The following is a 56,248-nucleotide window of genomic DNA, read 5'->3' as shown; positions in this document are numbered from 1 at the left end:
GCGACATACAGCGCACGGCGCGCCGCGACATTGGGAAGGATCGCGGTGACCAGCGGATGATCCTCCGCCAGCGCGCCATGTTCGATTTTACTGAGCAGCCCGATCGCGCGGATCGTGTGTTCGTCCACCGTATAATGGTGGTACATGTCGAACTGCATCTGCGCGACGACGCGCCCGAAATCAGGCATGAAGCGGCCGAACACCCCGGCTTCGTTCATCCAGCGAAGCACCGTTTCGGGATCGCGCGGCGAGGTAAGCACGTCGAGGAACAGCGCATTGGCACGCTTGTCGCAGCGCGTTTCATCGACCAGCTTTGCATCACGCGAGGCAGCGCGCATTGCGAGCGGGTGGATTTCCAGCCCATGCCTGTCGGCAAGCTGGAACATCTGAATCAGGCGAATCGGGTCGTCAGCGAAGAAATCGTCCGACGGCAGCGCCAGCCGCCCGCGATCGAGCACGAAGCCGTCGAGCTTTTTGGGGCTACGCCGAATCGTCGGAAGCCCGAACCGACGCCCGCGCGCGGCGTATTTTTCATCCAGATGCGCAAGGAACAGGCCGGTCAGATCGCCCACGCGCTTTGCCTGAAGAAAGTAGAACTGCATGAAGCGTTCGACCTTCGATTTGCCCGGCCGGTCGGCATAGTTCATCCGCTCGGCAATTTCGGGCTGCACGTCGAACGTAAGCCGATCCTCGGCACGGCCGGTGATGACGTGCAGGTGGCAGCGCACCGCCCAGAGGAAATTCTCGGCACGGTTGAACTGGCGGTATTCATGGGCCGTGAACAGCCCGGCCTCGACCAGATCGGCGGCGCGGCGGACATTATGCGCGTATTTACCGATCCAGAACAGCGTCTGCAGGTCGCGAAGCCCGCCCTTGCCCTCCTTCACATTGGGTTCTACGACATAGCGGCTGTCGCCCATCTTCTTGTGCCGGGCATCGCGTTCGGCCAGCTTGTCGGCGATGAACTGGCGCGCGGTATCGGCCTGCACCTCGCTGCGGAACCGGTGTGCGGCTTCGTCATACAAGGCCGTGTCGCCCCAGATATAACGCGCTTCGATCAGGCTGGTACGGATCGTTACATCGGCTTTCGCCTGCCGCACCATTTCGTCGAGCGAACGCGACGAGTGGCCGACCTTCAGCCCCATATCCCATAGCGAATAGAGCATTGATTCGATGATCTGCTCGCTCCACGCCGTCTGCTTCCAGGGCGTAAGGAACCCGATATCGACATCCGAATGCGGCGCCATTTCGCCGCGGCCATAGCCGCCGACCGCGATCAACACCATGCGTTCGGCAGCGGTCGGATGGTTGTTGGGATACAGCCTTTGCAGCGTAAAATCCCATAACAGGCGGAGCACCTGATCGATCAGGAAGGCGCCCGATGCAGCACAGGACAGGCCCGCCGACGGTCTTGCGAGCAGGCGGCGCTCGATCTCCGCGCGGCCGCGGGCGATCGCCTCCTTCAATATGCCTGTCGTGGCAAGACGCAGCTTTGCCGTATCGGTCCCGTCCAGCGCGCCAAGCTGTTCGGCAAGCGCCCGTCGGTCGATAATTGCGCGACGGTCGGGGATCGATGCGATGCGGGCGGACATGCCGGCGAACATAGGAAGCAGCCGCGCCCGCGTCACCCCGTCACAGGCAAGGCGCGACGATGAAACCGCGCCCGTGCCGAGTGTTGGCTATTCCGGCTTTTTCGCCACACCCACCAGCGCGGGGCGCAATAACCGGTCGTTGATCATATAGCCGGTCTGGATTTCCTGAACGATGGTGCCGGGTTCGGCCTCTTCGCTGGGAACTTCCATCATCGCCTGATGCCGATTGGGATCGAGCTGTTCGCCCATCGCGGTGATCTTCGCGATGCCGTGACGGGTGAAGACTGTTTCGAATTCGCGCCCCGTGGCTTCAAGGCCCGTCACCAGCCCCTTCATCTTGTCGTCTTCGCGAAGATCGCCGGGAATCGCACCCAGCGCGCGCGACAGATTGTCGGCCACCGACAGTACGTCGCGCGCGAATTGCGTGACGGCATAGGCACGCGCGTCCTTCGCCTCCTTTTCCGCGCGGCGGCGGATATTCTGCATTTCCGCCTGCGCGTACAGCGTCGCGGCGTTCGCCTCCTCCAGCTTTTTCTCAAGCTCGGCGACGCGGGCATTGGCCGTATCGTGTTCGGCAAGTTCGGGGGCGGCTTCCGCCGTTTCCTCGCGGAGATCCTCGCCCGTTTCGCCGGGTCCGGTCTGGTCTTTCTCGCTCATCATTTCCTGTTCTTTTTCTGGTGCGGCTAGCCCAGCAATCGGGCCACCGTCGCCGCGGTGAAATCCACCATGGGGACGACCCGCGCGTAGTTCAACCGTGTCGGGCCGATGACGCCGACGACACCGACGACGCTTCCATCCAACGCGCGAACCGGCTTTGCGATCACCGACGATCCGGAAAGCGCGAACAGCTTGTTTTCCGAACCGATGAAGATTCGCGCCGCTTCCCCCTCGCGCGCGCTGTCGAGCAGGCGGGCGATTTCCCGCTTGCCTTCAAGTTCGTCGAGAAGCTGGCGCACGCGTTCAAGGTCGTCGCTCGCCGCTTCGTCGAGCAGGCGCGCCTGGCCCCGCACGATGAGCACGGGACGATCCTCGCCATCCTGCGTCCAGGTCGCGATGCCGCGTTCGACCAAGTCGCGCGCCGAGACGTCGAGCGCGTTGCGCTCCACTTCGATCTGCCGGGTGATCCGATCGCGCGCCTCGGCAAGCGTCGCCCCCGACAGCGCGGCGGTGAGGTAGTTTCCCGCCTCGACCAGTGACGAACCGGTCATGCCGGGGGGAAGGTCTACGACGCGGTTTTCGACCGAACCATCCTCCCCCACCAGCACCGCCAGCGCCTTGTCATGGCTGAGCGGCACGAAACTGAACTGGCGAAGCACCAGTTCGCGCTTGGGCACCATCACCATGCCTGCGCACGCCGACAGGCCGGACAGCGCGGCGGTGGTGTTCGAAAGCGCTTCCTCGATCGATCCGGCCGCACCTGCCCGCGCCTCGATCGCTGCGCGTTCCTCGCTGCTTGGCTCCATCGCATGCATCATGCCGTCGACGAACAGGCGCAGCCCGAAATCGGTCGGCATCCGCCCCGCGCTGGTATGCGGCGCGGCGAGCAAGCCCAGTTCTTCCAAATCCTGCATGACATTGCGCACCGACGCGGGCGACAGGTTGAGGCCCGGCAGCTTCGACAAAGTGCGCGATCCGACCGGAAGCCCCGATTCGAGATACGCCTCCACCGTGGCGCGAAAAATCTCGCGCGCGCGATCGGACAATTCTGTGATCGGCGGGCCGCTCATATTCTGTGATGTAGCGCGTTGCCGCTATGGCTCAAGGTTGCGCGCCGATCAGCGATTCGAGCGGGAGGGCATCCACTGCGCCGCCGACGGCATCGAACATCGCGGCGTTCTTCTGCCGGTCGCAGCCAAAATATACGTACAGGTGATCGCCTCCCCCTGCCCCACTCCATCGGACATCAACGCTGCGCATGTCCGTCGCATAATTCGCGCATATGGCCTGACCGGGTTTGTAGAGCCGTTCGCCGTTCGGGCGATACGGGACAAGGCGCTTCGCAAAGGCGGCATATTCGGTCGGCGTCAGCGTGAAATCGCGGCTTCCACTTACCTGTGTGAAGCGCTTTCCATCGAATGTGCCGGTGCCATCGCTTCGCACCGTGACCGAATAGACCGGGCAGCGGCCGAAACACGCACCGGTTTCATAGGTGATCGATTCGGGGGCGGCAGCCGCCATGCCGGTTGGTCGCTGGGGCGTCCGGGCGCAGGCGGCGACGGCGAGCGCGGCGAGGATGATCGACGAACGGCTTTTCATGCGGACACGCTTTCATACGATGCGAAAAGGATCGGCACGCGACACTGGCGCGTTGCGGCTTCGCGGTCTAGGTGCCCGATCAAATAACCGACCAAGGAGAATTTTTCATGCGCCCATCCGGCCGCAGCGCAGACGAGATGCGCCCCATCACCATCGAACCCAATTTCACCCGCCACGCCGAAGGGTCGGTGCTGATCGGGTTCGGCGATACCAGGGTGCTGGTGACCGCGAGCGTCGAAGAACGCATTCCGCCATGGCTGCGCGGCAAGGGCGAGGGCTGGGTGACGGCCGAATACGGCATGTTGCCGCGTGCGACCCATACCCGCGGCAGCCGAGAGGCGGCGCGAGGGAAGCAGTCGGGGCGTACGCAGGAAATTCAGCGGCTGATCGGGCGGTCCTTGCGCGCCGTCACCGATCTCAAACTGCTCGGCGAACGGCAGATCACGCTCGATTGCGACGTGATTCAGGCCGATGGCGGCACGCGCACCGCCTCTATCTCCGGCGCGTGGGTCGCGCTTCGAATGGCGGTCAACAAGCTGATGGCGGCCGGCGACATCGAAACCGATCCGATTACGCAGCAGGTCGCGGCGGTAAGCTGCGGCATCTATCAGGGAACGCCGGTGCTCGACCTTGATTATGATGAGGATTCGAACGCCGACGCAGACGCCAATTTCGTACTGCTGTCGAACGGCAATATCGCAGAGGCGCAGGCGACGGCGGAAGGCGCAACCTATGATGAGGAAGCGCTGCTCCGCCTGCTCCGCCTCGCACGGATGGGCTGCAACGAAATTTTCGCTGCGCAGTTAAAGGCTGTCGAAGCATGAGCGGTCCCGACGAAGGTATTGGCGGCGACGCACCCCAGGCGATCCGCAAGCTGGAGCCGGGAAAGCTGGTCATCGCCAGCCATAATGAGGGCAAGGTTCGCGAGATTCGCGAACTGCTCAAACCCTATGGCATCGAACCCGTATCGGCGGCCGAACTGGACCTGCCGGTGCCGGTGGAAAACGGCACGACGTTTTTCGCCAATGCCGAATTGAAGGCACGGGCTGCCGCCGATTTGTCGGGCCTGCCCGCACTGGCAGACGATAGCGGGCTGTGCGTAGAGGCACTCGCGGGGGCGCCGGGTGTGTATACTGCCGACTGGGCGGAACGGCAGCCGGTTGAAGGACCGGCAGGGCGCGACTGGTATCTTGCCATGGGCAAGGTTGAGGGCAAGCTCGCCGAACAGGGGCCGGACGTCAGCCGGTCAGCCCATTTCGTGTGCATGCTCGCGCTCGCCTGGCCCGACGGCCATGTCGAATGGTTCGAAGGCACCGTAGAGGGCGCGCTCACCTGGCCACCGCGCGGCGACAAGGGCTTTGGCTATGATCCCGTGTTCGTGGCGCAGGGCGAGACCGAAACGTTCGGCGAAATGGACCCGGCGAAGAAGCACGGCATGAGCCACCGTGCCGATGCGTTCGCCAAGCTGGTCGAAGCGGTCTTTTAAGACTTAAGCCTTCGTCGTTGCGAGCGGCGAAGCCGCGCGGCGATCCGGCGACACGCTGCCGCTACTGGATTGCTTCACCCGCTCGCGCGGGTTCGCAATGACGGGAAAATGTGGAAGCCGCGCTAGCGGTTGAACACGCGCTCCCCGAACACATTGCCGGCGGGAGTATAGCGGCATACCAGAAAGTCGTCGCGCGCGTTGCTTTCCAGCGCGCAGCCCATCCGCGTACTCGCGGGCCAGATAATCTGGGTATAGTGCGCGACATCGCCGAACGTGCCGGTGGTCGAACTGTCGGGAACCGGCTTGTTCACGAAATAGCGTTTTTCGGCCACCCAATGGCCAACCATTTCGGAATAGAGATACGCCCCGCGCGTGCCGGTCCAAAGGTTTTCGCCCGAGCGCGTTGGACGATCGGCCATTTCTGAATGTTCGAACCGGCCAGTGGCGGCGAGTTCGTGCGCATACGCATCGGCTTCGCGGGCAAGCTCCGCATCCCATGTGATTGGCGCGACGCCTGCATCGGCGCGCGCGGCATTCTGTCCGGCCAGCATCGCGGAGCGCAGTTCGTCGGGCCCGCGCGGCGCCTTGCCCGCGAAGCTGCGCGGTTCGACCACCCGCTCCACCCCGCGCGACTGCGGCGCATCGCCCGATTGCGGCACACATGCGGCCAGCATGAGCAGAACGCCGATCATAGCCTTTCGAAAAACCACTTCTACCGCCATATCCCGTGTCATGACCGCATCCCGAACGCAGCCGCTGGCCCTATATATCCACTGGCCCTTCTGTGTTTCCAAATGCCCCTATTGCGATTTCAACAGCCATGTGCGCGATTCGATCGACCAGGCGGCGTGGCAAGCGGCGCTGCTCGCCGACATGGCGCATGAAGCCGCGCTGCTGCCCGGACGCCGGCTGGGATCGATCTTTTTCGGTGGCGGCACCCCGTCGCTGATGCCGCCGGCAACGGTATCAGCGCTGCTGGAGGCGGCCGAGCGCCATTGGGGGTTTGAGCCGGACATCGAAATAACGCTGGAAGCCAACCCCTCCTCGGTCGAAGCGGCGCGCTTCGGCGATCTGGCGCGCGCAGGAGTCAACCGGGTGTCGCTGGGGTTGCAGGCACTGGATGACGAAACGCTGGACTTTCTGGGGCGCGCGCACGACGTTGCCGAGGGGCTGGCCGCGTTGGAGACCGCGCAGGTCGCGTTCGATCGGGTGAGCTTCGACCTGATCTATGCGCGTCCCGGCCAGTCGTTATCGGCGTGGGAGGCGGAGCTTCGCCGCGCGCTTTCATTCGGGACCGAGCATCTGTCGCTGTACCAGCTCGTCATCGAACCGGGAACGCGCTTCGCCACGCTGTTTGCCAAGGGCGCACTGACGCTGCCCGAAGGCGATGCGGCCGCCGACCTGTTCGACGCAACGCGATCGATGACGGCGGCGGCGGGGCTGCCCGCCTATGAGATTTCGAACCATGCGCGGGCAGGTGCGCAAAGCCGTCACAACCTTACCTATTGGCGCTATGGCGATTATGCGGGAATCGGGCCGGGCGCGCACGGGCGGCGGCTGAAAACCGCGACGCTTCGCCACAAAAAGCCCGAAAACTGGATGGCTGCGGTGACGCGCAACGACCATGGTCTGAAAAGCGAAGATGCACTGGATGCCGATACCCGCGCGGTAGAGGCGATCCTGATGGGGCTGCGGCTCGACGAGGGCATCGATCCGGCGAGGATTGCGCAGGCGGGCGACGCGGATGATGCGGGGCGGTGGCTGGATACCGAACGCATCGCGCGGCTGGAGCGCCAGGGACTGATCGCCGCAACGCCCGAACGCCTGCGCGTCACCCAGGCCGGGATGCCGCTGCTCGACGCGATCCTGCGCGAAGTGGTTCGCGAACCGGTCAGTGCGTGAGCATGGGCGGGCGAAGGAAGATGTCTTCCCGTTCCCGCAAAACGATACACGCCGCCCTTATTCGAAACTTTTCGGCGCGACTGAGACCGTAACCGTCTGGCCGTTGCGGATCGCCTGCACTTCAAGCGCGCGCTGCGCGACGCCGCTATTGTCGAAGCGGAAGGCTCCGTCGAGACCTGCAAAGCCGTCGTCGCTCATCAGATCGTTCATCGGAAAGCGCTGACCGACTTTCCAGTCGCGCGCAATGCGCACCGTCAACAGCACGACATCATAGCCGATCGTCGACAGACGATAGGGCGCCTTGCCGAACCGCGCGCGGTATTTTTCGGCATATTGCCGGTACAATCCATCGGGCACACTGGCGAACCAGGCACCGTTCAGCACCTTGTTGTCGGCGACGGCGGAATCGGTGTTCCACAATTCGGTGCCAAGCACCTTTGCGCTTGCCCCGGTGGTCGCCCGGATCGTGGGCACCGCGACTGCGGCCGTACCGGCGCTGTCGGCAATCAGGATCGCCTGATAGGGGGATGTTTCGGGGATGCGCTTGACCGCGGCGTCGATCGAGGCGCGGCTGCGGTCATAGGTCTGGATCGAAACGACATCGCCATTCTGTCGCCGAACCGCGCGCAGCAGCGCGTCGGACGCGCGTTCGCCGTACAGACCGCTGGGGACGAGCGCGGCGAATTGCGTCATGCCGTTCTGCGCCGCGAAACTCACCACCCGCTCGATCGACTGGGCGGGGGTATAGCCGAGGATGAACGCCCCGTTGCCCGCGACCGAGGTATCGTTCGAAAAGCTGAGTACCGGCACATGCGCGGCAGCCGCGATGGGCGCGACGGCGCGGACGTCTTCCGACAATAGCGGGCCGAGGATCAGGCCGTTGCCATCGGCGATCGCGCGGCGCGCCGCGTCCGCCGCGCCGGTCGCGGTGTCATAGGTAGTGATGCGCACGCGCTCGCTCTTGGTATCCAGCAACGCCATTTGCGTGGCGTTGGCGATCGATTGCCCCACCCCGGCATTATTGCCCGATGTCGGCACGAGCAGCGCGACGCGGTGGCGCTGTTCGTCCTGCGGGATGCCCTGACTGACCTGCGGCTCAGTCGTTTCCACCGGCCGGGTCGGCTGTTGCGGCGGTGGAGCGGTTTCCGGCGCGCCGCGCGGAATGATGCTGGAACAGGCGCCGAGCGCCAGCGCGCCGGCAAGCGCGATCGTACGGAAGAGGCCATTGCCCCGTTGCGGTTTCAGTGCGGCCTCTGCCATGACAATCTCCATGAACGCCGATCCAGCGCCCGGTCTGTATATCGTCGCCACGCCAATCGGCAATCTTGGCGACCTGTCCCCACGCGCCGCCGCGATCCTTGCCGCCGCCGACGTGATCGCGGTGGAGGACAGCCGAGTCACGGCGGGGCTGCTTCGCCATATCGGCGTAAAGCGGCCAATGACACCCTATCATGATCATAATGCGGAACATGTTCGCCCCGGACTGGTCGCCAGGATGGGAAGCGAGGTCGTCGCGCTGGTGTCGGATGCGGGAACGCCGCTGATTTCCGATCCGGGGTACAAGCTGGTTCGCGATGCGCGCGCGGCCGGGCATATGGTGACCACCATCCCCGGCCCATGCGCCGCCGTATCGGCGCTGACGCTGGCGGGACTGCCGACCGACCGATTCTTCTTTTTGGGCTTTCTGCCGGCAAAGGCGAAGGCGCGCGGCGATTCGATTGCGGAGGTGGCGGGTGTCCGTGCAACGCTGGTCCTGTACGAATCGGGGCAGCGGCTGGCGGCGCTCCTCGCCGCGCTGGCGCAGGGGCTGGGCACCCGTGAGGCAGCGGTGACCCGGGAAATCACCAAAAAATTCGAAGAATGCGTTACCGGCACGCTGGACGGGCTGGCGCGGCATTACGCCGAAGCGCCGCCGCCCAAGGGGGAAATCGTGGTCGTGGTCGGACCGCCGGGCGAAGCGCCCCCCGCAAGCGAAGCCGATACCGACGCGGCGCTGGCCGAGGCGCTGACCCGCCTGCCGGTTTCCAAGGCCGCTGGCGAGGTGGCAAAGCGGCTGGGGCTTGATCGCAAGGCGCTTTACGCCCGCGCGCTGGAAATAAAGGCGTGAGGGACCGGCGCGCCGCCGAAGCGCGCGGTCGCGGCGGCGAAACGATCGCGGCATGGTATCTGCGCACCAAGGGCTGGCGCATCCTCGACCGGCGGGTGAAAACGCGCGCCGGCGAAGTCGACCTGATCGCGAAGCGCGGAACGGTGATCGCGTTCGTTGAAGTGAAGGCGCGGGCAAGCGCCGCCGATCTGGACCATGCGATCGACGAACGGCGGCTGACCCGCGTCGCGGCGGCGGCCGAAATGCTCATGCCCCGCTATGCCACCAGAGGCGAAGATATCCGGATCGACGTGGTGCTGGTGACGCCATCGATGCGGCCGCACCATATCGAAAATGCGTGGATCGGGTGACTTGGCGCATGCGCGCTCCTACATCGCCCTTTTCCGTCGCACAGCCGACGCCAAAATGAAGCGAGACGCATGACCCTGACCGTCGCCTGCCAGATGGACCCGCTCGACACGATCAACATCGCGGGCGATTCGACCTTTGCGCTGATGATCAGGGCGATAGAGCGCGGGCACCGGTTATTCTATTACCCACCCGAAGCGCTGAACTATTCGGACGGACGGGTATGGGCAAAGGCATGGCCTGCGGACGTGCGCAACGAACCGGGCAACCATTTCACGCTGGGCGAACCGGTCAGCCTTGATCTGGGCGAAGAGGCCGATGTCGTATTGATGCGGCAGGACCCGCCGTTCGATCTGGGCTATATCACCGCGACGCATCTGCTCGAACGCATCCGCCACAAGACGCTGGTGGTCAACGATCCCGTAGAGGTGCGCAACGCGCCGGAAAAGGTCTTCGTGCTCGATTATGCCCGGTTCATGCCGCCGACGCTGATCACGCGCAGCTATGAAGAGGCCAGGGCATTTCTGGAACGGCACGGCGCGATCGTGGTGAAGCCGCTGCACGGAAATGGCGGCAAGGCAATCTTCAAGATCGACGAGGGCGGGCAGAACCTGTCCTCGTTGATTGAGGTATTCAACACCGCCTATCGCGAACCGCATATGGTGCAGGCCTTCCTTCCCGACATCGCCAAGGGCGACAAGCGGATCGTGCTGGTCGATGGCGAAGTCGCTGGCGCGATCAATCGCCTGCCGGGGAAAGGGGAAATCCGGTCAAATCTCGCGGTCGGCGGCAGCGCAGAGAAGACCGAACTGACCGAGACCGAACGCGAAATCTGCGCCGGGATGGGTCCCGAATTGAAGCAGCGCGGGCTGATCTTCGTCGGCATCGACGTGATCGGCGGCAAATGGCTGACCGAAATCAACGTCACGTCGCCCACCGGGATCGTCGCGATCGACAAATTCAACGGCACCGACAGTTCGGGTATGATCTGGGACGCGATCGAACGCCGTGTGGCCGAACGAAACGCCGGTTAAACCAGGTTCGCCGGAGCCGATGCGGGCGGCGGGCGTTCATCACCGCGCATGGGTCATTTCATCATCAACCTGATCGCCGCGGGCGGATATTGGGGCATCGCGCTTCTTATGGCGCTGGAAAATGTCGTGCCGCCGATTCCGTCCGAACTGATCATGGGACTTGGCGGCATCGCCGTTGCGCGCGGATCGATGGCACTGGCACCGCTGCTGATCGCCGGAACGATCGGCAGCGTGACGGGTAACTGTTTCTGGTACTGGATCGGACGCAAAGTCGGTGTGGCCCGGCTGAAACCCTTTGTCGATCGCTGGGGCCGCTGGCTTACGATCGATTGGGAAGAGGTGCGTAAGGTGGAGCGCTTTTTTCAAAAACATGGTGGATGGATGGTCTTTGTCTGCCGGTTTTTGCCGACGTTCCGCACGATGATTTCACTTCCCGCCGGGCTGACGAAAATGGGGCTGCCGCGCTTTCTGGCCTGGACCAGCGCGGGCACGCTGATCTGGAACGCGGTGCTGGTCGGGGCGGGCTATTATCTTGGGCGGCGCTTTACCGATATCGACAAGGTCATCGGGCCGGCGACGATCGCCATCGTGGTGCTGGTGGCGCTGTGGTACATCTGGCGCGTATTCACCTGGAAGCCAGCGGAACATTCGACCTGATTCACGCCCGCGGATGGGCGTTACGGTAGACGTCGAGCAGGTGCGCGGCATCGACCCGGGTATAAATCTGCGTTGAAGAGAGGCTCGCATGGCCGAGCAGTTCCTGAAGGCTGCGAAGGTCCGCCCCGCGCCCCAGCAGATGCGTCGCGAAGCTATGACGCAGCGCGTGTGGTGTCGTTCGGTCGGACAGGCCCAGCGCGGCGCGCGCGCGGCGCACCGACCGGCGGATGACCGCAGGCGAAAGCGGCCCGCCCTTCGCCCCGCGAAAAATCGGCTCCTTCGCCGCAGTGCCATAGGGGCAAAGCGCGACATAGCGTTCGATCGCATCGCGCACCTGCGGCAATATGGGCACCATGCGCGTTTTCTCGCGCTTGCCGGTAACCGACAGGGTCTCTCCCAACGGCAGAGCAGCGCCGGTAAGCGACAGCGCTTCGCCAATGCGCAACCCGGCCCCGTAAAGCAGCAGCAGCACCGCCCAGTCGCGCGCGCCGATCCATGGCTCGACCGCTTCGTCCGACACGGTTTCGGCGAGCGCGACCGCCTCATCCGGGGCAACCGGACGCGGCACGCCCTTTTTGACGCGCGGTCCCTTCAATACGGGTCCGGGCGCGCCATCGGCTGCCCAGGCAAGGAAGCCGCGCACCGCCGAAAGCTCCCGCGCGGCAGACGCGTTGCCCAGTCCCGATGCGCGGCGATGTGCCAGAAAAGCGCGCAGGTCCGCCGTGGTGGCGCCGGCAAGCGCACTTCGGTCGATGCCACGCCCCCAATGGGATTGCAGAAATGTAACTAGCCGTTCGGCGCACGCCTGATAGGCGCGCACGGTATGCGCCGACCGCCGCCGGTCACGCACAAGTGCCTCAGCGAACTGAAACGGAAGCGATGGCGCGTTCATGCCCGCATCCTATCGGCAAGCGCGGCGAAGGAGAACCGTAATCCCCCGGACTCGTGGAAATCCGTAGGACACAATGACGGTTCAGCAAGGATAGATTCATATAGAAACCGGTATCGAGAGGCCGCGATCAAACCATGGAAGCATGCAGCGGAATCACCGGGCGGCAGCTGTTCTGGCCGCCTGTCAGCAATACGGATACTGCAATGAACGACGGCACCTGGTCCGCCGCCGAAGCCAAGGCGAAAAGCATGGTCGAGATATATGGCGAGCATGCGCATCAGGCGCTGGTTGATCAGATCGTCAGCGCGATTCGCTCGGGAAACGATCAGCGGGTAAGCGAACTCGACCGCGCGCTTCGCGTCATGGAAAGCAGGACTCGCACCTTCCGCTAGAGTCGTTCTGATTCAGATTGACGCCTATCCCGCGCCCTGATGTAGTTTGTGCATTCGCCAGGTGGGAAAGTGGTCGAGCAATGTGCCGCAGCGTCGTTGCCAATATTACGCCCTGCGGTGTGGCCGTCTAATGGGCCAGCGCTGAAGAGCGCCGAAACCTGAGCCCTCTTCATCACGCAACGCCCACCCCCTTTATACACCCTCCTCAACAGGAAATCGCGAGCAGCGAAATTGAAACGTCATGGCAAACGCGCGCCCGTTCCACGATGCGTCCTTTTGACTATGGCAGCAGCACCGTCGATCCGTGCGTTTCGCTCGCCTCGATCGCGCGATGCGCATCGGCAGCATCGCCAAGCGCGAACCGCTGGCCGATCTCTGCGGTAACCGCGCCTCGTTCGACCATCGCGAACAGCCGGTCCGCCGATTTCTGCGCTTCGCCTTCTCCGGCGACATAATCGAACAGCGTCGGACGCGTTACGAACAGCGAGCCCTTCTGCGATAAAGTGCCAAGTCCGACACCAGTGACCGGACCGCTTGCGTTGCCATAGCTTACAATCAGCCCGCGTCGTGCAGCGCTGTCGAGCGAGGCCTGCCACGTCGCCTTGCCCACGCCATCGAAAATCACCGGCACGCCCGCGCCTTCGGTAATCTCACGTACGCGCTCGGCAATATCCTCTTGATCATGGCGGATGACATGGGCGGCGCCGTTGGCGCTTGCCGCCTTCGCCTTGTCCGCGCTACCTACCACGGCGATGACTTCCGCGCCGATAGCACTCAGCCAGCCGGTCATGATATGGCCAACCCCGCCCGCCGCGGCGTAGACGAGCACGCGCTGCCCGGCCTTCACCCTGGCGCAGCGTTCGACCAGCGCCTCGACCGTGCATCCTTTCAACAGCAGCGCAGCCGCGCTTTCATCGTCGATGCTATCGGGAAGGCGAATCAACTGATCGGCCGGAAGGTTGCGGTGCGTTGCATATGCGCCCAGCTTCGGCCCGAACGTTCCCACCCGGTCGCCCACGGCAAAACCGGTGACGCCCGGTCCCACCGCCTCGACCACGCCCACGCCCTCAACACCCAGCCCCGATGGCAAATCGACCGGATACAGGCCCGAACGGTGATAGGTATCGATATAGTTCAGTCCGGCGGCGGTGGTGCGGATGCGCACCTCTCCGTCCGCTGGATCAGGAAGGTCGATCGACACCCAATTCAGGACCTCCGGCCCGCCATGGCTTTCGATGCGGATTGCGTGCGGCATGTGCGGCCCCCTCTTACAGCTGCGGCTGGCCGTTCGAAGCGCTCAGCCCCCCATCAACCGGCAGGTTGACCCCGGTGACGAACCCGGCATCATCGCTCGCCAGAAACGCGATGACCGACGCGATATCCGTCGGCTGCGCGGGACGCCCCATCGGGATGCGCTTCATAAAAGCGTCATATTTCGCCTGATCCTCCTTGATGCCGCCCGCCATGTCGGTCTCGGTATAGCTGGGGCAAACCGCATTGACGCGTACGCCGTCGCGGCCATGGTCCATCGCCAGCGCCCGAACCATGTTCGTCACCGCTCCCTTCGAGGCATTGTAAGCAAGCATCGACCAGTCGCCGCCAAGCCCGGATACCGACGACGTCATCACGATCGCCCCCTTGCTGCGCTTGAGATGCGGCATCGCTGCCTTCGCCATGTGAAAACACCCCGCGACGTTGACATCCATGATGTTCTGAAAATCACCGTCCTGCGTTTCGGTGATGTCGCCGCGCGTCGCCACGCCCGCATTGTTGATCAATATGTCCAGTCCGCCGAAGCGATCGACCGCCGCTTCGACCGCCGCGGCCGCTTCCATCGCCTTGGAGACATCGGCGCTGTGCACCAGCGTGCGCGCCTGGGGGAGCGCCTGCGCAAGGCGATCGAGTTTTTCCTTCGTCCGCCCGATCAGCACCAGATTGGCACCCTCTTCGGAAAAACGCCGCGCGGTCGCTTCGCCTATTCCCGATCCGGCGCCCGTAACGATCACCGTCTTTCCGTCAAAGCGCATCATTTGCTCCTTATCGATTAGATTTGCCCGGCCAACGCGTGCCCTTGGCGCGAGTTGCAACCGATCACCGGCGATGGAGCAACGATAGCCCTGCGCTAATAATCCTTCGACACGCGCACATTGACGCTTTGCCGCCCGATCGTCGAAACCGATGCAAGTAGCGAAAGCCAGCGGGTGATCTGAAACTCCGTTCGGGTCGCCGAATAGCCCTGCCCGTCCGAAATGATCTCCACATAGGTGCGCCGGGTGAGATATTTGCCCGCCGCCAGCGCGGTGGACTGCCCCGTCTGCGCATCGGCGGGAAGGATGCGAAGCCGGTCGAGGCCCGCCGCGCGGCGCACCGCGTTGATCGGGTCAAGCCCACCGCCGCCATTTTGCAACGCCGCGACCGCGCTCGCCAGCTGCAGCGCCTCCGGCGCCGACAGATTGGTGATCGACGTGCCGAACAACAGCCGTGAAAGCAGCTCGTCCTCGGGAAGCGCGGGCGTGCTGGTAAAGCTGATTTCCGGCTTGGAAGAGGTGCCGGTCACGCGGATCGTGGCGTTAACATCGTCGGTATCGGCATCGGCCGAGATGTCCAGCGCCGGATCGGGCGGCACGGCACCGCTGAAACGGATAATGCCGCGATCGAGATCGAAGGTGCGTCCGGCAAAATCATAATCGCCGCGGATCAGGTCGGCGCGACCGGTAATGGCGGGGTTCGTCGGTTCACCACCGATATGCAGGTCCGCCGACCATTCGCTGTCCAGCCCCAGTCCGCGCACCATCATCGCCCCCTTGGCGCGCGCATTCACATCCAGCTTCCACGGGCGATCCGGTGTCTCTTCGACATCCGTACCGTAGGGCAGGTTGATTTCGTGCGTTTCGATCTGCGGAATTTCGGTCGCCGCCGTCGCCCGGCCAAGCTGATAGCGGCTGCTCACCAGTCGGATATCGCCCGAGATCTGCCCCCCCGATCCGGACGAACGAATGCGCAGCGGGCCGGTGACGACCGCCGCAATGTCATCGCGGTCGATCAGCCGCGCCTTTTCGGCCTGAACCGAAAGGTCGATGCCGACGCCGCGCGCGCGAGAAAATTCGAAACCGCCCGATCCGCTGACCTTACCATCATGTCCGTCATCGGCGGAAAATTTGTCGAGGATCAGCCGCGATCCGTCAAAGCGCCCGCTTGCCGCGACATCGGCAAGCACCGTACCGGTTGCCGCGCTTTGAATCCGCGCCGAACTGGTGTTCAGCGATCCGCGGATGCGCGGGTCATTCAGCGTGCCCGAAAGGTCGGCACCGATCGCCACCGGGCCGGTCAGGTCGAACAGTTCGATCCCGCTCAACCGCCACAGCGTGTCCGCCGGGCCATCATAGCGCAACTGCGCGAACATCGGCGCGCTGCTCAACTGCTCGATCAGGCTGCCCGCGCCTTGCGGATTCAGGCGGATCTGACCGCGCCCGATCGTTTTCCCGCTGCTCACCGCCACCGCGCGCGCCGCCGCCTTGCCCGGTTGCAACAGCGCGCCAACACCAAGATCGACCGGGGTGGAGGACAGCACCAGACCTGACCGGGTCAATCCGCGCACGGTCACATTCGCCTTCCCGGTCGGTCCTGCCTCTCCCGCCGCATAATGCAGCGTGCCCGACGCCGTTCCGCCCAGCCCCAATCCGGGATAGCCGATATCGAGCACCGACAGCGGCATTTTGGTCAACGATGCGTCAAAGCTGGTGGCGTCGCCCCCGAAACTGCCCGACACATGCGCTTCGCCGCCTGCAAAGGCGATACCGGTGCGCGCCAGATGCCAGCCATTCTCGTCATGGCTGATCTGCGCGGGGTTACTGAGCCGGATGGGTTTGCCGTCCAGCGTGCCCTGCGCGCCGAAGCGATAGTGGTCGGGATGGATTTCCGTCTGCGTCTGTATTTCAAAACTGCGCCCGCGACTGCCAGCCAGCGAAGCGCGAAGCGTACCGTCCCCGCCGCGCAGCGTCACATTGCCCGCCAGCCGCTCCAGCATCAGGCCATGGCTGCGCACGCCGCGCGCAACGGCCGTGGCATCGACATGCGTGCCTTCGGGGTCGAGCAGCAGGTCGAAATCGGTCTTTCCGCGCGCCACGCCGATATCGCCGCCCAGCCGCGCATCGCGCGCGCGGATCGTGCCGGTAATCCGCTGCATGTCCGATTGCACGCCAAGCGTCAGTCCACCCGACAGGCCGCCGCCCGCCACCTTCAACTCCCCGGCGAAGCCGCCATCGACGATGTCCAGCGTCCCCTGTGCTTCGGTGCCGCTGACCGCCAGCCGACGGATCGCGATCTGCGCCGTGCCGCCGGACGGCAGCAGAATGTCGCCGCCGATGGCGAATGGCCCCAGACGCGATTCCCCCGCCCCGGTAAAGGCAAAGCCCTGATCGGTGGGTTCGAGATGCGTGGTGACATCGTTCAGCCCCAGCGCATCATTGGGATGATCGAAATGGATATCCAGCGTCGGATGGTCGATCTTCCCGTCCAGCGTCACGGTCAACGGGCCGTAATCCTGATGCTCGCCGCGCGCCTCGATATGGAAAGTGCCGTCGCGCCTGCGATAGCCATTGCCGCGCAGGTGGAGCGCGGGCGAGGTAAGTTCGAGACCGGTGAAGTGCAGCACCATGTCCGGCCCGCGCTCCAGATGCGTGGTGATGCGGGGCAGCCCTTTCATCAGCGAGCGGAAAAATCCATTGTCGAGCCGGATCATCCGCGCGCTGCCCCGCCCGGCAACACGAATGCCGCCGCCGGGAACGGGCGTGGCGGTAAGGTCCGAATCAACCTCGACGATGCCAAGTCCCGGGATCAGATAGCGGTGCAGCCCGCCCGCCATCGATGCTTCGAACCGGCCGGTCTTCAGGTCGACAAACAGCATCAACCTGCCGCTCAGCTTGTCCGATCGTACGCGAAGGCCGTTGCCGGTCAGCCGGTCGCCCGTCACTTGCAGCGCGCCCTCGACCGACAGGTTGCGCAATATGCCGCCCGCCACATCGCCCACCCCGGTTACCCGGGCCGCGCTTAGGCTTAGCGGAACCGTAACCGGCGGATCGGAAAGCCTGCCCTGCCCTGCCGCGCGCACGCGTTCGAACCCGGTATCGCCGACCGCGAACCGCTCAGCCTCTACCCGGTAATCGAAATGCGCAGTATCGAACGGCCCGTCGAGGATCGTGCGTATCTCCACGCCCCGCCCCGCCGTGCCGGGGAACAGCGCCGCGACCCGGCGAAGCTGCGCACGCACGCGAACGTTGCGGTACAGCGACTTGCCCAGATCGATCGTCCCGCTGCTTTCGATGCGGATCGCGGCGGAATCCAGGTCGAGTGTACCCGCCAGCCGGCGATTGGCCAGCGTCGCCTTGCCGCGAACGGTCAGTTTCGGCGCGGAAAGCCGCTGCACCTTGCCCTTGGTGATCGTTTGCAGGTCCAGCGTGCCGGACAGGCCATATTCACCCGCCCGGTTGCCGATGCGCAAATCGACGACGCGTGTATCGCCCGCCACCATCCGCGCCGCACCTGCCCAGCGCTGCCACGTCCCGTCGCCACCGATGCGCAGCGCCATCGGCTTGGCGATGCCGGTCAGCTTTGCCAGCATGCCCTTCGCGCTGCCGCTCGCCGCCACATCGATATCGAAGCGGTTATCGTCGGGCGCAGCGTCGATTTTGGCCAGCACCCGGTCGCTGCCGTCGATCCGCGCGACCAGATCGATCAGCGCCCGGCCCGAACGGACATCGGCGGCCGCGGTCAGCCGTCCCTGACGCCGGGTGCCAAGCAATTTTTCATCGATGGTCAGCGTTTCAATCGCGAAACGTCCGATCCGGATATCGAATCCCGGGAGGATAGGCCCGTTCCGCCCGGTTTTTTCCAGTTCGGGCAGCTTGTAAAGCGTCGCGCGCGGCGCAACCAGCCGCTGGATCGACAACCGGTTGTCAAGCCAGGCAAGCGGCGTCCAGTCGAGCTTTACCACCGGCGCGCGCAGGACCACGCCCTTCGCATCGGAAATGGTGAGGTCGCTGATCCGGGCGTTCGAATATAGCGATCCGTCGATCCGCCCGACCGTGAACCGCAATCCGTTTGCCGGTTTCAGCGCGGCGATCCGGTCGGCGACGAAGCGATGGCCGATATCGGTGTCGAGCAGCGCCGCTGCGGCGACCAGCAGCGTCGCGAGCAAAATGACTGTCGCCACGCCGCGCCGGACCCAGCGCAACCGCCCGCGACGCCGACGGAGCGGCTGTTCTTCCTCTTCGCCCGGAACCGGTTCGGGTTCGTCGGTCAAAATGCCTGTCCCAGCGAAACATATACCGCGATGCGCGGATCGCCCGATTGCGGGTTCAGCGGCGTGCCGACATCGACCCGGATCGGGCCGAAGCTGGAATAATAACGCACGCCCAGCCCGGTGCCGAAGCGAAGGTTCGAGAGGGTCGGGATAACGTCGGTATAGATGTTACCGGCATCAAGGAACGGCACGACCCCGAAATTGCCGAAAACCCGTACCCGCGCCTCGATCGAAAATTCGGCAAGGCTGCGGCCGCCGATCGGATCGTTGTTGGGGTCGCGCGGCCCGATATCCTGATAGCCATAGCCGCGCACCGACGCGCCGCCGCCGGCATAGAAACGCCGCGAGGGGGCAACCGCATCGCGCGGCGCGCCGACAATGGTGCCCAGCCGCGTCCGTTCGGCAAGCACCAGCCGGTCCGACAGCGGCTGATAGGCGCTTGCGTCGAACTGAACGCGGGTATAGCCGAACGCGCTACCCGACAGCGACAGTTCGGGCGAAATGCGCCCACCCAGCCGGAACCCGCGCGTCGGATTGAGCAGGTCGTCCGACCCGTCATAGGTGAGCGTTCCGGGAAGCGCAGCGATGAAATAGGTCCGCTCGCGCGGTTCGCCGGTCGATACGATGACGTCGCGTTCGTTGCTGGCGAGCAGTTCCGCACCGAGCGACCAGGTCCATTTCTTCTGGAAAAAAATGTTGGTCTGCCGCTCCAGCGACCCCGATATCTGAAGCGTTCGAGCCTCGTACGCATCGCGGTCGACATGCGTCGCCGCGACCTGAGCGGTGAGCACCCGGTCGCGCCCGGCGACATTGTGACGCGTGAAGATCACATTGGCGAGCTGTTCGCGCGTGCCAAGCACGCCGCGCAGCGTCAACGCGCCCTCCGGCGGGAACAGGTTGCGATGGGTCCAGCTCGCCTCCGCGCGCGCGCCCTCGCCTGTGCCATATCCCAGCTCGCCCGCGATGGTGCGTGGCGGGGCCGGCTCCATGGCAACGTTCAGGTCGACCTGGTCGCTGCTCTCCCCCTCGACCGGCGTAATCCGGACGGAGGAAACCAGTCCGGTCTGGATGATCGCGCGGCGCAGGTCATCGACCTTTTCCTCGTCATACACGTCGCCGGGATCGAACCGCGCAATCGCCTGAACATGGTCGGCGCCGAACACGCCGTTGTCGGGCGTGATAATCTTGCCAAAGGCGCGGTTCCCGCCGGGACTGATGTTCAGCGCAAGCGTGGCGGTGCCGCTCGAATGATCGACGGTCAGTTGCGGATCGGAGACTTTGGCAAAGGGGAAACCGGTGTCGTGGATACGCTCGCGCAGCGCGGTGGTCGCAGCATCAATCCGGTCGGCATCGACGGGGTCGCCGGCGTTCAGACCGAACGCCTTTCGCAGGTCGTCCTCATGGCTGCCGGTATCAGCGATTCCGGCAAGCTGCACCTGCCCGAAGGTATAGCGTCGCCGCGGATCGACGTGCAGCACCACCGCCGGCTCGGCCTGTTGCTGGTCGACCTCCACCACGACATCGGCATCATAATAGCCTGCCGCGCGCAGCAATTCCTTCAATAGGTCGGCATCCTGACCGGCGCGGCGGTCAAGCTGGGCCGGACTCGCCGGGTCGCCGTGATGCTGGGCAAGCGCGGAAAGCGATTCGAAGCGTTCGCGAATCCGGTCCGCCTCGACATCGTCCAGCCCGTCGATCCGATAGCTGTAGCGGGTTTCGGCACCGGTCATGCGCGGGCCGGTCGCCACAGGCTCCGGCGCTTCCTGCGACAAATCGGGCCATTCGACCCCCAGATCGGGCATCGCGTCGAGCGGCGACGTCGGATCGAGCGAGCGATCCTGCGACGCAGCCGCGGATTGCGACGCAGTTTGGCCATGCGCGGCAATCGGCTGAAAAAGCAGCAAGATACCGGCGCCGGCTGTCCCGGCCCGCCGGGGAACCGGGCGATACATGGGCACCGTCCTAGCCCGAGTCATGGGCGCCGCACAATCGCCTACCGCCTTGCCCGGACATACCGGTTTCTCAATGCATCGTGCCGGTGGCGCGATCCGCCGCAACCCCTGCCATGCGCCGTTCGATCGGATGCCATGCCAGCCGAACCATTGGGGCGTGCTGGCATCGACAGGCGGGACATGCGAAGAGAAGCGATCATGTCCGCCAAAGATCCGAAATCCAATCCCGTCGCCGGGGGGGCACCGCTGGCAATCGCCATTCTGGGCGGCGCGATAATCGGCCTTGCGCTGGGTCAGCCGGTCGCGGGCGCGGTGATCGGTGTGGGCGTCGGGGCGATGATCGCACTTGCCATCTACCTTTTCGATCGCAGGCGCACTCGCTGATCAGCCCGGTACGCGGCCCAGCCAGGCGACGCGGCCGATCACATCGACTGCCGACACCGGTTGCGGCCTGATCGGGGGATAGGCAGGATTATCGCTGGCGATGGCGATCCGATCCCCGGCGCGCGACAACCGCTTGACCATCAGCACACCCTCCAGCCGCAACACGAACAACGCCGGGCGCTTGCCGATCACGCGCGATGCGCGGTCGACCAGAATCTCGTCGCCATGTTCCAGCGTCGGCGACATCGAATCGCCGGTGACGCCGATCACCGTCGCATCGGCGGGCCGAATACCCAGAAAGCGCAGCAGCGCGGGATCGAATTGCCGCCCGCGCGCATCGTCCTCCTGAGCAAGCAAGCTGCCCGCACCGGCTGCGGCGGCGACATCGAGCAGCGGCACAGTCACACCGGGCGATAGCGTTTCACGCCCGCCGAGCCGCGTTTCGGGCACGCCGAAATAGCCGGCAAGCGCGCGCCGGTCGGATTCGGCAAGCATGCGCGGGCTGCCCCGACGCACATATTGCTGAAGATAGGCATCGTTGCGCCCGATCATGCGCGACAGGGCGGCATAGCTTTCGCCATGTTCGACGACCAGCGCATCGAGCGCGGCCCGGGGATCACTGTTTTCCACGCCCGCACTCTATCCATAGGAAATATCCTAGACAAGTAGGATTTCAAGGAACAGACAAAGAACATCATTGGTCGAATCGAGGGGAAAACGAAACGTGATGGCCTTGCTTTGGAAAATCGAATGCTATTTGCGCCGCACCGACATGCCGCCCAGCAAGTTCGGACGGCTCGCGGTGGGCGACCCTCGGCTGGTGCATGATCTGCGCAACGGGCGCGAGCCGCGCCAGTCGATGGTCGAACGTGTGGAATCCTTCATGGAACGCCATGCGGAGCCGCGTCGATGAGCCGCGGTCCCGACGCCGCGACGCTGCTTGAACGCGCGCTGCTTCGTTCCGCCGCCGAGGCGGGGTGCGACCCGGCGCTGATTGGCGCAGATTGGGAGCGCTGGGCAAGCGTGACCTTCACCGGCGCGCGCCACACCATAACGCTTTCGCTGTGCACAGACGAAGCGGGTCGCGACTGGCTTGTCGCGCTGCCCGACGCCGATTTTCCGCTAAGCGGTCACCTCGTTGCCGACCTCGCGATCGATCATGTTCATTTTGAGGGAGAGCGCAAAATCGTCCGGCTTCAGGCGCTCACCGTGGAAGATCGTTGATCAGCCGCCGACCGCCATCCTGCGCAGATCGTCGAGCGTGCTGGTCAGCCCCGCCCCGTAAGCGCGGCTGCGCGCCCGGTCGGCACTTCCCGAATCGCGCCGGGCGATCCCGCGCTCCAGCCGATCGAGCAGCGCGTGGACACTCGCGTCGGTTTCGGGCGCGGTCATCGGGAAACAGGCCTCCTCCGCCGCTTTCCCGCTCAGTGCATAGGCGGCGGGAATCGGAGTCGGCTGCGAAGCGGAACGAGGTGGCGGCATCAGTTCGAAGGTTTCGAACCGGTCGCCGATATCGAAGGTCTGCGGACGGCTGAGCGGCTTGATCGGTTCGGGAGGCGCGCGCGGACAATCAGGCACCGAATCGGGATCGAAATCGGCAAGCCGCTGATTAAGGTCGACCGGCACGTCCTGCGCTTCGGGGCGCGGCGGCGCGGGCCGTTCGCTCATCGGCAGCGACTCGCCCTCGGCGTCGGTCCATAGTGCCTCGCTGGGTACCGGCGGTTCATCGCCGGCAAACCCGCCCGAAAACCCGTCTTCAAGATCGCGCGACACGCGCAGCGGTTCGCGGAAAGGCGCATCGGGATGCGCGTCGGCGCGGCGATAGGCCGGTGCCTTGCCCTGCGCTTCCCGGCCCGAATTCAACATCGCAAACGCGCCGATCGCGAAAAAGGCGGCGGCGGCCAGCGCCACGGCGGCCGCCAGCGCCAGCGCGGCGCGAGCCGTCGCACCCAGCGGCGGCGCGGCGGCAGGAATCAGCGCCGGAATACCGCTGTGCATGATCGCGTGTTCGACCACCGGCTGCGGCAACGCGATCACCGCCAGCGCCGCGACGCATCCGGCAGCGACCGGCAGCAGTGCCGCGATGGGCGGCCTGGCGAAGGAATGGAAGGGATGCGCAGTCATAACATTTCCGTTTCGCTGACTTTTATAAAAGCGATTGGTAAACGGGTTGATAACGAGAAATATTTGACGACCAGCTACGCTCTCGCTCGACATAAGCACGCGCCACATCGCGGCGCTCGTCCCACATTGCCCGGTCGGCGAATATATCGGCGAGCGCGCGGGCCATGGCGGCGGGTTTTCCGGGCGGGAACAGCGTTCCCGTCTCCCCGTCGCGGATTAATTCGCGATGCCCGCCGACATCCGATGCGGCGACCAGCCTGCGCTGCGCCATCGCTTCCAACGGTTTGAGCGGTGTGACCAGTTCGGTCAGGCGCATCCGCTTGCGTGGATATACCAGAATGTCGATCAGGCCGTAATAGCGTTCGACTCTGTCATGCGGCACGCGTCCGGTGAAATGAATATGCGCGCGTGCATCCGACGCTTCCGCCGCACGGCGCAGCGCCGCTTCGGCCGGGCCGCCGCCGACCAGCACCAGATGCGCATCGGGCCGTCTCGCCACCAGCACCGGCATCGCGGCAATCAGGTCGTCCAGCCCTTCATAGTCATAGAAGCTGCCGATAAAGCCGATCACCTCGGCACCATGGATTCCCAGCTCGCGCGCCAAGGCGGCGTCGCAGGGCGCGGGATCGCCGAACAGATGCATATCGACGCCATTGGGCGACAGCATGATTCTGGCAGGATCGACGCCGCGCGCGATAAGGTCGTCGCGAAGCCCCTCGCAAATCACCGCGACCGCGCCCGCCCGCTTCACCGCCCGCGTTTCCAGCGCATGGGTAAGGCGGTATTTTGCCGATCCCTCGCGCCCGGTGCCGATCCCGACCGCGGCGTCCTCCCAGAAAGCGCGTATTTCGTACAGCCAGGGCAGGCCATGGCGTTTCGCCGCCCTTTCGGCGGCCAACGCGTCGAGCACCGGCGAATGGGCGTGCAGGATATCGGGCCGGAACGCCTCGATCGCACTGTCGATTCGTCGCGCAAAAGCGTTCACTTCCCGCCATTCGGAGATGCCCGCGCGCCGTACTGGCGGCGTCGGCGTGCGATAGAAATCCAGCCCGTCAAAGCGTTCGCACGCTGCCTCGGCTTCGCCGGCTTCGTTCTGACGCGGACCGGTTACCCCCGCAACCGTCCAGCCATGTGCAATCTGCGCCTTCAGGATCGCACGGGTTCGAAAGCTGTAACCGCTGTGCAGCGGCAGCGAATGGTCGAGGACGTGGAGGATTCGCATCGTGGCCGTCGCCTTGCCATGAAAGTGTTTAACGCGCCGTCAACTTGCCCTGTTTAGACAGTGTCGGCGACGCGCGGGGAACGCCCCGCAGCGTCCGCAACCATCAAGGCGAAGCGCGCAAGACGATGATCGACAATTTCTCGCTCGGCCTCACCCATGGCCTGCTGATGCTGGCGGCGTGGCTGCTCCTGCGCCGCGACGATCTCGATTCCGAACCCGGCCCGCAGGACGATGCCGACGCGCCGCGCAAAGGGCGGTGGGGCGGCAAGCGTGCGTGACCTTGCCTTTATCGGCTTTCTGGCGGCGCTGTTCGGCATGGGCTTTCGCCGCCCGTTCCTGTTCGTGCTCGCATACGTCTATATCGACATCGTATCGCCCCAGCGGCTGACCTATTTCCTGCTCAATTCGATTCCGGTCTCGCTGCTCGCCGCCGCCTGCGCGGTCGCCGGCTGGATCGCCTTTGACGACAAGCGCGACACCCGGCTTGCCCCACGCCAGTTCCTGATGGCGCTGTTGCTGCTATATTGCTGGTACACCACGATCCATGCCGATTTCCCGCTTGCCGCGCCCGATAAATGGGACTGGGTGTGGAAGGCGCTTGCCTTCGCGATTTTCCTGCCGCTCACGCTACGCACCCGGTTGCGGATAGAGGCGCTGCTGACCTTCATGGTGATTTCCGCCGCGTCGATCATCATCACCGGCGGCATAAAGACGCTCGGTTCGGGCGGCGGCTATGGCCAGCTCGACCTGATGATCAGCAACAATTCGGGGTTGTACGAAGGGTCGACCATTTCCACCGTCGCCATCGCGATCATCCCGCTGATCCTGTGGTTCCCGAAATATGGCACCATCTTCGCCCGCGACTGGAAGGTGAAGCTGTTCTGCTATGCGCTGGTCTTCGCCTGCCTGCTGATCCCGGTCGGCACCTCCACCCGGACGGGGTTGTTGTGCATCGTCCTGCTGTTCTTCCTGATGCTGCGCGATGCGAAGCGGCGGCTGCTCTATCTTTCCGGGGCCGCCGTGCTTGGCCTTGCCGCGACCCCCTTCCTGCCCAGCGCCTTCACCCAGCGGATGGAAACGATCAAAAGCTATCAGGGAGATGAAAGCGCCTCGACCCGGCTCGCAGTGTGGAAATGGACGATCGATTACGCGAAGAAACACCCGATGGGCGGCGGGTTCGAAGCCTATCGCCAGAACCATATCCGCTATGACACGGTGAAGCTGGAAGGCACGGCAGACAATCGGCAGGTCGACCGGTCGCTGACGGTCGATTCGGCGCGAGCCTATCACAGCGCCTATTTTGAAATGCTGGGCGAACAGGGCTATCCCGGCCTTGCGCTGTGGCTGCTGATCAACGGTATCGGCATCCTGCGCATGGAGGTGCTGCGCCGCCGCTATGCCAGGCCGGCGCAGGGCGAGGAATGGATTTCGCCGCTTGCCAGCGCGCTGGAACATGCGCACCTCATCTATCTTCTCGGCGCGGCGTTCATCGCGATCGCGTTCCAGCCATTCGTCTATATGCTGATCGGCGCGCAGATCGGGCTGGACACCTATCTGGCGCGCAAGCGTAGCGAAACCGCGTGGCGGCCGCTGCGCGCGCGCCGGACCGCGCCCGAAGCCGCGCTGCCATGACCGCCCGGCCCGAACTCAAAGCACTGACCAGCGTGCGCGGGATCGCCGCCTGGTTCGTCGTTCTCTACCATATCCGCCGGTCGATCGACGGGCTGCCCGACTGGGCGCTCGGCATTTTCGCCAAGGGGTATCTGGCGGTCGATTTCTTCTTCCTGCTTTCGGGCTTCGTCATCTGGCTGACCTATGGCGAGCGGCTGCGCAGCGGCGGGGTGCAAGCGGCGGGGTATTTCTGGAAGCGGCGCATCGCGCGGATATGGCCGCTGCATCTGTTCATGCTCGGTTGCGCGCTGGCGCTGGCGCTGGCGCTGCTGCTTACCGCAACCGGGCGGCACGATCCGGCGGAATATCCCTTTGCCGAACTGCCGCTGCACATCTTCCTGCTTCAGGACTGGGGCCTCACCGATGGGCTGAGCTGGAACGATCCCGCCTGGTCGATCTCGGCCGAACTCGCCGCCTATCTGCTCTTCCCGCTGCTCGCGCTGGCGCTCGACTGGCGGCGAATGTCCACCGCGCTGGTAATTTCCGCCGTGGCCGGCTTCGTGCTGCTGCTCCATGGCGCGATGACGATCGGCGGCGCGCCGACGCTGGGGTGGGACATCACCCGCTTCGGCGTTCTGCGCTGCCTGTGCGAATTCGCGGCGGGCACGGCGCTGTGCGCGCTATGGCTTCGCTGGGCGGAGCGGCCGGTAGTGCCAGCCTTGGTTTGCGCCGCGCTGGCGTTGCTGACGGGCGTGACGACACTTGCCGGGCAAATCCCCGAAACGCTCGGCGCGCCGCTCGCCTTCGTCGCCGCGCTACTCTTCCTCGCGCTTAGCTGCGGGATGCGCGGCAACCCGCTCGAAACCGCGCCACTCCATTATCTGGGAGAGGTCAGCTATGCCACCTATCTCGGCCATTTCATCCTGTGGCAGGTCTTCAAACTCGCATTCGTCGACAATGCCTATGCCGTGGCCTGGCCGCTGATCGGGCTGTTCCTGCTATTGACGCTTATGTCCTCGATCGCGTTGTACCATTTGATCGAACGTCCCGCGCAGCGATGGATCAACGCGCTCGGCACCGAACGCAAAGGGGCGAAGCGACCCAAGCCGCTCCGCCCCTGATCTTGGCTTCGCCGCGCGGCGATTCAGGCCGTTTCGGGCACTTTGGCCAGCGCGTTGATGATCGCCTTGTTGAACGCCGGAAGGTCGTCGGGCTTGCGACTGGTGATCAGGTTGCCGTCGACAACGACCTCCTCGTCCACTACGATCGCGCCGGCATTGGCAAGATCGGTGCGCACCGAGGGCCAGCTTGTCGCGCGGCGCCCTTTCACTACATCCGCCTCGATCAGCAGCCACGGCGCATGGCAAATCGCAGCGACCGTTTTATCCTGGTCAAGAAATTCGCGGACGATCTTCACCGCGTCGTCCTGCAAGCGCAATGCATCGGGGTTGCCGACGCCGCCGGGCAGCACCAGCGCGTCATAATCGGCGACGTTCACTTCGCCCAGCGTCATGTCGGGGGTGATCGCCTTGCCGGGATCGGTGTCGCTGACCACGCCCTTGATCTCGTCGGTTTTGATAGAAGCGAGCACGACCTCCGCACCGGCGTCGAGCAATGCCTCACGCGGTTTGAACAATTCGGATTGCTCGAAACCGTCAGTGGCGACGATCAGCACTTTCTTGTTTGAAATATCAGTCATTTAGGGTCTCCATTGGGGGCTGGTTGCTGATCCAAGCGCACCAGCGGCCCCGCGGTTCCGGAACGAAGCGACGAGCCGCGCATTCCAACCGCTGAACGAGGGAGTCGGATGGCGACGAAGCTGCGATATTGCGATGATTCAGGCCCCGGCATCACCCGGCGTAAAACGCGGCACGACGCCTGGAGCTATTGGGACGCGAAAGGCAACCGGATCACCGATCGCGAGGAGATCGACCGGCTGAATGCCATTGCGCTGCCCCCCGCCTATTGCGACGCATGGTTCGCCCCGCATGCCGCATGCCACCTTCAGGCGACGGGCTATGACGACAAGGGGAGAAAGCAATATCGCTATCACGCCGATTTTCGCGAGGCGCGCGAGGCGGAGAAATACGAACGGCTGATCGATTTCGGCAACCGCCTTCCCGCGCTGCGCAAACAGGTCGAATGCGACCTTCGCCGCCATGGGTTGGTGCGCGAACGCGCGGTCGCGGCAGTGGTCCGCCTGCTCGATCTTGGCCATGTCCGGATCGGCAATGAAGGCTATGCAAAGGCGAACAAAAGCTTCGGCGCCACCACGCTTCGCAAGCGCCACGGCACGGTGAAGGGGCGCACGCTGCGCCTGAAATTCACCGCCAAATCGGGAAAGGAGCGGGTGTGCCGCATCACCGACGGATCGCTGGCGCGGTTCGTCAAACGCTGCCACGACCTGCCCGAACAGCATCTGTTCCACTATCTGGACGATGACGGCGAATGCCACCCCGTGACTTCCACCGACGTGAATGATTATATCCATGCCGCGATGGGAGAGGATTTTACCGCCAAGCATTTCCGCACCTGGGGCGCGAGCGTACTCGCGTTCGAGGCACTGGCGACGGCGGAAAAGAAACTCAGCCTGAAATCGATGCTCGAACCGGTAACCCGCGCGCTGGGAAATACGCCGGCAATCGCGCGCAAATCCTATGTCCATCCCCGGCTGATCGATCTGTGCAAGGATGGTCAGCACCGTTTTCGCGATATGCTTCGCCTGCCGCGCACCACGCGCTACCTTACCCGGATAGAGCGCGCGCTGATCGCGTTCCTGAAGGCAGAGGAAGCTGCCCTGACGCAGCCCTTGCCCGAAGCAGCCTGACAGGAGTTTCAATTGTCCAGCAACGCCGCGGCGCCCGCCGCCACGATAAGCAACAAGATCACGTCCGAAGGGGTGAAGGAGCAAGCCGGCTTCCTGTTCGCCGATTCGGGCCGCTGGATCGGGTCGCACTGGCTGCAGATCCTGATCGCCATCGGCATCGCGATCGGCATTTACCTGATCCTCGCCGCAGTAAAGGGATGGGGAAGCAGGCTGCACGATCATGGCGGCGAACGCGGCGGATGGCGCACGCTGCTTGGCCGGACCATCGCAAAGACCGGCAATTTCTTCATGATCATGGTCGCCGCGAAACTGGTGTCGGGCTATGCCGACGCGCCGCCGATGGTGGAAACGACCATCACATTCCTGTTCACGATCGCCGCCGTTTTCCAGGCCGCGGTCTGGGCGCGCGAACTGATCCTTGGCTTTATCGAACATCGCACCGAAGCCGACGATGCGCATGGCGACGCGCTGGGCAGTGCGATGGGCATCATCCGCCTGTTCGTTTCCTTCGCGGTATTCGCAATCGCGCTTGTGGTCGTGCTGGGCAATCTGGGCGTCAATGTCACCGGCCTTGTCGCCGGTCTGGGCGTCGGCGGCATCGCCATCGGCCTTGCCGCGCAAGGGATTTTCGCCGATCTGATCGCCGCGCTTTCGATCATTTTCGACAAGCCGTTCCGCAAGGGCGATTCGGTACATTATGACGGCACATCGGGCTCGATCGAGCGCATCGGGCTGAAATCGACGCGCATCCGCTCGTTCGACGGCGATCAGCGGACGATTTCGAACCGCAACCTGCTCGACAAGGAAATCAGCAACAATACGCGGCGCGACCACCGCCGGCAGAATTTCCCCGTGGGTGTGATTTACCAGACGCCGCCCGATGTGTGTGCGCGCATCCCCGACATGCTGAAGGAAATCGTGGAAGAGCATGAGGCGAGTTTCGTTCGCGCCGGGTTCACCGGCTTTGGTGCGTCGAGCCTCGATTTCGAAGTGATTTTCGACAATGCCGGACCCGATTACGCCGAATTCTATGCCAAGCGCACCGCAATCGGCATCGGCATTCTTCAGCGCTTCAATGATGAGGGCATCGAAATAGCCTATCCGACCCAGATGACCTTTACCGCCAATGCGGCCGGCGAAGCCATCGACCCCTATCCCGCCGACCGCGGCGGCGACGCCGATCAGGCTACCGCCACGACCATCCGCGGTTCGTGACGAAAAAAGGCGGCGGCGCAAGGATGCGACCGCCGCCTTTACTGTTTTTCGTCACGCCCAAACGCATCGGATCGGGAAAATCGTTTCGCCGAACTGCAATATCGGCGCATTATAGCATCCGATCATGGACGCGACTCACTCTTCCCCCATCGGACGCGCGCTCGCGACGGGCGCGGGCGTCATCCTTGTCGGGCTGATCGTCGCGCTCGCCTATCTGTCTATTTTTGCGTGGAAGGCGTGGGACCGGGTGACCCCGAACCGGCGGTAAAGCCGGCACGGCGCCACCCGGCACACCCAATCAGACCTCGCCGGTATCCAGGCTGAGCAGCGAAGCGTTGCCGCCGGCGCTGGTGGTGTCGATCGACACCGCACGTTCGGCGCAGAAGCGTGGCAGGTAATGCGGCCCGCCCGCTTTCGGCCCTGTCCCCGACAGGCCTTCGCCGCCGAACGGCTGATTGCCGACGATCGCGCCGATTTGCGACCGGTTGATGTACATGTTGCCGACCCGTCCCCAGGTCTGCATGATATCCGCCGATTTCTGGATACGGCTGTGCAGCCCCATGGTCAGGCCATAGCCCTTGGCATTTACGCGCTGCACCGTTTCCTTCAACCTGCCCGCCTTCCACGTCGTGACATGGATCAGCGGACCGAACCATTCGCGGTTCAGATCCTCGACCTCGTCGATCGCGATCATCGTCGGCGGCACGAACAGCCCTTCTTCGGGCGCTTCGACCGTCTTGATCCAGCGCGGACGCACCGTCTCGCGATAGCTCATCAGCTTGTCATAGGCGTCCCGGTCGATCACCGGGCCGACATCGGTCGCCGGGTCACCCGGATCGCCCAGATACAGCATGTCCATCGCACCCGACAGCATCGCGATCATCTCGTCCGCCACATCTTCCTGGATGATGAGCATGCGAAGCGCCGAACAGCGCTGTCCCGCCGACTGGAACGCGCTGGTCATTACATCGGCCGCGACCTGTTCGGGAAGTGCGGTCGAATCGACGATCATCGCATTCACCCCGCCGGTTTCGGCGATGAACGGAATGATCGGCCGTTCCTCATCGACCAGCAGGGTCGAGGCAATCCGCTTCGCCGTGCCGATCGAACCGGTAAACGCGACACCGGCGATCCGCGTATCGGCCATCAGTTCGGCGCCGACATCGGCGCCGCCGGTAACCAGCTTCCACGCATCTTCCGGAATACCGCACTGGTGCGCCAGTTCGACGACGCGGCGGGCGATCGTCGGTGTCTGCGGCGCTGGCTTTGCCACCACCGTATTGCCGGTGACCAGCGCCGCCGCATTCTGGCCGACGAAAATCGCCAGCGGGAAATTCCACGGACTGACCGTCGCGAACGTGCCGCGTCCCTCCAGCTTCATCGCGTTATATTCCCCCGTCGGACCGGGCAGGCGAACCGAGGGCATGTCGATCCGAGCGCGATGCGCATAATAGCGGCAGAAATCCGCCGCCTCGCGAACCTCGCTCAGCGCATCCGGGATGGATCGAAAGGCTTCCTTTACCACCAGCCCCATCAGTTCGATGCGGTTGTCCTCAAGCACGTCGGCGAATTTTTCGAGCAGGCCCGCACGCTCCTCGACGGGTCGCAAATCCCATTCGGGATAGGCAGCCTGCGCCGCGGTGATCGCGCCGTGAACGTCCTCGTTAGACGTGCGTGTCGATTCGATGAACGCACGCGACCGCCCGCTGGGATGGTGCGGGTCCTCATGCACCGCATCGGTGCCTTCGGGTTCGAATTCGACCGCGTTCACCTTGCGCGCGGTGTCGATCAGCGTGTCGCGATCGGCAAGATCGATGCCTTGCGAATTCTTCCAATTCTCCATGATGTCGATGGGAAGCGGAATATCAGGCAGCATCGTTCCGCCCACCTGCGCCGTCTTTTCGACCGGATCGGCGAGCAGCGCCTCATCGTCATATTGCTCATCGGCAAGCTGGTTGACGAAGCTTGAATTCGCGCCGTTTTCCAACAGGCGGCGGACGAGATAGGCGAGCAACTCCTTGTGCCCGCCGACCGGCGCATAGATGCGGCAGTGATAGCCCTCATCATGGACCAGCCGGTCGTACAGCCCCTCGCCCATGCCGTGCAGCCGCTGAAATTCGAAGCCGCGCCAGTTCTTGCCATGGCGTTCTTCGGCCCATTCCAGAATGGTGCCGACGGTCAGCGCATTGTGCGTGGCGAAGGCGCAGCCGATATTCTTCGATTCCAGCATGTCCTTGGCGCAGGCAAGATAGCAGGTGTCGGTCGATGCCTTGCGCGTGAAGACCGGATAATCCTCAAGCCCCGCGACCTGGGTGCGCTTGATCTCGGTATCCCAATATGCGCCCTTCACCAGCCGGACGTTCATCGGACGACCAAGCGAATCGGCCCATTCGATCACCGCGCGGGCGCGCTTGCCATAGGCCTGAACCGCAAGGCCATAGCGATGCCAGTCCCTGAATTCGGGCATTTTGCCTACCGCGCCGATCACGTCCAGGCTCATGTCCAGGCGGTCGGCCTCTTCGGCATCGACCGTGATCGCGACATCGTGGCGCATCGCTTCGCGGCACAATTGTTTCAGCCGCTCGGTGATTTCGGGTACGCATTTGTCGTACTGGCTGGTTTCATAGCGCGGGTGCAGCGCCGACAGCTTGATCGACACGGTGTGATCGCGATCGGGTTCACGCCCGACCTTCTGGATCGCGTCCCAGTAGGAATCGTAGAAATCGTCGGCATCTACCTGGGTCCGCGCAGCTTCGCCCAGCATGTCGAAGCTGGCGGTGAAGTCGCGATTTTCCTTTTTGCGCATGCGTTTTTGCGCTTCTTCGATGGTGCGGCCCATCACGAAGACCTCGCCCATCAGGCGCATTGCCGCGCCCACCGCCTGACGAACGAACGGTTCGCCCATGCGGCTGACCAGTTTTTTCACCGCGCCGCCCGCGCCTTCGCCCTCACCGACCATCACGCGGCCAAGAATCAGGCCGAATGTGGCGGAGTTGACGAGCCGCGAATTGGAACTGCGCGAATGCGAACGCCAGTTCGCATCGCCCAGCTTGTCGGAAATCAACAGGTCGGACGTCGTGGCGTCGGGAACGCGCAAATACGCCTCGGCCAGCGTCATCAGCGCCAGCCCCTCCTGCGAATTGAGCTGATATTCGTTCAGGAACTGCGCAACCCAGCTTCGATGCTGAGCGTCGCGGATATCTTCGATCAGGTCTTCGGCGCGGGTAACGATTCGTTTCCGTTCTGACGCATCGAGTCGCGCACGCTCGATCATCGGTTTTAGAACATCGGGTTCGGGGGCCCGATGGAGCTTAGCCATGGTTTTACGGGCCGCGGACGTTACGTCTGTGGTCATATTCCTATCTTTGGTCGGGCGGGGCCTTGCGGGGTGCGCGCGGCCGGGCCTATGGAATGCCGGGACTGAGCAAATTCAGCGCCGACGGGAAAGGGCCAATGAACGCTGTTACTATCGAAGAACTGGCCCAACGCGTCGGAACCACGCGAGTTTCAGACTGGGTAGAAGTGACCCAGCAAATGATCGATCGCTTCGCTGACGCGACCGGCGATCACCAGTTCATCCATGTCGATCCGGAAGCGGCGAAGGAAACCCCCTTTGAAGGCACGATCGCGCACGGCTTCCTTACGCTCTCATTGATGCCGATGCTCGCGGAAATGACCGACGAACCGGCTGTCGAAGGGATCAAGATGGGGGTGAACTATGGTGCGAACAAGGTCCGCTTCCTTACGCCCGTCCCATCTGGTGCACGGGTGCGCGGGCATTTCAAGTTATTGTCATTGACTGAAAAACGCCCCGGCCAGTGGCAGCGAACAGTCGAATACACCGTAGAGATAGAGGGCGAGGAGAAGCCTGCCCTGATCGCCGAATGGATTTCGCAGATATTCGTCTGATGCCGACCCGTCCCGCCCCTCTTCCTCACAGCCAACCGCTTGCGGACTTTTCTGAATTTTTGCCCACCCCCAGGTTTTTCCACTGAAATACATTAGGAAGGATAGCCCAATGCGCTCCGCAGTAATCGTCTCGACCGCCCGTACCGCCATCGGCCGCGCCTATAAAGGTGGGTTCAACGCCACACCCGGCCCCACGCTCGGCAGCTATTCGCTGAAAGCCGCGGTCGAGCGCGCCGGCATCGATGGCGGCGAGGTGCAGGATGTGGTCTGGGGCAGCGCGCTGCAACAGGGCAGCCAAGCCCCCAATATCGCCCGCCTCGCGCTACTTCGCGCAGGCCTTCCCACCTCGGTTCCGGGCATGTCGGTCGACCGGCAATGCGCATCGGGCCTGATGGCGATTGCGACGGCCGCGAAACAGATCATCACCGACAATATGGATATCGCCATCGGCGGCGGTCAGGATTCGATCAGCACGGTCCAGACGCCCGAAATGCGCATCGCGCCCGACAAGGAACTGGTCGCGATGCAGGGCGATACGTACATGACGATGCTGCAAACCGCCGAAATCGTCGCCGAACGCTATGGCATCAGCCGCGAAGCGATGGACGAATATGCGCTCGAATCGCAGCGTCGCACCGCCAACGCGCAGGAAAAGGGCTATTTCGACGACGAGATCGTCCCCGTCACCACGATGATGAACGTGATGGACAAGGAGACGAAGGAAGTCTCGCAAAAGGAAGTCACCATCGCGAAGGACGAGGGCAACCGTCCCGAAACCACGCTGGAAGGCTTGCAGTCGCTCAAACCCGTGGTCGGCCCCGACAAGACGATCACCGCGGGCAATGCCAGCCAGCTTTCGGACGGCTCCTCGGCCAGCGTGCTGATGGAGGAAAAGGTGGCGCAGCAGCGCGGCCTAACCCCGCTCGGCCGTTATGTCGGCATGGCGGTGGCGGGCACGAAGCCCGACGAGATGGGCATCGGCCCGGTCTTCGCGATCCCGAAGCTGCTCGAGCGCTTCAACCTGAAAATGGACGATATCGGCCTGTGGGAACTCAACGAAGCGTTCGCGGTGCAGGTGCTGTATTGCCGCGACAAGCTGGGCATTCCCAATGATCTGCTGAACGTCAATGGCGGGTCGATCTCGATCGGCCATCCCTATGGCATGACCGGCGCACGCTGCACCGGACACGCGTTGATCGAAGGCAAACGCCGCGGCGCAAAATATGTCGTCGTCACAATGTGCGTCGGCGGTGGCATGGGCGCGGCCGGTCTGTTCGAAGTGCTGTAAGCGCGCCAATCCCCTTGGCGAAAGCGAAGGCGGTGGCTTCCATACCGAAGCCGCCGCCTTTTTCTGTTTCGGCATCGCTGCATCTTTCGCACGCAACCCCATTGCGGCTCCGCTCGTTACGATTGCCGAACCGTTTTTATGGGAGTTGATGACCATGGCCGACAAGAAGACCGCCGAACAGGTGAAGCACGATTTCTGGAAGAAGCTGGCCGACAGCCCGTTCGTGATGCTGGGGCTGAAGGACAATCAGCATAGCGAGCCGTTGACCGCGCAACTCGACAAGGATCAGGTCGACACGATCTATTTCTTCGTCGCAAAGGATAATCGCGCGGCCAGGGGCGGACCGGCGATGGTGCAGTTCGTGTCGAAGGGGCATGATTTCTTCGCCTGCATTTCGGGCACGGCAAAGCTGTCCGACGAACCGGGTATGATCGACAAATTGTGGAGCAAACAGGTCGAGGCATGGTTTCCCGGCGGCAAGAACGATCCGAACCTTGCGCTGCTGCGCTTTGACATCGGCACTGCCGAAATGTGGGAGACCGACATTTCGTTAGGCGGGAAGCTGAAAATGCTGTTCGGCGGTACGATCAAGTCGGACGAGATGGGCGAACATGAAATGGTCGCTACCACGCGCGAGGGTACATCGGCCTGACCGTCGCACGGCAGCCCTCCCCTCACTGCCTTCATTAGTCTGCTTGACCGGCCCCATGCCCGCGGCGCAAAGCTGTCGGCCATGGGGCCGTCGCTCGTCCACCGCCTCCATGTCGAGGCCCATGCCGTATGGCTTGCCGTGCGCGATCCGCGTACGCCACTGCCTGCGCGGCTGGTCGGGGTTTTCGTCGCCGCCTACGCGCTGTCGCCGATCGACCTGATCCCCGATTTCATTCCCCTTCTGGGCGTGATCGACGACATCATCCTGATCCCCGCCGGGCTGTGGCTGTTCGAACGGATGGTGCCCGATACGCTGCTTGCCGAACATCGCGCGGTGGCGGAGCGCGAAACGCGCCGCCCGCGCTCCGGGCTGGGGCTGGTCATCGTGCTTGCGATCTGGGCGCTCGTCGCGTGGATCGCCTGGGGCTATGTCGCCACCCGCTGGGATTGACCAGCGGCGCGCAGCAGTCAACCCGGCGGGATAAGGCCGTCGCGAATACCCGCATCGAATTGCGCGCGCAGCGACTGCAACGCGCGTTCGCTTTCATCGGGACGCTGGCGTGCCGACTTGCCCTTTCGCAGCCGTTTGCGATCCTTTTCAGGCGGATCGACGCGCTTTACACGCACCCTGGCATAGCCCTGACGCCGAATGCCCAGTTCTTCCGCCGCGCCGCGCGACAGGTCGATGATCCGCCCGGCGCGGAACGGGCCGCGATCGTTGATCCGCACCAGGATCGTCTTGCCGGTATCCAGCGCGGTAACCTCGACATAGGTCGGCAGCGGCAGCGTCTTGTTGGCGGCGGTGATCCAGTCGGGCCGGAATTTCTCGCCATAGGCGGTCTTGTCGCCCGATTCATTCCCGTACCAGCTGGCATAGCCCAGCACGTCGTAATCAGGCTCGACGCGCGGAACATAGGTCTTGCCCGCAATGTGATACGGCCTGCCGACCTTTACCGGGAAATCGCCGACCGGCTTGTAATCATGCCCGGCGCAGGCGGATGCGAAGATGCCCGCCCCCGTCGCCGCCAATGCTGATCGCCGCAACCCCATGATCCTCTCGCTACCCAAATCGCGGGCCCCGCGCCAGCCCCGCGACGCGACGCAAAGCCCGACGCGATGCGGCGGTATCCGGGTAAATTATTTCGCCTATGGCACAAAAGCGCGCTGCGGCTATTGTGTAGCGGCGTGCCCACCTTGCTCACCATCTTCGTCAACGCGCTCCCCGCGCCGACGCGCCTCGCGCTGGTGCGTGCCGATCCCGGCATGCTGCGTACTGCGCGCGGCGCGCGGGCGATGTTCGCCTTTCTGCTTACCCTGCTGGTCTCGCTGACCGCGGGGAAGGCTTTGGGCGTGTCTCCGCTCGATTTCCTGATCGGCTTTCCGGTGACCGTATTCTGCTGCGCCGCGATCGGCGATGACGAAACGCGCGCGCGGGCAGGAAAAATCGCCGCGCTCGCCTTTGCCGCGGGCGTCAGCTTCACCCTGTCGGCGCTGATCCATACCATATGGATCAACCACGCCGTCTTTGTCGCGGTCATCGCGCTTGCCGCGTATATGCGCCAATATGGCGGGCCATGGGTGCCGATGGGGCTCGCCTCGAACGTCGCCTATTTCTTCGGCGCGTTCCTGAAACCCGATGCGCAGATGCTGCACTGGCAATGGGCGGGCGTGGTGGTCGGCGCCGCCTGCGCGCTGATCGTTCACCAGCTTGTCGTGCCGCACCGGCCATGGCGCCGCATGCGCTGGTCGGTGATCGCCATCCGCATGCGGCTTGCCCGCCTGTTGAAAAGCGCCGCGCGCTTCGAACCGGGAAGCGACGCAGATACGCTGCGCAAGCGGCTCGGCGCGGTGGCGCAGGCAGTGACGATCGCCGAAACCGAACTGGAAAATCTTCCCGGTGGCCGCCTTGCCCATCGTCCGCTTGCCGAAGCGCTGATCGCCGCGCTGGTGCTTGCCGAGCGGCTGGCGCTGCAGACCGAAGGCGATCCTGAACTGGCGGCGGCGCCGGAAACGCGCGCCGCGATGCGCCGGCTGGCGCAAGGGTTACGCGGCGAAGGGCCGCTTCCCCACGCCGCGCCGCTCACCCCGCTTGCCGAAGCGGTGGAGGAACTGGAACGCGCGCGCACCCTACCCCCCGATCTGGATGCCGCCAGCACCGCCGGAACCACTTCGCCGCCGCCGACACAGGCAGTGTGGCGACCGGCAATCCAGTCGGCATCGGCGGCCGCGCTCGCCATTCTGGGCGGCGTCGCGCTGTCGCCCGATCGCTGGTACTGGGCGGTCATCACTGTCTTCGTGATGTTTACCGGCACCTATTCGCGCGGTCAGGCGCTCGCCAAATCGATGCAGCGCACAATCGGCACCTTTGCCGGCATCCTTGTCGCTATGGGGCTGGTCTGGGCGCTGCACGGCAATACCCATGCCGCGCTATTGCTGATGCCGGTGGCGATTTTCTGCGTGTTCTACGCCTTTATCCAGTCCTATACATGGATGGCGTTCTGGATCACCGTCGTCGTCGCGCTGCTGTTTTCGGTCACCGGGCGGTTCACCGATCAGGTGATGCTGCTGCGCTTCGAAGAAACCGCGATCGGCGCATTGGCCGGAGTCATTGTCGCCACGCTGGTGCTGCCGCGTCGCACCGATGTTCATGCCCGCGATCAGTTCAACGTGCTGTGCGATGCCGCCCATAACGCGCTGGAGGCGGCGTTGCCCTCCGCGCGGCTCGACCGGCTGGCGCTAACTGCCGCGCTGCACGATTTCGAGGCGAAGCTCGCCCAGCTGCTTGAAGCGATCGAACCGCTCCGCCTGATCCCTGCCCCCGCCGCCGCCCGCCAGCGCGGCAGGACGCAGCGGCAACTGGTTCTTGCCAGCTATTGGATGCACGAAATCGCGCTCGCCGTGCGTCTGCTCGACCGGCAGGACGGTTGGCCCCCGCCGCCCGATGCGCTGGCAGCGGGGCAGACGCTTGCCGGGCGGCTCGAAACGCTTGCCCGGCCCGGCTATGCGCCAGATGGCGAGGGCGAAGCCGACGCGCGCGACGAACCGTTGCCCCGCGAAGAAACCGATCCGGCGCGTGCGCTGACCCGCGCCGCACAGGGACTGGGCGAAGCGATGACCGAAACCGCCAGAATGCTGACCGACCGCAACCGGCAAAGCCGCGCCTTTCGCTTTTAGAGCGGGCGTATCACGCTTTCAGTGTGGCATCGAAAAGCGCGGTCATCCGGCCCCACGCTTTTTCGGCGGGCTGGCTGGCATAAGCGGGGCTGTCGATCACGCACCAGCCATGATCGGCGGGATAGACCTCAACCTCCGCCGCGCGCCCGGCCGAATCCGCCGCCTCGCGCAGCTTAGTCTTCGCCTCGGGCTGTTTCGCGTCATCATTCTGCGCGATCGCGAACAGGTAGCGCGCATCGCCCTGCCCGATCAGCCGGTGCGGGCTTTGCGGGTCGTCCGGCTTCACCAGTCCCGCCCCGTGCAGCGATGCCGCGCCGCGCACCCGCTTCGGCACCGCGGCGGCGCTGAACACGGTGAACGGCCCGCCCATGCAATAGCCATTGGTGCCTACGCTACTTTCGCTGTCGACCTCGGGCCGCTGGTCTAGCCAGCCGATCAGCGCCTGCGCATCGCCGCCGATCGACGCCGCGGTCAGCTTTTCGCGCCACGGCGCGACCGTTTCGGACCCGCCCTGCGACCGGAACGTGCTGAAATCGGCGAACTGCGGCGCCTTCGCATCGCGATAATAGGGATTGGCGACCAGCACGGCATAGCCCTGCCCGGCCAGCCGCCGCGCCATTACGCGAAACGCTTCGCGCAGCCCGGCGATATCGGGCCAGGTCACGATGGCGGGATGGCTGCCGCTTTCCGGCGCGACGAAAAACGCATCCATCGTACCGTCGCCGGTCGCGATGGTCACATCATGCTCGATCAGCCCGTTGCTTGCGGCCGATGCGCCGCGCGTGCAGGCGGCGATCGCCCCCGCCGCGCCCAGCGCAGCGAACTGCCGCCGGTTTCCCGACCAGTCGAACCCGCGCTTGGCGTCCCAGCGTTTCAGGTCGTCGCTATCGCACATGCCCGCATCTCCTTAAAACTACGGCTGCATCAGCATAGACCGTCGTCCGCCGGGGTTAAAGCCATGGCCGCGCGCTATTTGTCTCCGGCGAAACGCAGCGTGGCGACCACCGGAAAATGGTCCGAAGGATAAGTCGTCCCCTGATGATAGCTGTCCGTCGCATCGTCCACGACGTCGAAGCCGCGCACGAACAGATAATCGATCCGCCGGTCCGCATCCCCGGTGAAATCGTGAAACGTGTTGTCGCTGCCGGTGCGGTGCTCCGCGATCTTGCGCGCATCGGTCAGCGCGCCGGTAAATACCTTGTATGCCTCGCTGTCGGGCCAGGAGTTCATGTCACCGCCCAGCACCACGGGAAGGCCGTGCGCGATTTGCGGCAGGCGCGACAGGATCAGTTCGGCCTGGTGGCGGCGCGCATCGGCATCCTGCGGCCGGTGCGCCAGATGCGTGTCGAGGAAGACGAAGCGATGCTTTTGCGCCCCTTGCGTTTCGAACACCGCCCAGTTCACGTTGCGCGGCAGGTCCGTGCCCCAGCTCATGCTGCCCGCCTTTTCCGGCGTTTCGGACAGCCAGTATTCGCCGTGGCGAAGCAGCGTCAGCCGGTCGGGGCGATAGAAAATCCCCATATGCTCGTCATCATGCCCGCCCATCCGGTCGCGCCCGAACCAGCGATATTCGGGTAGTGCGGCGGAAATGTCGTCCGCTTGCCGCTTCAACAGTTCCTGCGTGCCGATCAGGTCGGGATGCGCGTCGCGGATCGTGGCGATCGAAACCGGGCGGCGTTCGGGCCAGCTATGTTCGCCGGTGTCGGAGGCATAGCGCACGTTGAACGTCATCACCTTCAACACGTCCGCATCGCTCGCCGCTTGCTTCGTCCCCGCCAGTGCGGGAACCATCGCCGCCTGCGCCAGAAACAACGCCCCGGCCGCCAGAACCATTCCCCGAACCATCGATCGCCGCATCATCCCGCTCCCAGTATATTTCCGTTACGGCAAAGCCTATACCCGAACCGCCCCGCCGCAACCAGCGCCCAGTCGGCAGCGCCCCCGATCACGCCGCCTTGCGCAGTCTATATCCGTCCTCGTCCCGCGCGACATGGCCGAGCCGGACGAGCGCGTCGAGCGTTGCCGCCACCCGGTGTTCGACCTTGCGCCCCTGGGAATATCGGCGGGCTATGGCTTCGGCGCTCAGCGGCTGGCCGCCGCGAAGCGCGTCGATAACGCTTGCGGTCTGGCCAATGGCGTCGCGGGGGAAGGCTGGCTTCTTTGCCTTTGCCTCGGGCAGCATCGCCTCGATCTGCTCCGCCTTTGCGCGTGGCGCCAGCTGGGTGAGGCCCGCTTTGGGTATCTGATATTCGGGGCGGAGCCAGCGCACCTTGCCCGCTTTCTCTTCGGCATGACGCTCGGCGTTGAGCGCGACCAGCCGTTCGACAATCTGATCGTCGGAAAGGTCGCGCGGCCAGCCATAGGCATCGGCCACCGCATCGTCGATTTGGACATGGAGTTCGGCGATAATGTCCACCCGCCCGCGCATACGCTGGTCCTGCTCGACTTCGGTGAAGACCTCCCCCTTCACCAGCTTTTCGCGAAGGTTGTAGAGGCCGGTCAGCGTCAGGTCGCCATGCTCGGCCAGCACTTCCTTGCGGGTCGCATCGAGCTCCTCGGCAAGATCGCCGATGCTCCGCTTCTGCGCGTCGGTAGCATCGGGGAAGGGGAAGGGATCGAAGCTGGAAGTTTTCACATAAACGGCCGGCTGATCGAAAACGCCAATCATTCCGGCGTTAACCAAATACCAAAGGTAATGGACCGAAGAAGTGGCGACACCAAGATCGAATCCGCTATCAAGCGCCAAGCAAACCAGCTTGTTGTCCGGCAGTATGCTGGTCGGGAAAAACTGAAATACCCTGTGCTTCGATGTCTCGACTGTGGCAATATAACGATCCAGTCCCTCGATAGCGGGTCGAAGTTCACGTCGCGGTTCACCGAAAAGCCACCAATTTTCTCGGTAGGTTGCGCGATTATTTGTGTCTCGTCCCGGCTTCACTGCTGTCAAAAGATACTGATAAACTTCAGGAAACTGTTGACGCACCTCCCGCTCGTCGAGCCCGAGCAGGTCAATTACCATCGCGTCGCGCGAGCGACCCATCATGTCGCGCCCGTTGCGATAGGGCCGAATATGCTTTTCCAGCCCCTTGCGTTTGCCTAGCCCCAGCGCTTCCGCCTCGGCTGGCGTGACGATGAACCCGGCACCGTGCAATTTCACACCCGGCGAACAAATCCACTCGTTCGAAAGAAGCGGCTTCGTTTGGGTCACATCAGCGCCGACCGTCAAATCGGCATGGACATCGCCCGCTATCTGCTCAAAGCCGATCTCCGGCGCATCGCTATCCAGCCCGCGTTCTGTAACCACCTCCAGCAACACCCCCTCGCGCTTCCCCGATTCCGCCACGGTCATCGCGATCCGCACCGCCGCCGCATCCTTCGTCGCTTTCGTCCATGGATGATCGGGAATCGCCATGATCAGGCTGATGGGCGGGCGACCGTCAAGCCGCTTCGCGATCACCCGACGGCTGAACTCCTGCGTGATCGAATTGGTGGTGACGAAGCCGAAGCGCTTCAGCTTCGCGCCCTTGCGCACCAGCATTTCGGCGGCATGGTCCCACCAATACATCACGAAATCTGCGGATTTGTTGATCTTCGGATGCGCCTTCCACAAGGCGGTGGCATAGGCTTCGCCCAGCCGAGAGCGGATATCCTTGCCGCCGATAAACGGCGGGTTGCCGACGATATAGTCCGCCTGCGGCCAATCGGGCCGTTTCGGGTTGGGTAGTTCGGTTCCGCTGCCATCCGCCTTCGCGCGCTCTTCCCCATGCGCCACCACTGCATCCATCGCGGTGATGTTCGACAGCTTTTCGAGCACCGGGTCGGAAATGCTCGTCCCGTTCCTCATCTGCCATTGCAGATAGCCCAGCCACAGGACCAGTTCGGCGATCGCGGCCGCGCGTGGGTTCAGTTCCAGCCCCAGAAAGCTGCGCGGATGCACGGTGGAGGTTTCCAGCGCCAGCGCCTCCTGCCCGCCAAGATCGGCGAGCACTTCCAGCACATCGCCTTCCAGCCGCTTCATCAGTTCCAGCGCGACATACAGGAAATTGCCCGTCCCGCATGCCGGGTCGAGCACGCGGGTGGTGGCCAGCTTTTCGTGAAAGTCATGCACCGCACGGATCGCCGCGGCTATGTCGCCGCTTTCGCGCTCGCGCTCGACGGTGCCCAGCACCGCGCCTTCCCATTCGGCCTGTAACGGGTCGATGACCGTTGCGTTGACCAGCCGTTCGACATAGGCGCGCGGCGTATAATGCGCGCCCAGCCGCTTGCGCTCCTCCTTGTCGAGCGCCTGTTCCAGCAGCGTGCCGAAAATCGCGGGTTCGACCTCGGTCCATACGTGCCGCGCGGCTTCGTACAGTTCGCCGATCTCCTCGCGCTGCATCGCGATCGCGCTGCGTTCGGAAAACAGGCCGCCGTTGAAATGGCGCACCTTTTCCCGCAGCGTCGTCGAAAATCCGCCCTTGTCCATCTTTGCCCACAGCTCTTCCAGCATCGGGGCAAAGCCGTCGGGATGGGTGCGCGCTCCCCCCAGCACCTCGGTAAAGCTGCCGCGCGTCAACAGGCCGGTATCCTCGGCGAACATCGTGAACAGCACACGCATCAGGAAATGCGCGACCCGTTCCGCCGGGTGCCCGCGCTCTTCCAGCAGTTTCGATACGCTGGCCAGCCGCCGGGCGATGTCGCGCGTGACCTCCGCCGCCTTCTTTGCGGGGTCCAGGCTGTGCGGGTCAAGCCAGATCGCGCGCAGCCGGTCACGAACATGGACATCGCGCAGATCTTCCAGATAGATGCGAAAGCCCGCGCGGTCGGGGAATTGCCGGTAGTTGCGCCCCTGTCCCGAAAAATCGGCGAACACTTCGATCGCATGGCCGACATCGCACACCAGAATGAAGGGCGGCCAAACATGGTTTTCAGGTAGTGCGCGGGCATATTGCTCGGCCTGTTCGCGGGCATTGCGCATCAGCACGTCCCAGCCGCGATTGGCGCTGCGGCGTCCGCGCGCGCCGCCGGCATCCATTCCCGGCAGCGCCGTCTGCTGTGCCGCCATTGCCACTTCCTTGGCACCGCCGCGTTCGCGGCTCTGCTTGGCTTCCAATACGAAGCATCCGCGCTTGTACAGGTCGATACGCCCGTGCCCGGTCTTGCCCTTTTCATCCCGGAACGTCACCGCGCGCTCGAACACATAATCATTATGTTCGTGCGTGGCATCGGCAGGGTCGGGACGCGGCAAATTAAACACCTGCGTCAGTTCGGTCAGAAATAACGGGAAGTTCGCGCGCTCAGCCCCGCCCTCATTCTCGCGCCAGCGTTCGATAAAGGTATCAAGCGCCGTTTGCGATATATCCATTGCGCCCCCCGATCGGGGGCAGACTCGCCGCCGACGGGCAGCTTCGCCATATGGAGCATGTCCGTTACGGATCGTGCGGCAGCGCAATCGGACGGATATTGATCCGGTCCGGAGCGTTCCTTCCCCGGTGGCAAAGCGCAGCGGGCTTTCCTACCTAACCCTCTGGCATCTCCATCGGAACAGAAGTAGAACCAGCCCGTATGAGCCTTACCCATATTTCCGTCCGCGGCGCGCGCGAACATAATCTGAAGGACGTGTCGGTGGACATTCCGCGCGACACGCTGACGGTCATCACCGGCCTGTCGGGCAGCGGCAAGTCCTCCCTCGCCTTCGACACCATCTATGCCGAGGGGCAGCGGCGATATGTCGAATCGCTCTCCGCCTATGCGCGCCAGTTCCTTGAAATGATGCAGAAGCCCGATGTCGATCATATCGAAGGGCTTTCCCCCGCGATCAGCATCGAACAGAAAACGACCAGCCGTAATCCGCGCTCGACGGTCGCGACGGTCACCGAAATCTACGATTATATGCGGCTGTTATGGGCGCGCACCGGCATTCCCTATTCGCCCGCGACCGGCCTTCCCATCAGCGCGCAAACGGTCAGCCAGATGGTCGATCGCGTACTCGCGCTGCCCGAAGGCACACGGCTCTATCTGCTCGCCCCCGTGGTGCGCGGGCGCAAGGGCGAATATCGCCGCGAACTGGCCGAATGGCAGAAGGCCGGGTTCCAGCGCGTGCGCATCGACGGCGAGCTGTACGAGATCGCCGAAGCGCCCAAGCTCGACAAGAAATACAAGCATGACATCGAAGTCGTCGTCGATCGACTGGTGGTGCGTGAAGACATCGCCACCCGCCTTGCCGACAGTTTCGAAACCGCGCTGAAACTCGCCGACGGCCTCGCTTATGTCGACCTCGCCGACACGACGGTGGCAGAGGCGACGGGCAGCGCCAGCAACACCGAAAAATCGGCGGTCGAGGGCGGTAACGTTACCGGCGGCGCGATGAAGGGCGCCGGCGTTCCTGACAACCGCATCGTCTTTTCCGAACGCTTCGCCTGCCCCGTCTCCGGCTTCACCATCCCCGAAATCGAACCGCGCCTCTTCTCGTTCAACGCCCCACAGGGTGCGTGCCCGGCGTGCGATGGCCTGGGCGAGCGGATGGAGTTCGATCGCGGCCTTGTCGTCCCCAATGACGAACTAAGCCTGAAGAAAGGCGCGATCGTCCCCTGGGCCAAATCCAACCCGCCCAGCCCCTATTACATGCAGGTGCTGGGCAGCCTCGCGCGCGAATTCGGTTTCAGCCTTGAAACCCCGTGGAAGGACTTGCCCACCGATGTGCGTGAGATGATCCTCACCGGCACGAAGGGAAAGCCCGTCACGCTCACCTTTGTCGACGGGCGCAAATCCTATGACGTGAAGAAGCCGTTCGAAGGCGTGCTCGGCAACCTCAACCGCCGGTTGATGAAGACCGAAAGCGCGTGGATGCGCGAGGAACTGTCCAAATATCAGGCCGCGCATCCGTGCGAGACCTGTGGCGGCGCGCGTCTGAAACCCGAAGCGCTCGCGGTGAAGATCGACGGCCATGACATTTCGCACGCCAGCCGCCTGTCGGTGGTCGATGCGCTCGCCTTCTTCAAGACGCTTCCGCAAGCGATGACGCCGCAGCAGCGGGAGATCGCGACCCCCATATTGAAAGAAATCGACGAGCGGCTGGGCTTCCTCAACAATGTCGGGCTCGACTATCTCAACCTCGACCGCAATTCGGGCACGCTGTCGGGCGGGGAGAGCCAGCGCATCCGCCTCGCCAGCCAGATCGGATCGGGGCTGTCGGGCGTGCTCTACGTCCTCGACGAACCGTCGATCGGCCTGCACCAGCGCGACAACGACATGCTGCTCGAAACATTGAAACGCCTGCGCGACCTTGGCAACACCGTGCTCGTCGTCGAACATGACGAAGACGCGATCCGCTCGGCCGACTATATCCTCGACATGGGGCCGGGCGCTGGCGTGCATGGCGGCGCGCTGATCGCGCAAGGCACGCTTGACGACATTCTGAAGACGAAAGGCTCAGTCACCGCCGATTACCTCAACGGCACGCGAGAGATTGCGGTGCCGCAGAAACGCCGCAAGGGCTCGGGCAAGAAACTCACCGTCCATGGCGCAAAGGCGAACAATCTGCGCGACGTCACCGCGTCGATCCCGCTGGGCACCTTCACCTGCATCACCGGCGTTTCGGGGTCAGGCAAGTCGAGCTTCACCATCGATACGCTCTACGCCGCCGCCGCGCGGCAATTGAACAGCGCACGCATTCTCGCCGGAAAGCATGACAAGATCACCGGGCTGCAGCATCTCGACAAGGTCATCGACATCGACCAGTCGCCCATCGGCCGCACCCCGCGCTCCAACCCCGCCACCTATACCGGCGCCTTCACCAATATCCGCGACTGGTTCGCCGGGCTGCCCGAATCCCAGGCGCGCGGCTACAAACCGGGGCGCTTCTCGTTCAACGTGAAGGGCGGGCGCTGCGAAGCGTGCCAGGGCGACGGCGTGCTCAAGATCGAGATGCACTTCCTGCCCGACGTCTATGTCGAATGCGATGTGTGCCACGGCGCGCGCTACAATCGCGAAACGCTCGAGGTGAAGTTCAAGGGGATGAGCATCGCCGACGTGCTCGACATGACGGTCGAGGACGCGCACGAATTCTTCAAGGCCGTGCCCCCCATCCGCGACAAGATGGCAATGCTCGAGGAAGTCGGGCTGGGCTATGTAAAGGTCGGTCAGCAGGCCACCACCCTGTCCGGCGGCGAAGCCCAGCGCGTCAAGCTGGCCAAGGAACTCAGCCGCCGCGCGACCGGCAACACGCTCTACATCCTCGACGAACCGACCACCGGGCTGCATTTCGAAGATGTCCGCAAATTGCTCGAAGTGCTCCACGCGCTGGTCGAACAGGGCAATACGGTCGTGGTCATCGAGCATAATCTGGACGTGATCAAAACGGCAGATTGGATTTTGGACCTGGGGCCGGAAGGCGGCGTGAAGGGTGGCGAGGTTATCGCTGAGGGCACGCCAGAGGTGATCGCGGCGAGTGAGCGGAGCTTTACGGGGCAGTATCTCGCGCCGTTGCTGGCGAAGGGGAAGGAGAGCGTGGCGGCGGAGTAGGCCGTCCGCCCTCGCCGACGAACCCGACCCTCCCCCGTTCGCCCTGAGCTTGTCGAAGCCTGTCCTGAGCGCCTGCCTTGGCAGGCAGTCGAAGGGGGCCGTACTTCTCCCACGACTGCCTTGACAGGCAATTGAAGGAGACCACACTCCGCCCAGCCCCCGTCGTCATCGCGAGGAGCGAAGCGACGACACGATCCAGAGCGCCGAACACGATGGCCAGTGTCTCGACACTCTCTCGCCATCGGCACCACACCGGGCTACCTTCACCCCATGACCACCCCATGGCGCCCCGCCTTTGAAGCTGCCCTACGCCTTCTCGCCCAACTCGGCGAAGCCATGGTGGCTCGCGGCCTGCCCCGCCCCATTCTGGTCGGCGGGGCCGCCGCTGAATATTATACCGGCAGCGCGCTATCGACCGGCGACTTCGACCTATGCTCCCCGGTTCAGACCGAACTGGAAGAGGAGATGCGGCGCCTCGGCTTCGTCAAACCCGCCGGAAAGGGGCTTGCGACGCGCGGGTGGATACATCCTGAACTGCGCCTCGGCTTTGAGGTCGTCGCCAATGTCCTCATGGAAGGCAAGGTAGATCGCGACCATATTCTGCTGGTGGAGGACGTCGCGCCCGGCCAGTCCTTCGCCATCATTTCGGTCGAAGACCTGATCGCCGACCGTATGGGCCAATATGCCTCCGGTACGGCGCAGGATCGTATCGATCAGGCGCGCATATTGCTGCTACTTCACCCTGATGCGGATCGCGACTATCTTGATCGCAGAATTCGTGAAGAAAGCGCTGGCGATTATGACATCCAAGACCTTCTCGACTGAAGCCGCCGAATGGACCGGCCCGCGCGTGTCACACGCCGATATGGCCGCGCGGTTGGCAGCGCGCCGCAAGGCGCTTGGCGGCCCCGAAGCGCCGCGCAATACGGGCGAGCGGCGGACGGGGAGCAAGCGGGCGTTGTTGCAGGCGATCCGGGATGTTGGGGGGGAGTGGTAAATCTGAGTAGCATTTTGCTAAACCTATACCTTGCTAAAACATCTCGCGTTAACGACGTTCGCGATACAGTGGCTTTGCAAGACAGCTTAATTTGTATATCACATAAAAAGAGCGGCGCACCTGCAAGTACGCCGCTCAGTGGGCTAGATTTGACTGGATATCTTTTCTTGCTCCGCTACCGGGCTGCGGATGCCGAGAGGGGCTACACCTCGCGACACCCGGATGCCTTACTGGCTAGTTAGGTTGTTGAGGCTCCACGCCTATCACCCCCTTCCTGGCCAGAGGACTCAGATGATCCGGAGCCATACAGACTGTCGAAATCGTCAGGCTCCGGGTCATACCATTTCGGCGGCAAGTCTTTGTCAGCAAACCACCAAAAGTACATGTTATTCTGCATAATGCTGCGGAATCGATGATCTTTGGAAATTGTTGATCTAAAATTGGCTAAAGGGTCGCTACCCCCGATAGTAGCCCCCTCATTCGTAGCTGCTTCCATGAGTTTCCCTACCGGCAACGGCTCGCCAATCTTGCTTAAGGCAATGAAAGCAGCATCTCCTTGCGACACCTTGCGCTTGGTTGGGCTGTTTGCATAACCCACCACAAGCTCTCCCAAGCTCGCGGATATAGTTCTTTTTGTTCGATCGTTTAGTGCAGATGCTCCACCTGCGGCAACAACCGCTGCATCCAAAGCCGCAAAAATACCATATGGTTCGCTAGCTTGAACTGCTGCCCAAGCCTTGTCGCGCAAGGCTTCAATCCCGCTTTTCATTTCATCCGACATGGCACGAGCTTTCCCTGATTCGCGATACCCATAGCCCTGCCTTGCGAAAAAAGCAAACCTATTGCAACACTGCAGCAAGTCTCAATATGTTCGCCGATCAATGTTGCTATGTTCCGATATATGAGAATCAGAGCGGGGCGGATCGGCACGACGGAGGTCAAGGCTTCAGAGCTTGCGTTGCAATGCAGTAGGGATTTGGATGATATGCAAACCTTACCAAGCGCGCGGAACTACCTTTTCGGAGCCGCTTATTTGGGAGCCGGTTGCTAGAATTCCTGTTCTACAGGCATTGTTCCTGCATATACGTCCGGTCCCCTCAGCCGCTTGGGAAGGACGTTTCATGCTGCATCTCTACCCCTCACCGCGCCAGTTGATCCGCGCATCTGCCGCGCACGGCTTCGCGTGCTGCTGGGATGTGGATTGATGGGGGACGTAGTCTCAACTTCCGCAACTTCCGGACACCAACGGCCCCGGCGCGGCAGTGAATCCCGCGCCGTCAGACGGGCCTGCGGCCCGCTGGCCGGGCGCGCCTCGGATTAGCTGCTGCTAATCCTTCGGTTCGCGCGCCGGAACCGGTCACCGCCCCGCCCGTTCGTTCCACAACCCCAAACCCTGCGAAAGGATGGCCTATGCCCCAGAAGAAATCCGCCGCTCGCCCCGCCCCCTTTTACCGCCGCACGCGCACCGCGCTGATCGGGCTTGGCGTCTTCGCCGTTGGTGCGAGTGCTGCTGCCGGGCTTGCGCTGTGGCGGCGGGCGCGTCGTCCTTCGGAAGGGCATGCCGCGCCCGACCTCGAAACCGGGTCGCATCCCGACGGGTCGAAGCGCGCGCCGGATGCCTTCCGCCCCGATGCCGACGCGGCGGTGCCCGAATCGGAGCGCGAGGCGCTTCGCCCCGCCACCATTCCCGCCCCCGGCCTTGACAACAATGTCGAGGAACTGAACGGTCGCACCACGCACTAAAGCGGTTCAAGATACTGGAATTGCGGCGGTTTTACTGGACGAAAACCGCCGCACCTGCTATACTCCTTTCATCGTCGGCATTCTTATCCGTAAGCGCCGGTGGCTGAGAGACTATTCGCGCTCCCGCTTACGATGCCTTGGGGAGCATCCGTCCATATGGACATCATCTATCTTCGCGAACGCCGCCGCGCCTCGCTCGAACGCGCCGATGCGGCGACCAATGCGATCGCGCGCGCCTCGCACGCCAGCCTTGCCGGTCTGTACCACGAATGGATCACCCAGTTGGAGGACAAGGCCGCCGGTCGTCCGACCGAAAACAAATATCCCATTCGCCGCGTATGACGCAGGCCCCGCCGCGCCCGCATTGTCAGGCGCGGCCGAACAGGCTAGAAGCGGTTTTGCTACAGTCGCAAATCGACGGACTATCGGTGCTTTGCGGCTCCCATTTCCTTCTTTCCCTACGCTGAGCGACCTGTCGGCGCCCGATGTCCGGGCCGCCGCCGCAAGAAGGAATATCCAAATGGCTTTCACCGGAACCGTAAAATTCTTCAACGCCGACAAGGGCTATGGCTTCATCCAGCCCGATCAGGGCGGAAACGACGCGTTTGTCCATATCTCCGCCGTTGAAAAGGCAGGGATGGCGACGCTCGACAAGGATCAGCGCGTTTCCTACGATCTGGAAAATGATCGGCGCGGGAAACCGGCGGCAACCAACCTTCAGCCCGCCGACTGAACGCTTCTATCGGGCGGCTCCACTGCGGAGCCGCCCGTTTTCGTATCGGGGCGGTCGCCCCGCTTTGCCCTCCCGCCCGGAGCGAGTTTGATGACATCCGAATCCGAAACCTTCCGCGCCCGCGCCGAAATCGACCATGAAGCGGCAGAGGCGGCGACGCTGGACAGTGTACGCGACCGGCATCTGCGCTCCGAAGCCGCCTGGACCGCGATGGCCGAACGGTCCGAACGCGTGGCCGAAGCCCGCGCCCGCAACGAGGCGGAAAAGGAAGCGGCACGCCTGACCGACTGATACGGATGTAAATGCGCAGGCACAGCGCGCGGCCTGCGCAAAACCATTACAGACACGCGGAAGAAATGCTATAGTACGATCAGTAACCGCATACTCCCAGCCACAGTCGGCCCTGTGCCTGGCACGGAGATGTTATGCAAACGCGTACGCTGATCGCCTATTTTCTGATTTTCCTGCTCGTCGCCGGGTTCGGCGTCGCGCTGTATATCTGGCGTGTCCGTCGCCGCCGCGAACGCGCGCTGCGCCAGGGGCGCCGCCCGTCGCCGCGACCGGGCAAGGGACGCCCTTTTTGAACGATCAGCCCGCGAGCCGCGTCAGCTCTGCACCGCTCAGGCGCTGCACGGTCCACCCGTCCATGCCTTCGGCCCCCATCTTGCGATAAAAGCGAATCGCGTCCGCGTTCCAGTCTAGCACCGACCATTCGAACCGGGCGCAATCGCGCGCGACAGCGATTCCCGCCAGATGGCGAAGCAACGCCGTGCCAACGCCCTTACCGCGCGCGTCCTGCGTCACATACAGGTCTTCCAGATACAGACCCTTCCTGCCCGTCCAGGTGGAGAAATTATGGAAGAACAATGCGAAGCCCGCAGCTTCTCCGTCGCTTTCGGCGATCACCGCCTCGGCCGCGTGTTCATCGAACAGCGCCGCTTCCAACATCGCCGCATCGGCCTTTACGGCGTCCGGCTCACGCTCGAACGCGGCAAGCTCTTTTACGAAGCGAAGGATGGTGGACACGTCGCCGCGTGTCGCGGGCCGGACATGGGTCATGGAATGATGGTCTCCGCCTGAGCAAAGGGTTTGGGCCGCCGCCGCGCCGCCCGGATGCATCCTGCCACGATAAGACCCGCACCGCCGATCGTCCATGCCGTCACCGTCTCGCCAAAGAACAGCCAACCGAACAACGCCGCCCAGAGAAAGGACGTATATTCCGACGGCGCCAGATAACTTGCCCCCGCCCGGCCATAGGCCCAGGCGAGCAGCATCAGCGAAACGGTCGCAAGCAGCCCCGCCATGCCAAGCGCCGGAATCTGCGCGGCCGGGGGAACGATCACCAGCCAAGGCGCGGCAAGCGCAAGCAGGCAAAGCGCCACGAAAGTCTGCCAGAAGGCGACCTCGCTCGGCCCTGCCACCAGTGCCTGCTGACGCGCAAGAATGATGTTCCAGCCATAGCATAACGCGGAACACAATATGGCCGCCGCGCCCCATAGGGCGTCATCGCCCATCCCGGCGCGCCCCTGACCGATCAGGATGACGACGACACCGCCGAGTGCGAAAAGCGATCCGGCGACACTCGCCCGCCGCACGGCTTCGCCAAGCAGCACCGCAGCGAGCAGGATCGCCACCAGCGGCGCGATGTACGACAGCGATATCGCCTGCGCCATCGGCACGCGCGCCAATCCCCAGAAGAACAGCAACGCCATCGCCAGCGCGACGCAGCCGCGCACGATGTGCAGCCGCATTGCCGTGCGGGCGGGCCATCCCGGCCAACGCGCGAAATGCACCGCGCCCGCCAGCACCGCGATGGCAAGGTTGCGCCAGAGCATGGCATTATACACGCCGATCGCGATGGTGGCCGATTTCATCGCGGCGTCCATCATCGAAAAGGTGGCGATGCCGATCGACGCGATCAGGAACGCCATTGGCGCGGACGTTTCCCGGTCCGGCGTCATGCGGGTATCAGGCCTATTCGGCGGCTTGCATCGCGCTCGCCTCGCCCGCTTCGATCTCGGCGGCCTTCGCCTCGACCAGTCGGACGATATGTTCGATCATGTCGCCGTCCTGAACATGGTGATCGGTCACGCCCGACAGATAGACCATATGCTTACCGGCACCGCCGCCGGTGATCCCGATATCGGTTTCGCGCGCTTCGCCGGGGCCGTTGACCACACAGCCCAGCACCGAGAGCGACATCGGCGTGCGGATATGGCTCAGGCGCTCCTCCAGCGTCTGAACGGTACGGATCACGTCGAACCCCTGCCGCGCGCAACTTGGGCAACTGACCACCCGCACACCGCGATTGCGGATGCCGAGTGCCTTGAGAATCTCGAACCCGACGCGCACTTCCTCTTCGGGCTCGGCGGAGAGCGATACGCGGATCGTGTCGCCGATACCGAACCACAGAAGCGAACCGATGCCGATCGACGATTTCACGGTGCCGCCGATCAGGCCGCCCGCCTCGGTAATACCAAGGTGCAATGGGCAATCGGTCGCTTCGGCCAGCCCCTGATAGGCGGCAACGGCAAGGAATACGTCCGACGCCTTTACCGCTACCTTGTATTCGCGGAAATCATGCTCTTCGAGGATGCGGATATGGTCGAGCGCGCTTTCGACCAGCGCCTCGGGGCATGGCTCGCCATATTTTTCTAGCAGGTCCTTTTCCAGACTGCCCGCATTCACACCGATGCGGATTGCGCAGCCATTGGCCTTCGCCGCATTCACGACTTCCTGAACCCGCGAGGCCGACCCGATATTGCCCGGATTGATGCGAAGGCATGCCGCGCCCGCATCCGCCGCTTCCAGCGCGCGCTTATAATGGAAATGAATGTCGGCGACGATCGGCACCCGCGCCGCACGCACGATCTGCTTCAGCGCCGTCGTGCTTTCGACATCGGGGCAGGAAACACGGACGATGTCGGCCCCCGTCTCCTCGCACCGGCGGATCTGGTCGATCGTCGCCCTCACATCCGAAGTGACGGTGTTCGTCATCGTCTGCACGGCGATCGGCGCGTCGCCGCCAATGGGAACATCGCCGACCATGATCTGGCGGCTGTTGCGGCGCATGATATCGCGCCAGGGACGTACGGACATGGAAGAGGCTCTCGCAATCTGCGTGCTTGATATGCACCGCCATATAGCGATTCCGGCGAGGACAGGAAAGGCGCGGCATCGGCATGTCGCGATATGCACCCATCACGAACGCACCACTTTGCGTTAGGCGCATACGCCAGCGCCTGCTAGGCGAAGCGGCTTCGTGCGGTCACAGGAGGGCATCGTGGAGCGCCATTACGGAATGGACTGGCTGCGCGTTGGCGCATTCGCTCTCCTCATCCTCTACCATATCGGCATGGTTTTCGTGCCGTGGAACTATCATGTGAAGGCGCCTGCGCTGGTGCATTGGGCGGTGGTGCCGATGCTGGCGGTCAATGCATGGCGGCTTAGCCTCTTGTTTCTGGTGTCGGGCTTCGCCAGTCGCGCGCTGCTAATGCGATCGAAGGGGCTGGGCGATTTCACCCGCAACCGCAGCTTTCGCCTGCTGGTGCCACTGCTCGCCGGGATGATGATCGTCGTGCCGCCGCAACCCTGGGTCGAACTGCTGACGAAGCACGGCTATGACGGCAGCTACTGGCATTTCTGGTTTGCCGACTATTTCCGCTTTCGCGAACTGGCGGGGCTTGCACTGCCCACCTGGAACCATTTGTGGTTCGTCTTCTATCTATGGGCATATACCATGGTGCTGACGCTGGCGGTCGCACTGCTTCGCGCATCGTGGCTGCAACGCGTATATGATAGGGTATTCGGCACGGTGCTGGTGCTGGCGCTTCCGCTCGCCTGGCTGGTTGCGGTGCATGCGCTGTGGTTTCCGATGGTCGGCGAAACCCATGCCTTTATCGGTGACGATATCGCACATGTTTCGTACTTCCCGGTATTTCTGTTCGGCTTCGGACTTGCAGGATCGCCTGCGGCAATGCGTGCGATCCGGCGATGGGGCTGGCTCGGCGCGATTCTGGCGCTGTCGGGCTATGCGTTCATCGCGTGGTGCGAAATTCACTGGCCCCACGGCATGGCCCACTGGGCGGTGCGGCCCTATCTGGTCGCCCATGCGGTTCAGCAATGGGGGGCGATCGTTGCGCTGATCGCCACCGCCGACCGGTTCTGGAACCGCAATCACCCGATGCGCGCGACGCTGACCGAAGCGGTCTTCCCCTTTTACATCGTTCATCAGACCATCATCGTCGTCGCGATGTGGTTGTTGCTGGGGCGTGGGCTGAACGGCGGGACACAATTCGCGATACTGGTCGCGGCAACGGTAGCGGGATGCTGGGCCTTTTACCTTATCGGCCGCGAGATTCGCCCGCTGCGCCCGCTGGTCGGTCTTCGCCTGCACCGGCCGAAACGCCCCGGCGCGACGCTGGCCGTGCGCTGATCGGGCAACTGGCGTTCAGTCAAAACGCGCGCGTCCGATGACGCCCGCACCTATTTCTTTTTCAGCCCCCAATGCCATTTCCAGCCGCCATCGGTCTTTCGCCATGCAAGGATCACGAAGCCGATCGTGATCGGCACGCCCCAGGCGAGCTTCGCGGCATCGCCGGGCAGGCCGGACACCCCTGCGAACAACAGCGCGACATAGCCAAGCGTCAGAAGCCAGCCCTGCCACGTCACTGGTGCCGCGCCATAACCGAAGCGCTTTTGCGCAAACCAATAGCCTTCGCACCGCCTAACATTACAGTTGCATATTGATTGGAACTCTGAATCAATAGGTTTCCATGGTGAGGGGGCCGTGGATGACGGGCGCATCAATCGAGACGACACTGGAGCTATGGGCAACGTCTTTGCGCGATGTGAAGGCGCGGATGGGCAGCCTGTTCACACAGGCTCGGGTAGCGGCATCGGCCAATCTGTTCCTTGATGGCCTGTTGGGTGATGAGCGGCGCAAGACG

Annotated in this window: 56 protein-coding genes and 1 pseudogene (1 of these 57 cut by a window edge); 32 read left to right on the top strand and 25 right to left on the bottom strand. The window is 63.6% G+C overall.

The window, feature by feature from the left end; translation table 11 throughout:
• The 4 genes from KY084_RS12625 to KY084_RS12610 all read right to left on the bottom strand — a co-directional run.
• Positions 1-1,592, bottom strand: partial view of a [protein-PII] uridylyltransferase gene (locus KY084_RS12625; RefSeq protein ID WP_219238831.1) — the 5' portion only. The gene continues 1,162 nt to the left of window position 1, outside the view; the window shows 1,592 of its 2,754 coding nt (coding positions 1-1,592); its start codon is at positions 1,590-1,592; its stop codon lies beyond the left edge, outside the window.
• An 87-nt stretch (positions 1,593-1,679) separates the two neighbouring features.
• Entirely contained in the window at positions 1,680-2,252 is a 573-nt protein-coding gene (gene grpE, locus KY084_RS12620) for a nucleotide exchange factor GrpE (RefSeq protein ID WP_281421906.1), read from the bottom strand.
• A 23-nt stretch (positions 2,253-2,275) separates the two neighbouring features.
• Complete coding sequence (gene hrcA, locus KY084_RS12615) at positions 2,276-3,319, bottom strand: heat-inducible transcriptional repressor HrcA (protein ID WP_219238830.1); 1,044 nt, start codon at positions 3,317-3,319, stop codon at positions 2,276-2,278.
• A gap of 31 nt (positions 3,320-3,350) precedes the next feature.
• Positions 3,351-3,848, bottom strand: coding sequence for a DUF6438 domain-containing protein (locus KY084_RS12610; protein WP_219238829.1), 498 nt, complete (start codon positions 3,846-3,848; stop codon positions 3,351-3,353).
• A gap of 107 nt (positions 3,849-3,955) precedes the next feature.
• On the opposite strand from KY084_RS12610, the gene rph reads away from it, so the two are divergent.
• Both rph and rdgB read left to right on the top strand, forming a co-directional pair.
• Positions 3,956-4,672, top strand: coding sequence for a ribonuclease PH (gene rph, locus KY084_RS12605; RefSeq protein WP_219238828.1), 717 nt, complete (start codon positions 3,956-3,958; stop codon positions 4,670-4,672).
• Positions 4,669-5,334: an RdgB/HAM1 family non-canonical purine NTP pyrophosphatase gene (rdgB, locus tag KY084_RS12600; protein WP_219238827.1), complete on the top strand. Its 666-nt coding sequence runs from the start codon at positions 4,669-4,671 to the stop codon at positions 5,332-5,334. The genes rph and rdgB overlap by 4 nt, the downstream gene beginning before the upstream one ends.
• 122 nt (positions 5,335-5,456) lie before the next feature.
• Here rdgB and KY084_RS12595 read toward each other — a convergent pair whose 3' ends face one another.
• The gene (locus KY084_RS12595) at positions 5,457-6,068 is read right to left on the bottom strand and encodes a CAP domain-containing protein (RefSeq protein ID WP_246587106.1); all 612 of its coding nucleotides are present in this window, start codon (positions 6,066-6,068) and stop codon (positions 5,457-5,459) included.
• Between KY084_RS12595 and hemW the strand changes: the two genes are divergently transcribed.
• Positions 6,067-7,236, top strand: a complete 1,170-nt coding sequence (gene hemW, locus KY084_RS12590) for a radical SAM family heme chaperone HemW (RefSeq protein WP_219238826.1) — start codon at positions 6,067-6,069, stop codon at positions 7,234-7,236. The two genes, KY084_RS12595 and hemW, sit on opposite strands and share 2 nt — an antisense overlap.
• 57 nt (positions 7,237-7,293) lie before the next feature.
• Here hemW and KY084_RS12585 read toward each other — a convergent pair whose 3' ends face one another.
• A complete protein-coding gene (locus KY084_RS12585; RefSeq protein WP_219238825.1) occupies positions 7,294-8,496 on the bottom strand; it encodes a penicillin-binding protein activator in 1,203 nt (400 codons plus the stop codon).
• Positions 8,497-8,506: 10 nt separating this feature from the next.
• Between KY084_RS12585 and rsmI the strand changes: the two genes are divergently transcribed.
• The 4 genes from rsmI to KY084_RS12565 all read left to right on the top strand — a co-directional run bounded on the left by rsmI (position 8,507) and on the right by KY084_RS12565 (position 11,382).
• Positions 8,507-9,343 carry a 16S rRNA (cytidine(1402)-2'-O)-methyltransferase gene (rsmI, locus tag KY084_RS12580; protein ID WP_219238824.1) on the top strand — a complete coding sequence of 279 codons (837 nt, stop codon included), beginning with the start codon at positions 8,507-8,509 and terminating at the stop codon, positions 9,341-9,343.
• On the top strand, positions 9,340-9,693 hold the full coding sequence (locus tag KY084_RS12575) for a YraN family protein (protein ID WP_219238823.1): 354 nt from the start codon (positions 9,340-9,342) through the stop codon (positions 9,691-9,693). The genes rsmI and KY084_RS12575 overlap by 4 nt, the downstream gene beginning before the upstream one ends.
• Positions 9,694-9,762: 69 nt before the next feature.
• Positions 9,763-10,725: a glutathione synthase gene (gene gshB / locus KY084_RS12570; RefSeq protein WP_219238822.1), complete on the top strand. Its 963-nt coding sequence runs from the start codon at positions 9,763-9,765 to the stop codon at positions 10,723-10,725.
• A 48-nt stretch (positions 10,726-10,773) separates the two neighbouring features.
• Positions 10,774-11,382, top strand: a complete 609-nt coding sequence (locus tag KY084_RS12565; protein WP_219238821.1) for a DedA family protein — start codon at positions 10,774-10,776, stop codon at positions 11,380-11,382.
• Between the two features lies 1 nt (position 11,383).
• Here KY084_RS12565 and KY084_RS12560 read toward each other — a convergent pair whose 3' ends face one another.
• The gene (locus KY084_RS12560; RefSeq protein WP_219238820.1) at positions 11,384-12,274 is read right to left on the bottom strand and encodes a tyrosine recombinase XerC; all 891 of its coding nucleotides are present in this window, start codon (positions 12,272-12,274) and stop codon (positions 11,384-11,386) included.
• Positions 12,275-12,477: 203 nt separating this feature from the next.
• Between KY084_RS12560 and KY084_RS12555 the strand changes: the two genes are divergently transcribed.
• Positions 12,478-12,666, top strand: a complete 189-nt coding sequence (locus KY084_RS12555; protein WP_219238819.1) for a hypothetical protein — start codon at positions 12,478-12,480, stop codon at positions 12,664-12,666.
• Between the two features lie 280 nt (positions 12,667-12,946).
• Here KY084_RS12555 and KY084_RS12550 read toward each other — a convergent pair whose 3' ends face one another.
• From KY084_RS12550 to KY084_RS12535, 4 genes are all read right to left on the bottom strand, one after another.
• Positions 12,947-13,921: a quinone oxidoreductase family protein gene (locus KY084_RS12550; protein WP_219238818.1), complete on the bottom strand. Its 975-nt coding sequence runs from the start codon at positions 13,919-13,921 to the stop codon at positions 12,947-12,949.
• 13 nt (positions 13,922-13,934) lie between these two features.
• On the bottom strand, positions 13,935-14,696 hold the full coding sequence (gene budC / locus KY084_RS12545) for a meso-2,3-butanediol dehydrogenase (protein ID WP_219238817.1): 762 nt from the start codon (positions 14,694-14,696) through the stop codon (positions 13,935-13,937).
• 92 nt (positions 14,697-14,788) lie between these two features.
• Positions 14,789-18,967: a translocation/assembly module TamB domain-containing protein gene (locus KY084_RS12540; protein WP_246587105.1), complete on the bottom strand. Its 4,179-nt coding sequence runs from the start codon at positions 18,965-18,967 to the stop codon at positions 14,789-14,791.
• Positions 18,964-20,943 carry an autotransporter assembly complex protein TamA gene (locus KY084_RS12535; RefSeq protein WP_425516739.1) on the bottom strand — a complete coding sequence of 660 codons (1,980 nt, stop codon included), beginning with the start codon at positions 20,941-20,943 and terminating at the stop codon, positions 18,964-18,966. The genes KY084_RS12540 and KY084_RS12535 overlap by 4 nt, the downstream gene beginning before the upstream one ends.
• A gap of 174 nt (positions 20,944-21,117) precedes the next feature.
• Between KY084_RS12535 and KY084_RS12530 the strand changes: the two genes are divergently transcribed.
• Positions 21,118-21,303: a hypothetical protein gene (locus tag KY084_RS12530; protein ID WP_219238815.1), complete on the top strand. Its 186-nt coding sequence runs from the start codon at positions 21,118-21,120 to the stop codon at positions 21,301-21,303.
• On the opposite strand, the gene KY084_RS12525 is transcribed toward KY084_RS12530, so the two are convergent.
• A complete protein-coding gene (locus tag KY084_RS12525) occupies positions 21,304-21,933 on the bottom strand; it encodes a S24 family peptidase (RefSeq protein WP_343228012.1) in 630 nt (209 codons plus the stop codon).
• 97 nt (positions 21,934-22,030) lie between these two features.
• On the opposite strand from KY084_RS12525, the gene KY084_RS12520 reads away from it, so the two are divergent.
• Both KY084_RS12520 and KY084_RS12515 read left to right on the top strand, forming a co-directional pair.
• Positions 22,031-22,216: a hypothetical protein gene (locus KY084_RS12520; RefSeq protein WP_219238814.1), complete on the top strand. Its 186-nt coding sequence runs from the start codon at positions 22,031-22,033 to the stop codon at positions 22,214-22,216.
• The gene (locus KY084_RS12515; RefSeq protein ID WP_219238813.1) at positions 22,213-22,527 is read left to right on the top strand and encodes a hypothetical protein; all 315 of its coding nucleotides are present in this window, start codon (positions 22,213-22,215) and stop codon (positions 22,525-22,527) included. The genes KY084_RS12520 and KY084_RS12515 overlap by 4 nt, the downstream gene beginning before the upstream one ends.
• Here KY084_RS12515 and KY084_RS12510 read toward each other — a convergent pair whose 3' ends face one another.
• Complete coding sequence (locus KY084_RS12510) at positions 22,528-23,427, bottom strand: hypothetical protein (protein WP_219238812.1); 900 nt, start codon at positions 23,425-23,427, stop codon at positions 22,528-22,530.
• A gap of 22 nt (positions 23,428-23,449) precedes the next feature.
• Positions 23,450-24,649, bottom strand: coding sequence for a TIGR04063 family PEP-CTERM/XrtA system glycosyltransferase (locus KY084_RS12505; protein ID WP_219238811.1), 1,200 nt, complete (start codon positions 24,647-24,649; stop codon positions 23,450-23,452).
• 44 nt (positions 24,650-24,693) lie between these two features.
• Here KY084_RS12505 and KY084_RS12500 point away from each other — a divergent pair, with 44 nt between their 5' ends.
• The 3 genes from KY084_RS12500 to KY084_RS12490 are packed head-to-tail and all read left to right on the top strand — an operon-like array spanning position 24,694 to position 27,381.
• The gene (locus KY084_RS12500; protein ID WP_219238886.1) at positions 24,694-24,927 is read left to right on the top strand and encodes a hypothetical protein; all 234 of its coding nucleotides are present in this window, start codon (positions 24,694-24,696) and stop codon (positions 24,925-24,927) included.
• On the top strand, positions 24,920-26,281 hold the full coding sequence (locus KY084_RS12495) for a putative O-glycosylation ligase, exosortase A system-associated (RefSeq protein ID WP_219238810.1): 1,362 nt from the start codon (positions 24,920-24,922) through the stop codon (positions 26,279-26,281). Before KY084_RS12500 ends, KY084_RS12495 begins: the two co-directional genes overlap by 8 nt.
• Positions 26,278-27,381 (top strand): acyltransferase family protein, encoded by a 1,104-nt coding sequence (locus KY084_RS12490; RefSeq protein ID WP_219238809.1) that lies wholly within the window; start codon positions 26,278-26,280, stop codon positions 27,379-27,381. The genes KY084_RS12495 and KY084_RS12490 overlap by 4 nt, the downstream gene beginning before the upstream one ends.
• Before the next feature lie 23 nt (positions 27,382-27,404).
• On the opposite strand, the gene KY084_RS12485 is transcribed toward KY084_RS12490, so the two are convergent.
• Positions 27,405-27,959 carry a type 1 glutamine amidotransferase domain-containing protein gene (locus KY084_RS12485; protein WP_219238808.1) on the bottom strand — a complete coding sequence of 185 codons (555 nt, stop codon included), beginning with the start codon at positions 27,957-27,959 and terminating at the stop codon, positions 27,405-27,407.
• A 108-nt stretch (positions 27,960-28,067) separates the two neighbouring features.
• Here KY084_RS12485 and KY084_RS12480 point away from each other — a divergent pair, with 108 nt between their 5' ends.
• The 3 genes from KY084_RS12480 to KY084_RS12470 all read left to right on the top strand — a co-directional run bounded on the left by KY084_RS12480 (position 28,068) and on the right by KY084_RS12470 (position 30,570).
• Positions 28,068-29,087, top strand: a complete 1,020-nt coding sequence (locus KY084_RS12480; protein WP_219238807.1) for a DNA topoisomerase IB — start codon at positions 28,068-28,070, stop codon at positions 29,085-29,087.
• Between the two features lie 12 nt (positions 29,088-29,099).
• Positions 29,100-30,302 (top strand): mechanosensitive ion channel family protein, encoded by a 1,203-nt coding sequence (locus tag KY084_RS12475; RefSeq protein WP_246587104.1) that lies wholly within the window; start codon positions 29,100-29,102, stop codon positions 30,300-30,302.
• 124 nt (positions 30,303-30,426) lie between these two features.
• Positions 30,427-30,570, top strand: coding sequence for a hypothetical protein (locus tag KY084_RS12470; RefSeq protein ID WP_219238806.1), 144 nt, complete (start codon positions 30,427-30,429; stop codon positions 30,568-30,570).
• Between the two features lie 30 nt (positions 30,571-30,600).
• Here the strand turns inward: KY084_RS12470 and putA are convergent, their stop codons facing one another.
• Positions 30,601-33,657: a bifunctional proline dehydrogenase/L-glutamate gamma-semialdehyde dehydrogenase PutA gene (gene putA, locus KY084_RS12465; RefSeq protein WP_219238805.1), complete on the bottom strand. Its 3,057-nt coding sequence runs from the start codon at positions 33,655-33,657 to the stop codon at positions 30,601-30,603.
• 98 nt (positions 33,658-33,755) lie between these two features.
• Here putA and KY084_RS12460 point away from each other — a divergent pair, with 98 nt between their 5' ends.
• From KY084_RS12460 to KY084_RS12445, 4 genes are all read left to right on the top strand, one after another.
• Entirely contained in the window at positions 33,756-34,211 is a 456-nt protein-coding gene (locus KY084_RS12460) for a MaoC family dehydratase (RefSeq protein ID WP_219238804.1), read from the top strand.
• A gap of 109 nt (positions 34,212-34,320) precedes the next feature.
• Positions 34,321-35,499, top strand: coding sequence for an acetyl-CoA C-acyltransferase (locus KY084_RS12455; protein WP_219238803.1), 1,179 nt, complete (start codon positions 34,321-34,323; stop codon positions 35,497-35,499).
• A 154-nt stretch (positions 35,500-35,653) separates the two neighbouring features.
• Positions 35,654-36,151, top strand: coding sequence for a pyridoxamine 5'-phosphate oxidase family protein (locus KY084_RS12450; protein WP_219238802.1), 498 nt, complete (start codon positions 35,654-35,656; stop codon positions 36,149-36,151).
• 81 nt (positions 36,152-36,232) lie between these two features.
• Positions 36,233-36,601, top strand: coding sequence for a YkvA family protein (locus KY084_RS12445; protein ID WP_219238801.1), 369 nt, complete (start codon positions 36,233-36,235; stop codon positions 36,599-36,601).
• A gap of 17 nt (positions 36,602-36,618) precedes the next feature.
• Here the strand turns inward: KY084_RS12445 and KY084_RS12440 are convergent, their stop codons facing one another.
• Positions 36,619-37,200, bottom strand: a complete 582-nt coding sequence (locus tag KY084_RS12440; protein ID WP_219238800.1) for a septal ring lytic transglycosylase RlpA family protein — start codon at positions 37,198-37,200, stop codon at positions 36,619-36,621.
• A gap of 135 nt (positions 37,201-37,335) precedes the next feature.
• Here KY084_RS12440 and KY084_RS12435 point away from each other — a divergent pair, with 135 nt between their 5' ends.
• On the top strand, positions 37,336-39,324 hold the full coding sequence (locus KY084_RS12435) for an FUSC family protein (protein WP_219238799.1): 1,989 nt from the start codon (positions 37,336-37,338) through the stop codon (positions 39,322-39,324).
• A gap of 10 nt (positions 39,325-39,334) precedes the next feature.
• On the opposite strand, the gene KY084_RS12430 is transcribed toward KY084_RS12435, so the two are convergent.
• From KY084_RS12430 to KY084_RS12420, 3 genes are all read right to left on the bottom strand, one after another.
• Positions 39,335-40,219: a dienelactone hydrolase family protein gene (locus KY084_RS12430; protein ID WP_219238798.1), complete on the bottom strand. Its 885-nt coding sequence runs from the start codon at positions 40,217-40,219 to the stop codon at positions 39,335-39,337.
• Positions 40,220-40,293: 74 nt separating this feature from the next.
• Positions 40,294-41,169 (bottom strand): endonuclease/exonuclease/phosphatase family protein, encoded by an 876-nt coding sequence (locus KY084_RS12425; RefSeq protein ID WP_246587103.1) that lies wholly within the window; start codon positions 41,167-41,169, stop codon positions 40,294-40,296.
• 100 nt (positions 41,170-41,269) lie between these two features.
• A complete protein-coding gene (locus KY084_RS12420) occupies positions 41,270-44,668 on the bottom strand; it encodes a class I SAM-dependent DNA methyltransferase (protein ID WP_219238797.1) in 3,399 nt (1,132 codons plus the stop codon).
• A gap of 200 nt (positions 44,669-44,868) precedes the next feature.
• Here KY084_RS12420 and uvrA point away from each other — a divergent pair, with 200 nt between their 5' ends.
• The 3 genes from uvrA (at position 44,869) to KY084_RS12405 (ending at position 48,823) form a co-directional block, all read left to right on the top strand.
• The gene (uvrA, locus tag KY084_RS12415) at positions 44,869-47,826 is read left to right on the top strand and encodes an excinuclease ABC subunit UvrA (protein WP_219238796.1); all 2,958 of its coding nucleotides are present in this window, start codon (positions 44,869-44,871) and stop codon (positions 47,824-47,826) included.
• 270 nt (positions 47,827-48,096) lie between these two features.
• A complete protein-coding gene (locus tag KY084_RS12410) occupies positions 48,097-48,651 on the top strand; it encodes a hypothetical protein (RefSeq protein WP_219238795.1) in 555 nt (184 codons plus the stop codon).
• Positions 48,626-48,823 carry a hypothetical protein gene (locus KY084_RS12405; RefSeq protein WP_219238885.1) on the top strand — a complete coding sequence of 66 codons (198 nt, stop codon included), beginning with the start codon at positions 48,626-48,628 and terminating at the stop codon, positions 48,821-48,823. Before KY084_RS12410 ends, KY084_RS12405 begins: the two co-directional genes overlap by 26 nt.
• 238 nt (positions 48,824-49,061) lie before the next feature.
• Here the strand turns inward: KY084_RS12405 and KY084_RS12400 are convergent, their stop codons facing one another.
• Complete coding sequence (locus tag KY084_RS12400) at positions 49,062-49,604, bottom strand: hypothetical protein (RefSeq protein ID WP_219238794.1); 543 nt, start codon at positions 49,602-49,604, stop codon at positions 49,062-49,064.
• Positions 49,605-50,233: 629 nt separating this feature from the next.
• Here KY084_RS12400 and KY084_RS12395 point away from each other — a divergent pair.
• The 5 genes from KY084_RS12395 (at position 50,234) to KY084_RS12375 (ending at position 51,883) form a co-directional block, all read left to right on the top strand.
• The gene (locus KY084_RS12395) at positions 50,234-50,566 is read left to right on the top strand and encodes a hypothetical protein (RefSeq protein WP_219238793.1); all 333 of its coding nucleotides are present in this window, start codon (positions 50,234-50,236) and stop codon (positions 50,564-50,566) included.
• A 156-nt stretch (positions 50,567-50,722) separates the two neighbouring features.
• Positions 50,723-50,908 (top strand): hypothetical protein, encoded by a 186-nt coding sequence (locus KY084_RS12390; RefSeq protein ID WP_219238792.1) that lies wholly within the window; start codon positions 50,723-50,725, stop codon positions 50,906-50,908.
• A 178-nt stretch (positions 50,909-51,086) separates the two neighbouring features.
• A complete protein-coding gene (locus KY084_RS12385) occupies positions 51,087-51,299 on the top strand; it encodes a cold-shock protein (RefSeq protein WP_219238791.1) in 213 nt (70 codons plus the stop codon).
• 90 nt (positions 51,300-51,389) lie between these two features.
• A complete protein-coding gene (locus KY084_RS12380) occupies positions 51,390-51,590 on the top strand; it encodes a hypothetical protein (RefSeq protein WP_219238790.1) in 201 nt (66 codons plus the stop codon).
• Positions 51,591-51,724: 134 nt separating this feature from the next.
• Entirely contained in the window at positions 51,725-51,883 is a 159-nt protein-coding gene (locus KY084_RS12375; RefSeq protein WP_219238789.1) for a hypothetical protein, read from the top strand.
• A gap of 4 nt (positions 51,884-51,887) precedes the next feature.
• On the opposite strand, the gene KY084_RS12370 is transcribed toward KY084_RS12375, so the two are convergent.
• Genes KY084_RS12370 through ispG form a run of 3 tightly spaced genes read right to left on the bottom strand, consistent with a single transcriptional unit; the run spans position 51,888 to position 54,398 of the window.
• Complete coding sequence (locus KY084_RS12370) at positions 51,888-52,358, bottom strand: GNAT family N-acetyltransferase (protein ID WP_219238788.1); 471 nt, start codon at positions 52,356-52,358, stop codon at positions 51,888-51,890.
• On the bottom strand, positions 52,355-53,230 hold the full coding sequence (locus KY084_RS12365) for a DMT family transporter (RefSeq protein ID WP_246587102.1): 876 nt from the start codon (positions 53,228-53,230) through the stop codon (positions 52,355-52,357). The genes KY084_RS12370 and KY084_RS12365 overlap by 4 nt, the downstream gene beginning before the upstream one ends.
• Before the next feature lie 43 nt (positions 53,231-53,273).
• Positions 53,274-54,398, bottom strand: coding sequence for a flavodoxin-dependent (E)-4-hydroxy-3-methylbut-2-enyl-diphosphate synthase (gene ispG, locus KY084_RS12360; protein ID WP_219238786.1), 1,125 nt, complete (start codon positions 54,396-54,398; stop codon positions 53,274-53,276).
• 163 nt (positions 54,399-54,561) lie between these two features.
• On the opposite strand from ispG, the gene KY084_RS12355 reads away from it, so the two are divergent.
• The gene (locus KY084_RS12355) at positions 54,562-55,734 is read left to right on the top strand and encodes an acyltransferase family protein (protein WP_343228011.1); all 1,173 of its coding nucleotides are present in this window, start codon (positions 54,562-54,564) and stop codon (positions 55,732-55,734) included.
• A 50-nt stretch (positions 55,735-55,784) separates the two neighbouring features.
• Here KY084_RS12355 and KY084_RS12350 read toward each other — a convergent pair whose 3' ends face one another.
• Positions 55,785-55,970 (bottom strand): hypothetical protein, encoded by a 186-nt coding sequence (locus tag KY084_RS12350; RefSeq protein ID WP_246587101.1) that lies wholly within the window; start codon positions 55,968-55,970, stop codon positions 55,785-55,787.
• Positions 55,971-56,074: 104 nt separating this feature from the next.
• Between KY084_RS12350 and KY084_RS12345 the strand changes: the two are divergent.
• A pseudogene (locus KY084_RS12345) lies at positions 56,075-56,248 on the top strand (IS701 family transposase); the annotation flags it as partial.

Source organism: Stakelama flava, from assembly GCF_019351405.1.
Lineage (GTDB): Bacteria > Pseudomonadota > Alphaproteobacteria > Sphingomonadales > Sphingomonadaceae > Sphingomonas > Sphingomonas flava_A.
Note: the sequence above shows the minus strand (reverse complement) of the source record. Positions and strands in the feature narration are given on the sequence as shown.

Bases quoted from the DNA above. Each gene is read 5' to 3' on its own strand.
- rph (WP_219238828.1), top strand. From the start codon at position 3,956: ATGCGCCCATCCGGCCGCAGCGCAGACGAGATGCGCCCCATCACCATC.
- KY084_RS12425 (WP_246587103.1), bottom strand. From the start codon at position 41,169: ATGGTTCGGGGAATGGTTCTGGCGGCCGGGGCGTTGTTTCTGGCGCAG.
- KY084_RS12595 (WP_246587106.1), bottom strand. From the start codon at position 6,068: ATGACACGGGATATGGCGGTAGAAGTGGTTTTTCGAAAGGCTATGATC.
- hemW (WP_219238826.1), top strand. From the start codon at position 6,067: ATGACCGCATCCCGAACGCAGCCGCTGGCCCTATATATCCACTGGCCC.
- KY084_RS12375 (WP_219238789.1), top strand. From the start codon at position 51,725: ATGCAAACGCGTACGCTGATCGCCTATTTTCTGATTTTCCTGCTCGTC.
- KY084_RS12585 (WP_219238825.1), bottom strand. From the start codon at position 8,496: ATGGCAGAGGCCGCACTGAAACCGCAACGGGGCAATGGCCTCTTCCGT.
- KY084_RS12410 (WP_219238795.1), top strand. From the start codon at position 48,097: ATGACCACCCCATGGCGCCCCGCCTTTGAAGCTGCCCTACGCCTTCTC.
- KY084_RS12530 (WP_219238815.1), top strand. From the start codon at position 21,118: ATGTCCGCCAAAGATCCGAAATCCAATCCCGTCGCCGGGGGGGCACCG.
- KY084_RS12365 (WP_246587102.1), bottom strand. From the start codon at position 53,230: ATGGCGTTCCTGATCGCGTCGATCGGCATCGCCACCTTTTCGATGATG.
- KY084_RS12505 (WP_219238811.1), bottom strand. From the start codon at position 24,649: ATGCGAATCCTCCACGTCCTCGACCATTCGCTGCCGCTGCACAGCGGT.
- KY084_RS12450 (WP_219238802.1), top strand. From the start codon at position 35,654: ATGGCCGACAAGAAGACCGCCGAACAGGTGAAGCACGATTTCTGGAAG.
- ispG (WP_219238786.1), bottom strand. From the start codon at position 54,398: ATGTCCGTACGTCCCTGGCGCGATATCATGCGCCGCAACAGCCGCCAG.
- KY084_RS12480 (WP_219238807.1), top strand. From the start codon at position 28,068: ATGGCGACGAAGCTGCGATATTGCGATGATTCAGGCCCCGGCATCACC.
- grpE (WP_281421906.1), bottom strand. From the start codon at position 2,252: ATGATGAGCGAGAAAGACCAGACCGGACCCGGCGAAACGGGCGAGGAT.
- KY084_RS12420 (WP_219238797.1), bottom strand. From the start codon at position 44,668: ATGGATATATCGCAAACGGCGCTTGATACCTTTATCGAACGCTGGCGC.
- uvrA (WP_219238796.1), top strand. From the start codon at position 44,869: ATGAGCCTTACCCATATTTCCGTCCGCGGCGCGCGCGAACATAATCTG.
- KY084_RS12560 (WP_219238820.1), bottom strand. From the start codon at position 12,274: ATGAACGCGCCATCGCTTCCGTTTCAGTTCGCTGAGGCACTTGTGCGT.
- gshB (WP_219238822.1), top strand. From the start codon at position 9,763: ATGACCCTGACCGTCGCCTGCCAGATGGACCCGCTCGACACGATCAAC.
- putA (WP_219238805.1), bottom strand. From the start codon at position 33,657: ATGACCACAGACGTAACGTCCGCGGCCCGTAAAACCATGGCTAAGCTC.
- KY084_RS12565 (WP_219238821.1), top strand. From the start codon at position 10,774: ATGGGTCATTTCATCATCAACCTGATCGCCGCGGGCGGATATTGGGGC.
- KY084_RS12550 (WP_219238818.1), bottom strand. From the start codon at position 13,921: ATGCCGCACGCAATCCGCATCGAAAGCCATGGCGGGCCGGAGGTCCTG.
- KY084_RS12445 (WP_219238801.1), top strand. From the start codon at position 36,233: ATGGGGCCGTCGCTCGTCCACCGCCTCCATGTCGAGGCCCATGCCGTA.
- KY084_RS12460 (WP_219238804.1), top strand. From the start codon at position 33,756: ATGAACGCTGTTACTATCGAAGAACTGGCCCAACGCGTCGGAACCACG.
- KY084_RS12370 (WP_219238788.1), bottom strand. From the start codon at position 52,358: ATGACCCATGTCCGGCCCGCGACACGCGGCGACGTGTCCACCATCCTT.
- KY084_RS12535 (WP_425516739.1), bottom strand. From the start codon at position 20,943: ATGACTCGGGCTAGGACGGTGCCCATGTATCGCCCGGTTCCCCGGCGG.
- KY084_RS12390 (WP_219238792.1), top strand. From the start codon at position 50,723: ATGGACATCATCTATCTTCGCGAACGCCGCCGCGCCTCGCTCGAACGC.
- KY084_RS12440 (WP_219238800.1), bottom strand. From the start codon at position 37,200: ATGGGGTTGCGGCGATCAGCATTGGCGGCGACGGGGGCGGGCATCTTC.
- KY084_RS12395 (WP_219238793.1), top strand. From the start codon at position 50,234: ATGCCCCAGAAGAAATCCGCCGCTCGCCCCGCCCCCTTTTACCGCCGC.
- rsmI (WP_219238824.1), top strand. From the start codon at position 8,507: ATGAACGCCGATCCAGCGCCCGGTCTGTATATCGTCGCCACGCCAATC.
- KY084_RS12430 (WP_219238798.1), bottom strand. From the start codon at position 40,219: ATGTGCGATAGCGACGACCTGAAACGCTGGGACGCCAAGCGCGGGTTC.
- KY084_RS12520 (WP_219238814.1), top strand. From the start codon at position 22,031: ATGGCCTTGCTTTGGAAAATCGAATGCTATTTGCGCCGCACCGACATG.
- KY084_RS12400 (WP_219238794.1), bottom strand. From the start codon at position 49,604: ATGTCGGATGAAATGAAAAGCGGGATTGAAGCCTTGCGCGACAAGGCT.
- KY084_RS12470 (WP_219238806.1), top strand. From the start codon at position 30,427: ATGGACGCGACTCACTCTTCCCCCATCGGACGCGCGCTCGCGACGGGC.
- KY084_RS12485 (WP_219238808.1), bottom strand. From the start codon at position 27,959: ATGACTGATATTTCAAACAAGAAAGTGCTGATCGTCGCCACTGACGGT.
- hrcA (WP_219238830.1), bottom strand. From the start codon at position 3,319: ATGAGCGGCCCGCCGATCACAGAATTGTCCGATCGCGCGCGCGAGATT.
- KY084_RS12405 (WP_219238885.1), top strand. From the start codon at position 48,626: ATGACATCCAAGACCTTCTCGACTGAAGCCGCCGAATGGACCGGCCCG.
- KY084_RS12510 (WP_219238812.1), bottom strand. From the start codon at position 23,427: ATGACTGCGCATCCCTTCCATTCCTTCGCCAGGCCGCCCATCGCGGCA.
- KY084_RS12610 (WP_219238829.1), bottom strand. From the start codon at position 3,848: ATGAAAAGCCGTTCGTCGATCATCCTCGCCGCGCTCGCCGTCGCCGCC.
- budC (WP_219238817.1), bottom strand. From the start codon at position 14,696: ATGATGCGCTTTGACGGAAAGACGGTGATCGTTACGGGCGCCGGATCG.
- KY084_RS12455 (WP_219238803.1), top strand. From the start codon at position 34,321: ATGCGCTCCGCAGTAATCGTCTCGACCGCCCGTACCGCCATCGGCCGC.
- KY084_RS12490 (WP_219238809.1), top strand. From the start codon at position 26,278: ATGACCGCCCGGCCCGAACTCAAAGCACTGACCAGCGTGCGCGGGATC.
- KY084_RS12515 (WP_219238813.1), top strand. From the start codon at position 22,213: ATGAGCCGCGGTCCCGACGCCGCGACGCTGCTTGAACGCGCGCTGCTT.
- KY084_RS12555 (WP_219238819.1), top strand. From the start codon at position 12,478: ATGAACGACGGCACCTGGTCCGCCGCCGAAGCCAAGGCGAAAAGCATG.
- KY084_RS12385 (WP_219238791.1), top strand. From the start codon at position 51,087: ATGGCTTTCACCGGAACCGTAAAATTCTTCAACGCCGACAAGGGCTAT.
- KY084_RS12380 (WP_219238790.1), top strand. From the start codon at position 51,390: ATGACATCCGAATCCGAAACCTTCCGCGCCCGCGCCGAAATCGACCAT.
- rdgB (WP_219238827.1), top strand. From the start codon at position 4,669: ATGAGCGGTCCCGACGAAGGTATTGGCGGCGACGCACCCCAGGCGATC.